Below are 50,234 nucleotides of genomic sequence, written 5' to 3'. Positions count from 1 at the left end.
GTGGCGGTGGCGGTGGCGGCGGTGGCGGTGGCGGTGGCGGTGGCGGTGGTGGGGAGTGGCCGTGGAGGGCTGGGGTTGGAGTGAGGGTGGAGGGCTTTGGGCGTACCCAAGGGGGTGGGGTGGGGGAAGGCTGCGGCAGGGCAGGGGGTGGGTCGGGGGGAAAGGGCGAGGGCCCGGCCGATGGCCGGGCCCTCGCTGAGAAGGTGGTGCGAACTACAGGAGCGGGCTATCAGCCGTCGATCTTGCCGGTCTGGTAGGCGACGTTCTTGTAGGTGTTGTCGGCGCCGTACTGGTAGATGCCGATCGTGGCCTCGGCCGGGTCACCGGCGTCGTTCCACTCGACCGGACCGCTCACGCCGTCGTAGTCGATGTCCTTGCCACCGGCCAGCGCTTCCTTGCACTGCTGGAAGGTGGTGCACTTCTCGCCACCCTTGGAGACCGCGGCCAGCTGCTTCGAGAACTCGGCGGGCGAGTCGCTCTTGGCGGCCTCAGCGGCCAGGGCGGTGAGGATGGTCGCGTCGTAGGACTCGGCCGAGTAGGAGAAGTCCTTCAGGGCCGGGTCGACCTCGAGAAGCTTCTTCTGGAAGTCCTCGCCGGCCTTGGCGCCCGGCAGGGTGCCCTTGGCGCCCTCGAAGGTGCCGTTCGGGAACTCGGAGCCGTAGTTCGACAGGTTGCCGTCGACGAAGTACCACTTCTTCGCCTTGGCGGTGAGGCCTGCCTCGACCAGCTTCGGAACGATCTTCTTGGTCTCGTCGAAGCCGATCAGGACGATCGCCGACGGGTTGGCCTGCTTGATCTTGCCGACCTCGGCCGAGAAGTCAGCCGCCTTCGGGTCGTAGACCTCTTCGGCGACGACCTGGCCGCCACCACTCTCGATCGCGGCGCGGGCGCTCTTCGCGAGGCCGGTGCCGTACGCGTCCTGGAGGACGAGGAGGCCGACCGTGGCGTTGCCGTCGGCGACGACGAGGTCACCCAGGACGCGGCCCTGGAGGACGTCCGGCGGCGCGGTCCGGAAGTAGAGGCCCTTGTCGTTGTACGTGGTGAACTGGTCCGACGTGTTCGCCGGAGAGATCTGCACCACGCCCGCACCGGTGATCTTGTCGATCACGGAGAGGGAGACCGAGGACGAGGCGGCGCCGATGATGGCGTCGACCTTCTCGGCGAGCAGCTTGTTCACCGACTGGCTGGCGATGTCGGTGGAGGTGTCGCCGGAGTCGGTGTCGCTGATGACGACGTCCTTACCGAGGACACCACCGGCAGCGTTGATCTCCTTGGCGGCGAGGTCGACGCCGGCGAACTCGGGCGGGCCGAGGAACGCGAGGGAGCCGGTCTGCGGCAGCAGGGTGCCGATCTTCAGCACACCGTCGCCAGCAGCGGCCGCGGGGGCCGAGGACGAGCCACTTTCGGGCTCATCGGAGTTCGAGCACGCGCCCAGGGCAAGGCAAGCGGCACCCAGCACGGCGACACTGCGCCATGCAAAGTTGCGGCGAATCATCAATTCTCCTTTGTCCAGCGCGGTGGGTGCGTTGGTGGGCTCCCACTGCCATGACGCTGATGCTGTGGAAACTTAAGTGAGCAGACGGTGTCTGCACCAGGGTCCGGACAGGGCTGCAACAGGACAGTTGCCTTTCCGTAACCTTGAGCAAGTGTCAGACGATTCTTAGGTGACGGCTCAGGCGGTGCGTCCGGTGTTGTCGGACCCGGCGACTAGAGTCCAGGGACGTGAGCGACGACGCCCAGACTCCCCGCCTCCTGCTGCTCGACGGCCACTCCTTGGCTTACCGGGCTTATTTCGCGCTCCCGGTGGAGAACTTCAGCACCGCCACCGGCCAGCCGACGAACGCTGTCTTCGGCTTCACCTCGATGCTCATCAACATGCTGCGCGACGAGAAGCCGACGCACATCGTGGTCGCCTTCGACCTCTCCCGGAAAAGCTTCCGCACCGAGAAGTACGCGGACTACAAGGCGGGCCGCTCCGAGACGCCGACGCCCTTCCTGGGCCAGGTCAGCCTGATCAAGGAGGTGCTCGAGGCGCTGCGCATCCCGGTCGTGGAGAAAGAGAACTACGAGGCGGACGACGTCATCGCCACCCTCGCCACCCAGGCGCGCGACTCCGGCATGGAGGTGGTGATCTCCAGTGGTGACCGGGACGCCTTCCAGCTGGCGAGCGAGCACGTCACGATCCTCTACCCGGTCCGTGGCGTCTCCGATGTCTGGCGGATGACCCCGGCGGCGATCGAGGCGAAGTACCTGGTGCCGCCGAGCCTCTACCGCGACAAGGCCGCCCTGGTCGGCGAGGCCAGCGACAACCTGACCGGCGTGCCCGGCGTGGGTGACAAGACCGCTGCCAAGTGGATCAAGGAGTTCGGCAGCCTGGACGGCATCATCGCCAACGTTGACAAGATCAAGGGCAAGGTCGGTGAGAGTCTGCGCGCCCACCTCGCCGAGGTGATGCGCAACTTCGACCTCAACCGGCTGGTCTGCGACCTCGAGCTGTCGCTGCGGCCGGAGGACGTGAAATGGGCCGGCTGGGACCGCGAGGCGGTGCACGCGGTCTTCGACGCGCTGGAGTTCCGGGTGCTGCGCGAGCGGCTCTACTCCTACCTCGACGCCGTCGAGCCGGAGGCCGAGTCCGGCTTCGACCTGGACGGCGCGATCCTGCCCACCGGCGCGGTGGCGGGCTGGCTGCGTGAGTTCGCCGGCACGGCGCCGGTCGGCGTCGCGGTCACCGGACGGTTCGGCCGGGGCGCGGGCGAGCTCACCGGCGTCGGCGTGGCCACGGCCGGCGGCAAGGCCGCCTGGTTCGACCCGGCGGCCCTGGACGAGGACGACGAGCGCGCCGTTGCCGCCTGGCTGGCCGAGCCCGGCCGGCCCAAGGTGGTGCACGACGCGAAACCGGCGCTGCTCGCCTTCCAGGCACACGGCTGGCAACTGGCCGGCGTCACCACGGACACCGCCCTCGCGGCCTACCTGGCAAAGCCGGACCAGCGTGCGTACGACCTGAACGACCTGGCCCTTCGTTACCTCAAGCGCGAGCTGCGGGTCGACGAGCCGGAGAACGCGCAGATCACCCTCTTCGACGGCCCTGACGACGACAAGGGCGCCGCCGAGATGAACCTGATGCTGCGCGCCCGGGCCACCCTCGACCTGGCCGACGTGATCACCGCCGAGCTGTCCCAGGACGGCGGCGAGTCGATGCAGATCCTCGGCGAGGTGGAGCAGCCGCTGTCGGTGGTGCTCGCCGCGATGGAGCGGCTCGGCATCGCCGCCGACACCGATTACCTGTCGGAGCTGGAGTCGCACTTCGCCGCCGAGGTGAAATCGGCGCAGCAGGCAGCGCACGAGGTGGTCGGCCGGGAGTTCAACCTGGGCTCGCCCAAGCAGCTCCAGGAGATCCTCTTCGTCGAGCGCAACCTGCCCAAGACCAAGAAGATCAAGTCCGGTTACACGACCGACGCGGACGCGCTGCAGAGCCTGTTCGCGCAGACCGGCGACCCGGTCCTGGCGCACCTGCTGCGCCACCGCGACGTGGCGAAACTGAAGTCGACTGTCGACGGCCTGCTCAAGTCGGTCTCCGACGACGGCCGCATCCACACCACCTTCAACCAGACGGTCGCCGCGACCGGCCGCCTCTCGTCGACAGATCCGAACCTTCAAAACATCCCCATCCGTACGGAAGAGGGCCGGCGCATCCGCCGCGCGTTTGTGGTCGGGCCGGGTCACGAGCAGCTGATGACCGCGGACTACAGCCAGATCGAGATGCGGATCATGGCGCATCTGTCCGGCGATGACGCGCTGATCGCCGCGTTCAACTCGGGTGCCGACTTCCACGCCGCCACCGCGTCGTCGGTCTTCCACGTCGGGCTCGACGAGGTCAGCGCCGACCAGCGCCGCAAGATCAAGGCGATGAACTACGGCCTGGCGTACGGGTTGAGCGCTTTCGGCCTCTCCAACCAGCTCAGCATCTCCACCGAAGAGGCCCGTGCCCTGATGGACGAGTACTTCGAGCGCTTCGGCGGGGTGCGTGACTACCTGCAGGCCGTGGTGGTGCAGGCCGGCAAGGACGGTTACACCGCGACCATCCTCGGCCGCCGCCGTTACCTGCCCGACCTGAGCAGCGACAACCGGCAGCGCCGCGAGATGGCCCAGCGGATGGCGCTGAACGCGCCGATCCAGGGCTCCGCCGCGGACATCATCAAGATCGCGATGCTCCGGGTGGACGAGGCGCTGAAGGACTCCGCCCTCACGTCGCGGATGCTGCTCCAGGTCCACGACGAGCTGGTGTTCGAGGTCGCCGCCGGCGAGCGTGAGCAGCTTGAGGAGCTGGTCCGCCGGGAGATGGGCGGCGCGTTCCCGCTCTCGGTGCCGCTGGAGGTCTCGGTCGGCGCCGGCCGGGACTGGAACGGCGCCGACCACTGACAGCGGGAAAAGAACGCCCGGACGGGTGGCAGGTACCGCGCACCTTGCGATGATCTGCCACCCTGGTCCGATGCCGAGTGGATCGATGTCGATGGAGATCGCCGTTGGGGACGAGGTCAGGCCTTCGCTGCTGATCTCGATCATCGCCCAGGTCGCCGGTGTCACGCTGGTGCGCGGCCCGCTTGAGACCGATCGGGCGTCCGTGCTCGCCGGCATGTTCAAGGCGCTCGGCGACCCGGTCCGGCTCCGGCTGCTCTCGATGATCGCGTCAGCGCCCAAGGGCGAGATCTGCGTGTGTGACCTGAGCGGCGAGTTCGACCTGACCGGCCCGACGATCTCGCATCACCTGCGGATACTGCGCGAGTCCGGCCTCGTCGACTGCGACCGCCGTGGCACCTGGGTGTATTACCGGCCGGTTCCGGACACTCTCACTCTTCTGGCTGACGTCCTGGACGTCAGCCCCGCTTAAAGGCGTCCTGGACGTCAGCCCCGCCTAAAGACGTCCTGGACGTCAGCCCCGCCTGGAAGACGATCAGGCCGGCAGGTCGCACACGAAGATGGCGGTGCCGGGGAAAAGGCGTCCGCGCAGCGGGCTCCACTGACCCCAGGTCCCCTCATGACCTTCCGGCCACTCCGGCTCGATCAGGTCACGCAGCACGAACCCGGCCGCCACGATCTCCCGGATCCGGTCGCCGAGCGTCCGATGCTGTTCCAGATAGGTGACCTGGCCGTCGTCGTCGCGCTCGACGTACGGCGAGCGGTCGAAATACGAGTTCCGCACGGTGAGGCCTTCCGCGCCGGGGTCGTCCCAGAACGCCCACCGCATCGGGTGGGTCACCGAGAACACCCAGCTGCCGCCCGGCCGCAGCACCCGGGCCACCTCGCGCATGGCGGCGGCCGAGTCGGCGACGAACGGGATCGCGCCGAAGGCGGTGCACACGATGTCGAACGCGTCGTCCCGGAACGGCAGGGCCATGGCGTCGGACTGGACGAGCGGTACGCGTACCCCTGTCTTGTCGGCCGTGAGGGCCGCGTGGCGCAACATGCCCGCGGAGAGGTCGATGGCGACCGGATGGGCGCCTTCCAGGCGCAACCACCGCGAGGCTGCCGCGGCGCCGGCGCCCAGTTCCAAGATCTTTTTTCCCTGTACGCGTCCCAGAAGGCGCGCGTCGGCTTCCCGGAGGCGCTCGGGGCACCAGACGAAGTCGGAGTCGCCGAGGAAGGCGCCGTGCTCGTCCTGATAGTCGTCGGCGTCGAGATCCCACCAGGAGCGGTTGGCCCTGCGGGCTTCCGTCTCGGTCACGTTCCCGGCGGCGGATTTTGAGGGGATCTCGATCACTCGGCAACGGTACGGCAGGCGTGTCGGCTGCCAGGATTCGGCCTATATCGGGCAGACTGGCCGGTTCTGACCCGACAATGTGCCGCGCTCCTCAGGAGGGCTTGCAACCTGTGGTAATGCGCACGGTAAGCTAGTCGATGCGCTCGCGGATCGTGTGCCTCGGCAGGGAGCAGGTTCCGTGGTCGCCGGTCTCGGCATGATCGACTGCATATGATCAGACTGCTCCACAGCTTGGTCGTCTCACTCGTTCGTGCGGTTCCGGTGGCAGTTCCGCCGAGCGCGAGAGACACCACGAATCCATCCGTTCGGAGCAACTGTCCACATGACGAGCAGCATCGAGGCCACCTCGAGCGCCAACAAGGTCACCGTCGACGATCTCGGGTCCGAGGAAGCATTCCTCGCCGCCATCGACGAGACCATCAAGTACTTCAACGACGGCGACATTGTCGAAGGCACCGTCGTCAAGGTCGATCGGGACGAGGTCCTGCTCGACATCGGCTACAAGACCGAGGGCGTCATCCCCTCGCGCGAGTTGTCGATCAAGCATGACGTGGACCCCGCGGAAGTGGTGTCGGTCGGTGACCACATCGAAGCCCTCGTCCTCACCAAGGAGGACAAGGAAGGTCGCCTGATCCTCTCGAAGAAGCGCGCTCAGTACGAGCGGGCTTGGGGCACCATCGAGAAGATCAAGGAAGACGACGGCGTCGTCCGTGGTTCCGTCATCGAGGTGGTCAAGGGTGGCCTCATCCTCGACATCGGTCTCCGGGGCTTCCTCCCGGCGTCGCTGGTCGAGATGCGTCGTGTCCGGGACCTGCAGCCGTACGTCGGCCGCGAGCTCGAGGCGAAGATCATCGAGCTGGACAAGAACCGCAACAACGTGGTTCTGTCCCGCCGCGCCTGGCTCGAGCAGACGCAGTCCGAGGTTCGCACCGAGTTCCTCAACAAGCTGCAGAAGGGCCAGGTCCGCAAGGGCGTCGTGTCCTCGATCGTCAACTTCGGCGCCTTCGTCGACCTTGGCGGCGTGGACGGCCTGGTGCACGTCTCCGAGCTCTCCTGGAAGCACATCGACCACCCCTCCGAGGTTGTCGAGGTCGGCCAGGAGGTCGAGGTCGAGGTCCTCGACGTCGACCTGGACCGTGAGCGTGTCTCCCTGTCGCTGAAGGCGACCCAGGAGGACCCGTGGCGTCAGTTCGCCCGGACCCACGCGATCAACCAGATCGTCCCGGGTAAGGTCACCAAGCTCGTTCCGTTCGGTGCGTTCGTCCGCGTCGACGACGGCATCGAGGGTCTGGTGCACATCTCCGAGCTCGCCGAGCGTCACGTTGAGCTGCCCGAGCAGGTCGTCCAGGTTGGTTCGGACGTTCTGGTCAAGGTCATCGACATCGACCTCGAGCGTCGCCGGATCTCGCTGTCGCTCAAGCAGGCCAACGAGAACTTCGTTGAGGGCGAGGAGCACTTCGACCCGACCCTGTACGGCATGGCTGCCACGTACGACAACGAGGGCAACTACATCTACCCGGAGGGCTTCGACCCCGAGACGGGTGAGTGGCTCGAGGGCTTCGACAAGCAGCGCGAGGCGTGGGAGAAGCAGTACGCGGATGCCCGCGAGCGCTGGGAGGCCCACACCAAGCAGGTCCAGGCGAGCCGCGAGGCCGACGCCGAGGCTGCGCTCAACCCGGTTCCGGCCGGCGGCGTGACCTCTTCGTCGTCTTCGTCGACTTCCTCGTCCACGAGCTCGTCGGCCCCGGCGCGCTCCGCCGAGGAGCCGGCCGGCACGCTGGCCACCGACGAGGCTCTCGCCGCTCTGCGCGAGAAGCTGGCCGGCGGCAAGAGCTGACGCTCTTCTGCTTGTAGCCAAGCGGTAGTACCCGGAAAGGCCGTCCCGACTCAGGTCGGGGCGGCCTTTCGCCATTCCCCGGATTTTCGGCGGCTGGACAGCGCTGACGATCGAGCGCACCGGGATACTGGTTCCCATGCTGAGGGTGGGACTGACGGGTGGGATCGGTGCGGGCAAGAGTGCTGTGGCCCAGCGCTTCGCCGAGCGCGGTGCGGTGATCATCGATGCTGACGTGCTCGCCCGTGAGGTGGTCCAGCCCGGCACCGACGGGCTCGCCGCGATCGTGGCCGCGTTCGGCGCGGGTGTGCTCACCGCGGACGGCGAGCTGGACCGGCCGGCGCTCGGTGCGAAGGTCTTCGGCGACGAGCCGGCCCGCCGGACGCTGGAGGGGATCATCCATCCCCGGGTGCGGGAGCGCACGGCCGAGCTGACCCGAGCGGCGCCACCGGACGCGATCGTGGTGAACGACGTTCCGCTTCTCGTCGAGGCGGGGCTTTCTCCGTCGTACCATCTGGTCGTTGTTGTTCTCGCGGACCGTGAGCTGCGGATGCAGCGACTGACGCAGTTGCGTGGCATGACGGCGGCGGAAGCCGCCGCCCGGATCGAGGCGCAGACCGACGACGAGCGACGCCGTGCCGCGGCTGACGTGGTCCTCACGAACGACGCCGATCTTGGTGATTTGCATGCCCGGGTGGATCAGCTGTGGCGTGAGCGGATCGTGGAGTTCGAGCGCAATCTGCGTCTGGGGCGTTCGGCGCGGCATCAGGATCAGCCGGCCGAGCGGGCTGAGCCGGATTGGCCGGCGGTGGCCGCGCGGTTGATCGCCCGGATTCGGCATGGCCTCGGTGGTCAGCCGGAGGTGCATCACATCGGGTCGACGTCGGTCCCGTTTTTGTCGGATTTGTCCGGCGTCGTTGATCTCATGCTGAGCGTGCGGACCCTGGCCGAGGCGGACGCGCTTGCCGGGCGGCTCGGGGAGATCGGCTTTCCGCGCAGGTCGGGGGAGTGGTTCGACAACGCGCGCGGTGTGCCGGGGATGACCTGGCCGAAGCGGTTGCACGGATGCGCCGACCCGGGTTACGAGGTGAACCTGCACGTGCGGGTGGCGGGGTCGCCGGGCTGGCGTTTCGCGCTGCTCATGCGTGATCATCTGCGCGCGGTGCCGGAGGCGCGAGACGCCTATGCCGCGGCCAAGGCCGCGTGGGTGGCTTCCATCGAGGACCGGGAGGGGTACGCCGAAGCGAAGGAGCCGTGGTTCGACGAGGAGGCCCGGGCGGCGGACGACTGGGCGGCATCAGTCGGCTGGCAGCCTGGACAAGCTTCGTAGGAAGCTCTCGCGGCGACCGGTCTGCGCTGGGCGCGACTCACCGAGGGTGCGCTTGCCCGGGAGGTCCCTGGGGCGCATCGACCACGGTGCGGCATGGTGAACGCGATCCTTGACGGATGTGATCCACACGATGCCTGCGGCCGCCGCGAGCGGCCTACCCGCCAAGGCTAGGCCGCGGGGTCAAGCACGACAATGGCGCTGCTCGGGGCGGAATGTGCACCCACAGCACGCCGTCGTGACCGGCTCGCGGCAGCCGTGCCGGAACTTGTCATACCCCCGACGTACGGTGTGAACATGGCGCTCGACATCCCACGACTTGACGGCCGGTTCGAGGTCGTCAGCGAATTCCAGCCCGCGGGTGACCAGCCCGCCGCGATCGACGAGCTTGAGCGACGGGTCCGCCGCGGCGATCTGAATACTGTTCTGCTCGGCGCCACCGGCACCGGCAAGAGCGCCACGACGGCCTGGCTCATCGAGCGGCTGCAGCGGCCGGCGCTCGTGCTCGCGCCCAACAAGACGCTCTGCGCCCAGCTCGCCAAGGAGTTCCGCGAGCTGCTGCCGAACAACGCCGTCGAATACTTCGTGAGTTACTACGACTATTACCAGCCTGAGGCGTACATCGCCCAGAGCGACACCTACATCGAGAAAGACTCCTCGGTCAACGAGGAGGTGGAGCGCCTCCGCCACTCGGCCACCCGGTCACTGCTGACCCGGCGCGACACCATCGTGGTGGCGACGGTGAGCGCGATCTACGGCCTGGGCACCCCCCAGGAGTACATCGAGACCGCCGTCCAGCTCAAGGTCGGCCAGGAGATCGAGCGCGACAAGCTGCTGCGCCGCCTGGTCGACATCCAATACACGCGCAACGACGTGGCCTTCCAGCGCGGCACCTTCCGGGTCCGCGGCGACACGCTGGAGATCATCCCGGCCTATGAAGAACTGGCCGTGCGCGTCGAGCTCTTCGGCGACGAGGTGGAGAAGCTCTACTACCTGCACCCGCTCACCGGCGAGGTGGTCCGTGAGGTCGACGAGCTGGTCATCTTCCCGGCGACGCACTACGTGGCCGGCGCGGAGCGGATGGAGCGGGCGATCCACGACATCGAGGCCGAGCTGGAGGAGCGGCTCGCCGAGTTCGAGCGGCAGGGCAAGCTCCTCGAGGCACAGCGGCTGCGGATGCGGACCACCTATGACATCGAGATGATGCGCCAGGTCGGCTTCTGCAACGGCATCGAGAACTACTCGATGCACATGGACGGCCGCCAGCCCGGCGAGCCGGCCTACACCCTGCTCGACTACTTCCCGGATGACTTCGTCACCGTCATCGACGAGTCGCACGTGACGATCCCGCAGATCGGCGGGATGTACGAGGGCGACGCCTCCCGGAAACGGATCCTGATCGAGCACGGCTTCCGGCTGCCCAGCGCCGCCGACAACCGGCCGCTGCGCTTCGACGAGTTCCTCGACCGGGTCGGCCAGATGGTGTTCCTGTCGGCGACACCCGGCCCGTGGGAGCTGGAGAAAGCGCAGGGCGAGTTCGTCGAGCAGGTCATCCGCCCGACCGGCCTGGTCGACCCGCAGGTCGTGGTGAAACCCACGAAGGGCCAGATCGACGACCTGATGCACGAGATCAAGCTGCGGACCGAGAAAGACGAGCGGGTCCTGGTCACCACGCTGACCAAGAAGATGGCCGAGGACCTCACCGATTACCTCCTGGAGAACGGCATCCGGGTGCGTTACCTGCACTCCGAGGTCGACACGCTGCGCCGGGTCGAGCTGCTCAAGGAGCTGCGCAAGGGTGATTACGACGTGCTGGTCGGCATCAACCTGCTGCGTGAGGGTCTCGACCTGCCCGAGGTGTCGCTGGTCGCGATCCTCGACGCCGACAAGGAGGGCTTCCTGCGCAGCGGCCGCTCGCTGATCCAGACCATCGGCCGCGCCGCGCGTAACGTCTCCGGCGAGGTCCATATGTACGCCGACAAGATCACCCCGTCGATGCGGAACGCTATCGACGAGACGGACCGCCGGCGCGACAAGCAGATCGCCCACAACGAGGCGAACGGCATCGTCCCGACGGCCCTGCGGAAAAAGATCCACGACATCCTCGACGACATCTACCGCGAGGCCGAGGACACCGAGAACGCGGTCGGCGGCGCGATGGTCGGCGGCGGTGGCCGGCAGATGTCCCGGGGCAAGGCGCCGGTGCCGGAGACCAGGTCGAAAGCCCGTGCCGGCTCCGGTACGGCCCGGCCGGGGATGGCCCGTGCCGAGCTGGCCCAGCTGATCCAGGATCTCAGCGATCAGATGCTGGGTGCCGCCCGTGAGCTGCAGTTCGAGCTGGCCGCCCGGATCCGCGACGAGGTGAAGGAACTGAAAAAGGAGCTGCGCGGCATGGACATGGCCGGGGTGAAATAACCCCGGTCGGGTCAGCCCGCGACAAAGTCGTGGTCGGGGTGCGCCCGGCCGGGTCAGCCTGCGAAGAAGTCATGGTCGGGGTGCGCCCCGGCCGGGACCACGTCGGCGAAGAACTCGGCCAGTGGCGGCTGCGCCAGCGCACCCGCGATCAGCGCCCGCCACTGGGCGAACCGTTCGGTACGCCGGAAGTTGTGCTCCTGGTCGTCCAGGCTGTCCCACTCGACCAGGAGCAGGAACCGGGTGCTCGACTCGGTGCCTCGCTTCACGCGTACCGAGCGGCAACCCTGCGCCCCCGCGATGACCGGGCGGGCAAGGCGGTATGCCTCCAGGAAGTCGATGTCTCGGCCAGGCAGGACGTCGATCAGCGTGACTTCGAGAACCATGTTGGCAACTGTCCCATACGCGAAACATGGCTAGCTTACTAGGATGCCTTAGGGACTGTCAGGGTTCGCCCCGAAACTCGGAGTCACCGGGACTAGCCTTGAGGGAAGGCGACAGTGAAGGGGAATCTTCCAGGATGAGCGGTTTGGTACGCGAGTCCCGCCACTCTTAGGTCTCCCGGTGTGTAGATCCGGGACCGGATGCGCAACAATGGCTAACCGTGGGAGGGGAGTATTCCCCTGCTCCGGTGTCGTCAGCACGGAACGCCGTATATCGGCGCGCCCGGGACCGGGGGTCGCGGAGTCATCCGCGGCGGAAGAGACCTCCGACAGTCGCACGTCGCTGCTTTCATTTAGGCACGAGTCTCGCTCCAGCGAGTCCCGGTGTCGGGTTCTGGTCATTCGTGACTCACTCACGAGTCTCGATCACAGAACTCGGGTACCTGTACTCGTAATGAGACGCGTACAAGAGTGGATGCAGCGACGACCCGTGTCTGCCGGAGGTTCTCGTTGAACGTTCCCGTCTGGGTCTGGGTCGCCACGCTCGTTGCGCTGGTGGCCGTACTCGCCGTTGATCTTCTGATCATCGGGCGCAGACCACACGAACCCAGCATGAAGGAAGCGGGAACATGGGTCGGCTTCTACGTCGGCCTGGCGGTCCTGTTCGGTGCCGGAGTCTGGGCGACAGCGGGCGGACAGTACGCCGGTGAGTTCTACACCGGCTGGCTGACCGAGTACTCGCTGAGCGTCGACAACCTCTTCGTCTTCGTGATCATCATGGCGCGCTTCGCCGTGCCACGGCACCTGCAACAGAAGGTGCTGCTGATCGGCATCGTGCTGGCGCTGCTGATGCGTGGCGCGTTCATCGCCGCCGGCGCCGCCCTGATCACACAGTTCTCCTGGGTCTTCTACATCTTCGGCGCTTTCCTCGTCTACACCGCGATCACGCTGGTCAAGGGCGGCGAGAACGACGAGGACGACTTCAAGGAGAACCTGCTCATCCGCTGGGCGAAGCGTGCCCTGCCGATCTCCTCGTCGTTCGGCGACGGCCGCTTCAGCGTGGTCACCGAGACCGGCAAGCGCCTCTTCACCCCGATGCTGATCGTGATGATCGCCATCGGCACCACCGACCTGATCTTCGCCCTGGACTCGATCCCGGCGATCTTCGGCATCACCAAGGAGCCGTACCTCGTCTTCACCGCGAACGTGTTCGCGCTGATGGGTCTGCGGCAGCTGTTCTTCCTGCTCGGCGGCCTGCTGCAGCGTCTGGTCTACCTCAACATCGGCCTGGCCGTGGTGCTCGCCTTCATCGGCGTGAAGCTCTTCCTCGAGGCCCTGCACACCAACACCCTGTCGTTCCTCAACGACGGGCACGGCTTCCACTGGGCCCCCGAGATCCCGATCTGGCTCTCCCTGCTGGTCATCCTGGGCACGCTGGGCATCGCCACCGCCGCCAGCCTGATCAAGTCCTCCCGGGACCGCAAGAAAGAGCTGATCGGGTCCGGCAACTAAAGATCAAAAACCTTCTTGGGTACGGTCGGAGCACCGTTCCCACCGACGCGGACACCGGCCGGGCCCGGGCGACGACAAGTCACCCGGGCCCGGCCGTTCGTGTCGGTCAGCTCGTGGGCACCAGGTCGAGCTGCTCCTGCATCGCCTGGTCGAACAGCGGGTTGTAGGCGCAGACCGCGGCCCGCTGCTCGGTCCGCTCAGCGATCACCTGGTCGCCGGCGAGAATCCGGCAGGTCACCTCATCCGTGTCCGACGAGATGGCGGTGAGCGTCACACCCCACTCGATCTTCTCCATCGTGAAGCTGGTCGACCACGGCATCGGAATCGGGTCATCGGGCTTGCCGACGATCGGCTTGGATGCCTGCATGTCGGCGTCCCATTTGATCTGCAGCGCGGTGCCGCCGGCGGCGACCAGCACGGCGGCCGCGACAGCGAGATAGATCCGTAGGCGGGCGCGCGGGGTTGGGGAAAGGGGGAGGCCCGCCTGCGCTGGTGTGCGCTGGCGGGCCTCCGGATGACGCTGACTTACTGGTGCTTGCGGCGGGCTGCGGCGCGGCCTCGGGCGTTCTGGTCGAGGACGACCTTGCGGATGCGGACGGCGGTCGCGGTGACCTCGACGCACTCGTCCTCGCGGCAGAACTCCAGGGACTGCTCCAGGGACAGCTTGCGCGGCGGGATCACCTTTTCGGTGTTGTCCGCGCTCGCGGCACGCATGTTCGTGAGCTTCTTCTCCTTGGTGATGTTGACGTCCATGTCGTCCTCGCGAGAGTTCTCGCCGACGATCATGCCCTCGTACACCTCGGTGGTCGGCTCGACGAAGAGCTGACCGCGCTCCTGCAGGTTGATCATCGCGAAGCCGGTGACGGCGCCGGCGCGGTCGGCGACCAGGGAGCCGTTCTGGCGGGTGCGGAGCTCGCCGAACCACGGCTCGTGGCGCTCGTAGAGGTGGTGCATGATGCCGGTGCCGCGGGTCTCGGTGAGGAACTCGGTACGGAAGCCGATCAGGCCACGCGCCGGGACGAGCCACTCCATGCGGAGCCAGCCGGTGCCGTGGTTGATCAGCTCTTCCATCCGGCCCTTGCGGGTGGAGAGCAGCTGGGTGATGGCACCCATGTACTCGTCGGGGGAGTCGATGGTGAGGCGCTCGACCGGCTCGTGGATCTTGCCGTCGATGGTCTTCGTGACCACCTGCGGCTTGCCGACGGTCAGCTCGTAGCCCTCGCGGCGCATCTGCTCGACCAGGATGGCGAGAGCAAGCTCACCACGGCCCTGAACCTCCCAGGCGTCCGGGCGCTCGGTGTTCAGGACGCGGAGCGAGACGTTACCGATCAGCTCCTTGTCGAGGCGGTCCTTGACCATGCGCGCGGTGACCTTGGAGCCCTTGACCCGGCCGACCAGCGGCGAGGTGTTGGTGCCGATGACCATCGAGATGGCCGGCTCGTCGACGCTGATCAGCGGCAGCGGGATCGGGTTCTCGGCGTCCGCGAGGGTCTCACCGATCATGATCTCCGGGATGCCGGCGACGGCCATGATGTCGCCGGGGCCGGCGCTCTCGGCCGGCTTGCGCTCGAGGCCCTCGGTGATCAGCAGCTCGGAGATGCGCACGTTGGAGATCGTGCCGTCGGTCTTGCACCAGGCCACGGTCTGGCCCTTGCGGATGGTGCCCTCGTGCACGCGGCAGAGCGCGAGACGGCCGAGGAACGGCGACGCGTCGAGGTTGACGACGTGTGCCTGGAGCGGGGCGCCCTCGGTGTACTGCGGGGCCGGGATGGTGTCGAGGATCGTGCTGAACAGCACGTCGAGGTTGTCGCTGTCCTCGGGGACCGTGCCGTCCTTCGGCTGGGTCAGCGAGGCGATGCCGTCACGGGCGCACGCGTAGACGATCGGGAACTCGATCTGGTGCTCGTCGGCGTCGAGGTCGAGGAAGAGCTCGTACGTCTCGTCGACGACCTCCTTGATCCGGGCGTCGGGACGGTCGACCTTGTTGATGATCAGGATGATCGGGAGCTTCGCCGCGAGGGCCTTGCGCAGCACGAAGCGGGTCTGCGGGAGCGGGCCCTCGGAGGCGTCCACGAGGAGGGCGACGCCGTCGACCATGGTGAGGCCGCGCTCGACCTCACCGCCGAAGTCGGCGTGGCCGGGGGTGTCGATGATGTTGATGGTGACGGGTTCGCCCTCGGTGGGCTGGTAGCTGATCGCCGTGTTCTTGGCGAGAATGGTGATGCCCTTTTCCCGCTCCAGGTCCATGGAGTCCATCACGCGGTCGGCCATCTCGCCGCGCGCGTGGGACTGGCTGCCCTGGCGCAGCATGGCGTCGACCAGGGTGGTTTTGCCATGGTCGACGTGAGCGATGATGGCGACGTTGCGTAGGTCGGTGCGGGTCTGCATAGACCTATTGTCCCTGGCTCAGGTTGCCGTTCGGGACACGGGGTCAAGTCCCCGAACTTGTGGTCGTTTGGTCGGTTTTACGGTCTGCGCAAAACGCCGGACTGCTGTTAGCGTCCACCTTCGATGTCTTTCGGGGGAAGGTTCTCATCGATGAAATCGGTGTTACGGACGCGTCTCGTGTGTGCTGCGGTGGTGCTGGTGGTCGCGGGCGGTTGCGGCCTGGCCGGAGCCTCGGAAGAGGACAAGGCGGTCGCGCCGGTCGCTGTCGTGCCGTCGGCGACCGAGGAGTCCCCGGAGCCGGCGATCACCGACGATCCGGTGGCCGAGGAATCGCCGTCGCCCACGCCGAGCAAGACCTCGAAGAAGCCGAAGCCGAGCAAGACGTCGGCCACGCCGACTGAGGACCCGAACAACTTCCAGCCCCCGGACTGCGCGGACTTCGAGGGCAAAGAGGTTTCCAAGGCCAAGGCGAAATCGGCGCTGAACGCGGCCGCGACCAAGACGTACTGGCCGGGGTCGGCGCCGAAACTGAAGGTGCCGGCGGACCTGATCCGGGCGGTGTCGTGGCACGAGAGCGGCTGGACGTCGAACATCGTGAACTGCGACGGCGGCTTCGGGCTCATGCAGGTGATGCCGGAGACCGAGGAGTTCATTAACCAGCGCTTCGAGCAGTCGTACGACTCACACGCGTACAAGCAGAACGCCGTCGTCGGGGCGAATTACCTGGCGTGGCTGACCAAGGCGTTCGGTGACGCGTACTTCAAGAAGAACTACAGCCTGAGCCCGGCGAAGTGTAAATCGGACTCGTCGCTCTGCCTGCTGAACATGGTGATCGCCGGATACAACATGGGCCGAGGCTCGGTCGACGAGGGTTACGCGAACGGCGAGCTGGTCAACCCGGACTACGTGAGCACCGTCCGCCACCTGATGCGTGATTGCTACTGCGACAGGTACTGAGCAGGGCCGGTCCCGGCCGCGCCGGGGTCGCGAGCTACACTGGTGGTAGAACCCGAGACCCCCTTTGTTCCATCGTTTTGACCCTTGTGTCGAAGCGGTAGTAGGGTCTCGGGGTTGTCGTGTGTCGTTGATGCTGGCGAGCTGCGTTGTCTCGGCCCGCAGCTCACCCTAAGGAGCCTTACCCGATGCCTCCCAAGGCCAAGAAGAAGACCCATGAGGTAACCCTCGCACTTGAGGCGGGTAACGCCGCGATGGTCGACCTCGGTAAGATGCTCGGCCCGACCGGTGCCAACATGCGTGCCGTCAAGGTCGAGTACGACGAGGCCACGTCGAAGAACCGCGGCGAGATCATTCCGGTCATCGTCTCGGTCTTCGAGGACCGTAGCCACTCGCTGGTGTACAAGACGCCGCCGACCAGCTTCCTCATCAAGAAGAGCCTGGGTATCCCGTCCGGCGCGGCCAACCCGCTCACCACGACCGTTGGCACGCTCAGTGCCACGCAGGTCAAGGAGATCGCGGAGCGCAAGCTGCCCGACCTCAACGCGAACGACCTCGATGCTGCCATCCAGATCGTCAAGGGCACTGCCCGGTCGATGGGTGTCAAGGTCGCCTGACGCGCCTGAAATGCTGAACTGCCTGAACTGAAGTGAGCGGGTCCCGGCGAAAGCCGGGGCCCGCTCCTTTTTCATCGCCCTTTCGGGGTGATCACTTCGCCGATCAGGCCGTAATCCAGGGCCTCGGCGGCGCTCAGGCTGCGACCCGAGGACAGATCGTCCTCGACCCGGCTGCGCGGCTGACCGGTCACCTCGGCGAGCCGGACCACCGCTTCCTCCAGCTCACGCAGGTGCTGCCCGGCCGCGGCGGCCACCTCGTCGGCCGTGCCGGTGACGCCGGCGGCCCGAGGCTCGGCCAGTTTGAACCGGGCATGCCGATATGCCGCACGCTGGTCCGCCGCGGCGAGCACGGCCAGGACCGCGCCGCCTGCCTCCGACGTGACGAGGGCGTGCAGCGGCGCGGTCAGCGCGTCGATCACGTCGATGACCGACAGGGCGGCGCTCAGATCACCGGCCGGACTCGCCACGTGCAGGTGAATCGGGTCGGGTCCGGCTGAGTCGAGGGTCAGCAGCGCGGCCATCACCCCGGTCGCCGTCTCCGCTGTGAGCTGGCCGCGCAGCATCACGATGCGCTGGTCGAAGAGCCGCTCCTCCAGCCAGCCCGGCAGACCCGGTCCGTTGCCGGGCATGTGCGGCTGCCACTCGGGCTGTGGGTGCGGCGGCGGGAAACCCCACCGGTTCGGATCGTGTCGACCTTCCACCGCTACCTCCAGTGCTCGGGGGTTCTCGCCAGAGTAGCCACCGGCGACAGGCATCGATGAGGGTTCCGCTGATGGCCGAACCATCGAGCGACCCGCGAAGCACACCGACAGGCGAAACGTGCCGATAACCGGAGAGGACTAGGGTCCGGCCATGTCCGGGCCCCGACGTCGATCGGCCCTGCTGGCGCGGCTTGCCGACCGGCCGGGCGGCAGCGCGCAGAGCGTGATCCTCGACGAGCTGCGCACGATCATCCTGCACGGCGAGGTGCCACCCGGCTCGGCCATCCCCGTGGATGCGGTGGCCACGGCGTTCAAGGTGAGCCGGATACCCGTACGCGAAGCCCTGATGACGTTGATCGGGGAGGGTCTTGTCGATCACCGGCCGAACGGCGGTTATCGGGTCGCGATGCTGACGGCCCGCGAGTTCGGCGAGATCTATCTGGTCCGGGAGGCGCTCGAATCGGCGGCGCTGCGTGCCGCGGTCGCCGGCGCCACCGACGAGGACGACGGCCAGGCCCGGAACGCGCTGCGGGCCCTGGACGCGGCGATCGAGACCGACGACAGCGGTGCGGCGTACCACCGGGAGAGCCGACGGTTCCACCTCGCGCTGATCGGGGCGTGCCGGATGGGCCGGTTGCTGCACATGCTGGAGTCGGCGTGGAACATGACCGAGCCGCTGCGCCCGATGTCGCACCTGACCGCCGCCGACCGGGAATTGCTGCACTCGGATCATGCCGGGATGCTCGCGGCGTTCCTGCGCCGGGACGAGCAGGCGCTCGCGCTGGTCTGCGCGGCGCATCACCACCGGCTTCAGGACTTCATCTCCGACCTGCCCCAGCACACCGGCCTCTTCGCCGAGGAATGACGCCGACGAGTAAATCACACTGTCCACATTGTGGAATCGAGGCTGTTCTGAGCTGCGGTTCCACCCGATAAACGAACGATAAACGGCGTCTGGAAACGCTCTTTATCGATCCCCGACCGGTACGGTGCCGCAGTGCTTCCTTCGATCATCGCTGAGCGTTACCGCCTCACCGGCCGGATCGGCCAGGGCGGGATGGGCCGGGTCTGGGCGGCCCGCGACGAGCTGCTCGGACGCGACGTCGCGATCAAGGAGCTCGTTCCTCCGCCAGGGCTGACCGAATCCGAACTGCGCACGCTGCGCGACCGCGCCATCCGCGAGGCACGCGCCATCGCCCGGCTCGACCAGGCCAACGTGGTCCGCGTCCACGACGTGGTGTTCCACGCCGACGTGCCGTGGATCGTCATGGAGCTTGTCGAGTCCCGGTCGCTCTACCAGGTGGTCCGGGCCGAGGGGCCGATGGCGCCGGAGATGGCGGCCCGGATCGGCCTGGGCGTGCTGGCCGGCCTGCGTGCCGCGCACCGTGCCGGAATCCTGCACCGCGACGTGAAACCGGGCAACGTCCTGCTGGCCCACGACGGCCGCGTGGTGCTGACCGATTTCGGTCTGGCGACGGCCGCCGGCGACTCCAGCATGACCAGCACCGGAGTGGTGCTCGGCTCGCCGTCCTACCTGGCCCCGGAGCGCGCTCTGGACGGCGAGATCGGCCCGGCCGCCGATCTGTGGTCACTCGGAGCGACGCTTTACGCGGCCGTCGAGGGGCGTCCGCCCTACGACCGCTCGTCGCCGATGGCCACCCTGACCGCCCTCGCCACTGAGCTGCCGGCGCCTCCGGAGCGCGCCGGCTCGCTGCGCCCCGCGCTGATCGCGCTCCTCCAGAAGAACCCCGCCGAGCGCGCCGACGCCGAAACTGCCCAGCGACTCCTGGTCGCGGCCATGGTGGGCGCTCGCCCTGCGAGCCGCGCCGCAGCCTTTCCCGACGAGCCGAGGGTACGCACCAAAGCCCCCGAAGTTCCGGAAGAGCAACCCGCGACCCGGCCGGCGGTCGCGCCGGGTGGTGGGGAGGGTCCGGAGGTCGCGGCCGGGTTGTCAGGGGGCGCGGTTGATGCGGTTGTGGGGCTGACGTCCGTACCCAAGAAGGGCCGGCGGCGGACCGCTCTGCTTGCCGCCGCGGGGTTGATCGCGCTGGGGCTGGCCGCTCAGCCGGCGGTGAGTGCGCTTGTCGGTGGGGATCCGGCGCCGGCCGAGGTGGGGCAGGGAGCGATTCCGCAGCCTGGAGTTTCGGGGGCGGCCGGGGGGAGTGGGGCGACGATCGCGCCCGGTCCGGTGCCGTCATCTTTGCCGGTAAAGGCGGCAAATCCGGAAAAGTCGCCGCGAGGGTCGGCTCCGGCCGTGAGCGGAACGGCTGCCACCAGGACGACCGCGGCGGCGGCGACCACCACCGCGGGGAGCGGGGCGGGGGCTACGACCGCGCCCGCGGGAGCGGCGGCGACCACCGCCACCAGCGCGACCACCGCGGCGACGGCGGTGGGGCGCGAGGTGAAGAGCATGGGGACCGGGACGTGCCTGCACGCGACCGCCGCCCGGGTCGTCCTCAACGGTTGCACGGGTGTGGCCGAGCAACGTTTCAGCTTCCCGGGCGACGGCACGATGCGGGTCGGTGGCCGGTGTGTCCAGATCGGCGACACCGGAGACGGCACGCTGCTCCAGACCGCCACCTGCACCGGATCGTCCGCGCAGATGTTCACCTACAACAGCTCGTATGACCTGGTCAGCGAGTGGGCGGTGAAGTGCGTGGACGTGCCGGACGCGAGTACCGCTGACGGTGTGCGGGCGCAGATCTGGGAGTGCACCGGCGCATCGCAGCAGAAGTGGAGCTACTGAGCCCGCTTGGTCAGGCGCTGCGCAGGTTCAGCAGGCCGGCGAGGCGGGCCAGGACCGGGCGTGCCTCCAGGTGCAGGCGGGCGATGTTGAGCCCGCCGTCACCGATCACGGCAAGCAGAGCCAGGTCGCCGATCGCGTAGACCGACAGGTACCCGTTCTGGTTGTGGATCGTGACGTCCGCGAAGCCGCCCTGTTGCAGCACCGCGCCGGTGGTCCGGCTGATGCCGTGCGCGCCGGCCGCGAGGGCCGCCACGTCGTGCGGTTCCGGGCCGGAGGTGTTGTCGTGCAGGATGAGCAGGCCGTCGACGCCCGCCACCACGCAGCCCAGCACGCCGGGAACCTGGTAACGCAGCGCGGCGAGCTCGGCGTAGACCGGCTTGTACGTGTCGCCGGGGGCCGTCATACGTCCAGGTCCCGCTCGATCTTGCGGAGCTGGTGACGGGCCAGACCGAGGTTGGCGCGGGTCTTGTCGAGCGAGACGTACAGGAAGAACGACTCGCCGTGCCGCTTGTTCTGGAGCAGGCGGATCAGGTGGTACTGCGAGTCGAGCGTGATCAGGATGTCCTCGATGCCGTCCTGGAGGCCGAGCATTTCGAGGGTGCGTACCTTGGCACGGATCACGTCGGTGTTGCCGGCCGCGGCGATGTTCATGTCCATCGTCTGACCGCCGCCGAGCACGCCCAGAGTGAGGCCGCTGGTGTAGTCCACGAGTGCCACACCGATCGCGCCCTCGATGCCCATCGCTTCTTTAAGGGCAGTCTCGATATTCACTGCTGGTACTCCGTTTCGCTGGCGAGAGGGGGCCGCCGACATGATCGGCGGGCCCAACAGTGGCACGCGATATTTGCTCAAGCACTGAACTAAAGCCATCACGGGCCAACTGGTGTTGATCTCCGAGCGGTCGACCCCGGTGGGGGTCGCCCGAACGTCAGCGAACGCGGCGAGTCGAGGGATGGACAGCCGTGGTCAGGCGTTTTCTAGAAGGAGCGATGCCAGGTCAGCGTGAGATAGACGCTGAAGAATGTGGAGAAAAGGGCGAGCCCGCCGACGACCACGTACGGGACCACGCGGTTGTGACTGCGCCGCATCGCGTAGACCACCGGCAGCAGGAGCGGGAAGGCCGGGATGAGCATCCGTGCCTTCGCCCAGTAGAACCAGTCGCCGGTCACCGCGATGAACACGACGACACCGGCGTAGACCAGCAGCGGCCACGGCAGCCGTTCACCGAGCGCCACCACGAACAGCCCGAGGGCCAGCAGCAGGACCAGGCTCACCTCGGTCAGTTCGAGCGAGATCCGGTTGTCGAGCAGCATGTTCGAGAACGTGGACAGGGTGTAACCGCCGCCGTCGAAACCCATCTTCCAGGTCTCGTTCTGCACGTAGAAGTAGCCGTCGGCGCGGCCCAGCCGGATGCCGACCCAGGCCATGTACCCGACCAGGCCGAGCGGGGCGATCAGGCCGGCCACCCAGGCCCGCCACTCCCGCGGGTTCCGGACCACCGCGACCAGCGCGGTCAGCACGACCGCGGCGATCACCGCGGCGCCGGTCGGCCGGGTCAGCCCGGCGAGCAGGCAGAGAACGCCGGCGGTCAGCCAGTTCTTGCGGAGCGCGGCCAGCAGCGAACCGGCGGCCAGGGCGGTGAACAGCGGCTCGCTGTACCCCATCGAGAGCACGATGCCGTGCGGCACGACCGACCAGAGGCCGGCCAGCAGGATGCCGGTCATCCGGTCCCGCAGGTAACTGCCGAGCGCGTACAGGGTGGCCGCCGCGGCCAGGCCGGTCGCCCAGGAGACCAGCAGCAGCGCGGTGCCGACCGAGACCGGCAGCACGAACGCGACGGCCGCCGACAGACCCGGGTAGAGCGGGAAGAACGCCAGGTTCGACATCTCCGGAACACCCTTATCGGTGAACGAGATGACGGTGTCGTATCCGTGCTCGGCGATGCCGGCGTACCACTTCGCGTCCCAGGCGAGCAGCAGGTCACGCCAGGCCGGTGTCTTCTCGTCGCGGCGCGCGTAGAAGATCAGCACGAGCACGTTGATGATGCGCAATCCGGCGTACAGGGCCATCGCGGCGCCCGCGCCGGCCAGCCAGCGAACGGTCTGCGGGTGCAGCCGGGGCGCGGTGGACGCCGGAGCGCTCGCCGGCGCAACCTCGGTCGTCGTCACAGGTGGCGCTCCTTGCATCGGCGGTCGATCTCGCCGCAGCACCGTACCCGGACCATCCGTTCGGGTGACAGTTGGGGAACCTTTGGGAGATCGAAGATATACAGTTCCGCACATCCGGGTGAAACAGCGGATTCATAGCGTGACGGCCATGGCCGACACCATCCCCAGCACGCACCACGAGGACCTGGTCGAAGCCGCCGGCATGCCGGTCGGTAGCGGCGTCATCAAGCCTGAATACGATCCCCGCCTCACCAACGAGGACCTGGCTCCGCTGCGGAAGCAGACGTGGGGCTCCTACAACATCTTCGCGTTCTGGATGTCCGACGTGCACAGCGTCGGTGGGTACGTCACCGCCGGTTCGCTGTTCGCCCTGGGACTCTCCAGCTGGCAGGTGCTCGTCTCACTGATCGTGGGCATCACGATCGTCTACTTCTTCTGCAACCTCGTCGCGAAGCCGTCGCAGGCCACCGGCGTTCCGTACCCGGTGATCAACCGGGTGGCGTTCGGTGTGCTCGGCGCGAACGTGCCGGCCATCATCCGCGGCCTGATCGCGGTCGCCTGGTACGGCATCCAGACCTACCTCGCCTCGGCGGCGCTGGACGTCGTCGTCCTCAAGCTGTGGCCGTCGCTGCTGCCGTACGCCGATGTGAACCAGTACGGCTTCCTCGGGCTGCCGCTGCTCGGCTGGTGCACGTACGCCGTGCTCTGGGTTCTCCAGGCCGCGGTGTTCTGGACCGGCATGGAGTCGATCCGGCGCTTCATCGACTTCTGCGGGCCCGCCGTCTACGTGGTGATGTTCGCGCTGACCGGTTACCTGATCTACAAGGCCGGCTGGGGCGCGATCGACCTGAACCTGGGTGACGTGGAGTACCACGGCCTGGACGCCGTCCCGGTGATGCTGGGTGCGATCGCCCTGGTGGTGTCGTACTTCTCCGGTCCGATGCTGAACTTCGGGGACTTCTCGCGGTACGGCAAGTCCTTCAAAGCCGTGAAGACCGGCAACTTCCTCGGTCTCCCGGTCAACTTCCTGATGTTCAGCATCCTGACCGTCGTCACGGCGAGCCTGACCCTGCCGGTCTTCGGCGAGCTGATCACCGACCCGGTCGCGACCGTCGCCCGGATCGACAGCACGTTCGCGATCGTCCTCGGCGCGCTGACCTTCACCATCGCCACGATCGGCATCAACATCGTCGCGAACTTCATCTCGCCGGCGTTCGACTTCTCCAACGTGAGCCCGCAGAAGATCTCCTGGCGGGCCGGCGGCATGATCGCGGCGGTCGGCTCGGTGCTGATCACCCCGTGGAACCTCTACAACAACCCCGATGTCATCCACTACACGCTGGAGACCCTCGGCGCCTTCATCGGACCGCTGTTCGGAGTGCTGATCGCCGATTACTACCTGGTCCGCAAGCAGCAGGTGGACGTCGACGCGCTCTTCACGATGAGCTCCACCGGCAAGTACTGGTACCGCAAGGGGTACAACCCGCCGGCGATCATCGCGACGGCGGTGGGCGCGGCGATCGCGATGATCCCGGTGCTCTGGACCGATGGACCGGGTATGCACGACATCGCCCAGTACAGCTGGTTCATCGGCTGCGGCCTCGGCTTCGTCGTCTACCTGGGCCTCCTCAAGCGGCAGCCGGCCCCTGCGTCGATCAAATCCTGATGCTCATCCGGGTCATCAATCCCAACACCACGGCGTCGATGACCAGCCTGATCGAGGCGAGCGCCCGGGCCGTCGCCGGCCCGGGCGTCGTCGTCGAAGGCGTCACTCCGGCGATGGGCCCGGCCTCCATCGAGAGCCATTACGACGAGGCCCTCGCGGTCCCGGGCCTGCTCGCCGAGGTCGCCGCGGGGGAGCGGGACGGCGCCGCCGGTTACGTCATCGCCTGCTTCGGCGACCCCGGATTGGATGCGGCCCGCGAGATCGCCGCCGGCCCGGTGGTCGGCATCGCCGAGGCCGCGATGCATGCGGCAGCGTTGCTCGGTCGCGGTTTCAGCGTTGTCACAACCCTTTCCCGTACGCGCGGACGAGCGTCGGATCTAGCGCATCGATATGTCGGGGCCGGCGCCTGCAAAGGCATTCATGCCTGTGAGATTCCGGTGCTCGAACTCGAGGGTGATCCGACGGTTCTGCCCCGGGTGGCCTCGCTGGCCGCGCACGCCTTGGAAACGGATGGATCCGACGTCATCGTGCTCGGCTGTGCCGGGATGGCGGATCTCTGCTCGGAACTTTCGGCTCGGTTGGGCGTACCCGTGATCGACGGTGTCGCGGCCGCGACCCTCATGGTCCAAGCGCTGGTCACGCTGGGTTTGGGCACGTCCAAGCGAGAGGAGTACGCGAAGCCGCCGGCCAAGCGATACTCGGGAATACTCCACGGCTTCATGCAACCCGGCTGAGACGCGAGTCGTCAGGGAGGTGTGAGAGCGAAGGAGGGGCTCGTGTGAAGAACGAGCGTGATGAGCAATTCCACCGCTTCGTGGCGGCGAAACGTGCCGGGCTGGTGCGGACGGCCACTCTGCTGACGGCGGGCGACGCCCACCTGGCCGAGGACCTGGTCCAGTCCGCGCTGACGAAACTGTACGTCGCCTGGCCGGCGTTCCAGCGAGCCGACAACCCGGACGGGTACGTGCGGCGGACACTGGTGAACGCGTTGACGGACGAGCGGCGTCGCTGGTGGCGCCGGCGGGAACGGACGATGGCCGAGCTGCCGGAACACGCGGCAGCGGAGGTGCCGGGCGGGGAACTCTCGGACGGGCTGCGCGCGGCCCTGAAGGAGCTGCCACCACGGATGCGGGCGGCGTTGGTGTTCCGCTACTTCTACGACCTCGACGTCGCCGACACCGCCGACGCCCTCGGATGTTCCGAGGGAACGGTGAAGAGCCAGACCGCCCGGGCCCTCGACCGGCTCCGAGCGGTTCTCGGCACTCCACTGAACACTCCGTTGACCAGGAGCTTTTCATGACTGATCTCTATGACGGGCTGGAGCGACTCGCCGGACCGGCAGCCGATCCGACCTCCGAGGTGATCCAGGCCGACCTGGCCCGGGGCCGTAGTGCCCTGCGCCGCCGCCGGCTCGTCCAGACCGGTGGGGCCTCCGCGTTCGCTGTCGCCGCCGTCGCCGCGGCCGTCGCGTTCGCCACCGCTGGGGCGGCGCCCGCCTCGGCGCCGCTCGCTGCCCCGGCGCCCGCGGTGAGTTCCGTGGTGCCCAGCAAGCTGGTGCCCACCAAGCTGGTGGCGTACCAGGGTGAGCAGCCCGACGCATTCGAACTCGACCAGGTTCCGGAGGGCTGGATCCTCCAGGGCAACGACAACAGCGGTCTGGTGCTGGCACCCGACGGGCCGCTCGCCGGCCCGTCCAGCGGTCCCGACGCGGGCGCCAACAGCGACCCGCACAGTTTCGTCGGCAAGATCGCTGTGATGCTCCAGGACGCCGGCGCGCCGGCCGAGCTGGGCGGCAAGAAGGTCACCGTCGGTGAGAACACCGGTGTGCTGACCAAGATGCTCGACCAGACCGACGGGTGGGCGCTGTTCCTCGAACTGCCCGACCAGGGTTACCTGGTGATCCAGGTGTGGGACAACCTGGGCTGGGGCGAGACGCAGGTGCTGGAGTTCGCCGAGGGGATCCACGTGAACGGGAACGCCACGAAGAGCGTCGGCTGATCTTCCACTGAGGGTTTGTCGCGGGAGACCGGAGCAGTTGAGATGCCCCGGTCTCCCGCTTTTTCATGTCTACCAGCCGCGCGCACGCCACTCGGCGAGCTGCGGGCGCTCGGCGCCGAGCGTGGAGTCCTTGCCGTGACCGGGATAGAAGACGGTGTCGTCGCCGAACCGGCCGAAGATCTTGCTCTCCAGATCGTCCATGATCTCTGTGTGGTTCTCCGGGGTGGCCGTCTTGCCGTGCCCGCCGGGGAAGAGGCTGTCCCCGGTGAACAGGTGTTTGCCCTGGTAGGACAGCACGATCGAACCCGGCGTGTGCCCGACGATGTGGATCACGTCGAGGCTGGCACCGCCGACCTCGACCACGTCGCCGTCGCGCAGCGTGCGGGTCACCACCGGGATGCCCTGGGCGTCGTCGACGTGCGCCAGTGACTCCGCCCCGGTCGCGAGGGTGATCTCCTCCAGCGCCTGCCAGTGGTCCTGGTGCCGGTGCGTGGTCACCACGGCGCGCAGGCCGCCGGAGCCGATCAGGTCCTGCAGGGTGCCGGCGTCGTTCGCCGCGTCGATCAGGAGGCGTTCGCCGCCGTGTTCCAGCAGGTAGGCGTTGTTGTCCATCGGGCCGACCGACACCTTGGTCATGGTGAGGCCACCGCCGAGATCCGTGCTCATTTCCACCTCGCTGGCTTGGGTAGTTCCCCGTCGGGAGCGACGGTCAGGTCTGTGCCGTCGGCTCGCCCGATCAGCCAGCCGGCAAGCGACTTGGTCGGACCGCCGATCACCGGGCCGCTGTCTCCGATCGTCAGCGGGTGCTCCAGGCCGAGCGGACGCAGCACCATGGCGGGCGCGTCGGCCGGTGGCTGCGCCACGAATTCCCGCAGCAGGCGCAGCGCGAAGGCGTCCGTCCACTCCTGCGCGGTGTAGTCGCGGGCCAGGTCGACCCGGTGCACCTCGATCTCGCGCAGCCTGCCCCACGGCACGCCGGCGGCGGACTGGCCGATCGCCGGCAGGTGGGTGAACCAGGCGCTCGCCGGCATCGAGGCGGCCGCGTCGGCGAACCGGTCGTGCGCGGCCCGCAGGTCGTCGAGCTGCTCGGCCAGCGGCCGGCCGGACCCGGACTCGATGGCCTCGTCACGGGCGGCGCGGCTCGCGTACAGCTGTGCCTCGGCGCCGGTGCGCGCGGCGACCAGCAGGTTCGTCAGGGCGTCGGCGTTGCGGGCCAGGTGGGTCAGGACGTGCCCCACTGACCAGCCGGGCAGCCCGGACGGCTCGGCGAGCACGCCGTCGTCCCAGCTCTCCGCGTCACGCAGCAGCGCATCGGTGGACTCTTCCACGTCGGTCATCAGGACCAGCGGATCCATGGTCACGTGCCGACCCTATCGGAAATCGCTTTCGCCCCGGTCACCGTGAACGTACCGTCGTTTCTGCCGCGTAGATCGATCGAATCCCAGCGGGGAGGTGAGGAACGTGCAGTTCATCGATGTCGCGTTTTGTCACCCCGGGGGCCGCTGTACCCCACGACCGTAAAAGGATTCTCATGTCGTACGACCTGTCCCAGCTGGGCTGGGACGAGACTTTCGCATCCGCGTACCGGCCTTTCGACCGCGCCGACGCACTACCCGGGCGGGTTCTGCGTGCTGACCGAGGCGTCTGCACGGTGCTCACCGCGGCCGGCGCCACCCGCGCCAGCCTGGGCGGCAGCGTGCTGCTCGACGCCGCCCGCGACCCGGCGGGGCTGCCCTGCTCCGGCGACTGGGTGGTGCTGCGTCAGTGGCCGGACCGCCGGACCACACTTGAACTGGTGCTGCCACGGCACACCACACTGATTCGGCGTACCGCCGACAAGGACTCCTCCGGGCAGGTCCTGGCGGCCAACATGGACGTCGTCGCGGTGGTCGAGCCGATCCATCCCGAACCCGACGACGGCCGTGTCGAACGTCTCCTGGCGCTCGCCTGGGAGTCCGGGGCCGAGCCGCTGCTGGTCCTCACCAAATGCGACACCACGCCCGACCCGGTCGCGATCGCCCGCCAGATGGCCGAGCTGGCACCCGGCGTGCCGGTCCTGCCGGTGAGCGTCCGCTCCGGTGACGGGCTCGCCGAGCTCCGCGCGGCCGCGGCGGGCCGGACCGTCGCCCTGCTGGGCCGCTCCGGCGCCGGTAAATCGACGCTGGTGAACGCGCTGGCCGGCGCCGCCGTGATGCCGGTGCAGACGATCCGGGACGCCGACGGCAAGGGCCGGCACACCACCGCCTATCGCAACCTGGTCACCCTGCCCGGCGGAGGTGCGGTGATCGACACACCCGGCATCAGAGGCGTGGGCCTCCTGGACACCGCCGACGGCCTGGAACGGGCTTTCGCCGACATCACCGGACTGGCAGCACACTGCCGCTTCGACAACTGCCGGCACGAGACCGAACCGGCCTGCGCGGTGCAGGCGGCCCTGACCGGGGGAACACTGACGGCCCGCCGCCTGGCGAGCTGGCGCAAGCTGAACCACGAGGTCCAGGTGGAGAGCGCCCGCCGCTCCGCGCGGCTTGCCCGCTAGGGCTCTGGCACAATTCGGCCGGTGCGTGCGGCTGAAGAGATGATCGAGGAGCCGGTGTCGACCGCGGGGGAGGTTCCTGCGGCGACCGGGTCCTGGTGGCTCCGGCGGATCGACGTCTGGGTTCCGCTGGGTTACCTGCTGCTCGCGATCGTGGTGCTGATCCGGCTCTGGATCGACCCCAACGGACGGGTGCTGGCCAGCAACGACGACGACCACGGCGTCTTCCTCTTCGTGCTGGCGCACGCCGACCGGGTGATCTTCGACGGGGCGTCGCCGTTCTTCAGTGATCGGCTGAACGCCCCCGTCGGGGTCAACATGATGGCGAACACGTCGATCCTGGCGCTGAGCCTCCCGCTGGCGCCGATCACCCACTTCCTCGGCGCGGGCGTGTCGGTCGCGCTCCTGATCACTCTCGGCCTGGCCGGGACCGCGTACGCCTGGTACTGGGTTCTCTCCCGGCACCTGGTCCGCAGCCGGGTGGCGGCGGCGATCGGCGGCGTGTTCTGCGGGTTCGCGCCGACCATGGTGTCGCACGCGAACGGGCACGTGAACTTCGTCAACCAGTACGTGGTGCCGTTCATCGTCTGGCAGGTCCTGCGGCTGCGGGAGCCGGGGCGGGCGCTGCGCGGCGGGATCATCCTGGGCCTGCTGATCGTGCTCCAGTGCTTCATCAACGAGGAGACGCTGCTCTTCACCGCACTGACACTGGGCGTGTTCGTGGTCGCGTACGCGGTCATGGCCTTTGACGTGGTCCGTGCCGTGTGGAAGCGATTCCTCGCCGGGCTCGGGGTCGCCGCCGCCACCGCCGGGGTGCTGCTGGCCTATCCGCTCTGGTACCAGTTCTTCGCGCCCGGCAACTACCACGGCCAGCCGTTCGAGCCGGACATGTACGTCACCGACCTGGCCTCGCTCTTCGGGTTCGCCCGGCAGTCGCTGGCCGGCAACGCGGCGCTGACCCGGAGCATGAGCGTCAGCGCGACCGAGGACAACACGTTCTTCGGGCCGTTCGGGTTCGTGATGATCGTGGTGGCCGTGGTCATGGTGTGGCGGAACGTCGCTGCCCGTGCCGCCGGGATCGCCGGTCTGGTGCTGCTGCTGATGTCGTTCGGCCCGGTGCTGAAGGTGTTCGGTCGCGACACCGGTATCCCGCTACCGTTCGGCCTGATCAGCCACGTTCCGATCATCGACCTGGTCAGTGTGACGAGGTTCGCGATGGTGCCGGCGACGATCGTCGGGGTGCTCTACGCGCTGGCCGCCGACAAAGTCCGTATTTATCCGGACAAAAAGCGGAGGCTCTTCTGGATCGGCATGACGCTCGCCCTCGTGCCGCTCATCCCGAAGCCGCTGCCCGTCGTCGAGGGCGAGCCCCTGCCGGCCTTCCTCACCCAGGGCACCTACAAGGAGTACGTGGCGAACGACCGCACCCTGATCACCGTGCCCCTGCCGGAGGTCACCACCGGTCGCACCGGCATGCGCTGGGCCACCCTGATGAACCTGGACTACGCCACGCCGCGCGGATATTTCATGGGCCCGGTGAATCCGCCGGCTGACGACACCGGTTCCTGGAACGCGCCCCGCCGCTTCACCTCCGACCTGCTCTGGCGGGTCCGGGAGTACGGTCGAGTGCCTGAGCTCACCGACGCCGACCGGGCCCGGATCACCGAGGACCTGATCTTCTGGCGAGCCGGCGTGATCATCCTGGTGCCCGGGGGCCGCAACCCTGAGGCACAGCGTGAGCTGCTGGTCGACGCGCTCGGCGAACCGAAGTCAGCCGGTGGTGTGGAGTTCTGGGACATGCGGAGTCTGCCGGTTCCTCCGAAGGAGTGACGGGGAATGTTCGCCATCTGCTAGGCGCTGAACCTGGGTCGCCAGAAAATGTCATACCCCCTGGCTAAAGTGTCTGCTCGACTCATACACCTGTACGGAGAGGCTGGCAGTGGCCGACCGACTGACTATTCGTGGCGCTCGCGAGCACAACCTGCGCGACGTCAACCTGGACCTGCCCCGCGACGCCATGATCGTCTTCACGGGCCTGTCCGGCTCGGGCAAGTCCAGCCTCGCCTTCGACACGATCTTCGCGGAGGGACAGCGGCGTTACGTCGAGTCCCTGTCGTCGTACGCACGGCAGTTCCTCGGCCAGATGGACAAGCCCGACGTCGACTTCATCGAGGGCCTGTCCCCGGCCGTGTCGATCGACCAGAAATCGACGAACCGCAACCCGCGTTCGACCGTCGGCACCATCACCGAGGTCTACGACTACCTGCGCCTGCTCTTCGCCCGCGCCGGCACCCCGCACTGCCCGGTCTGCGGCGAGCGGATCAGCAAGCAGACGCCGCAGCAGATCGTCGACCGGGTGCTCGCCATGGACGAGGGCACCCGCTTCATGGTGCTCGCCCCGGTGGTCCGCGGCCGCAAGGGTGAATACGTCGACCTCTTCGCCGAGCTGCAGTCCAAGGGCTTCGCCCGGGCCCGGGTCGACGGCACGGTCCACCCGCTGACCGAGCCGCCGAAACTGAAGAAGCAGGAAAAGCACACCATCGAGGTGGTCGTCGACCGCCTCAGCGTCAAGTCGTCCAGCAAGCAGCGGCTCACCGACTCGGTGGAGGCGGCGCTCGGCCTGGCCGGCGGCATCATCCTGCTCGACTTCGTCGACCTGCCGGAGGACGACCCGGAACGGGAGCGGCGCTTCTCCGAGCACCTGGCCTGTCCGAACGATCACCCGCTCGCCATCGAGGACCTCGAGCCCCGGGTGTTCTCCTTCAACGCGCCGTACGGCGCGTGTCCCGAGTGCACCGGCCTCGGGACCAAGAAGGAGGTCGACCCCGAGCTGATCATCCCGGACGAGGAGGCCACCCTCCGCGACGGCGCGATCCAGCCGTGGTCCGGCGGCACCACCCAGGAGTACTTCCTGCGCCTGCTCGAGGCGCTCGCCGACGCGGAGAAATTCAGCATCGACACGCCGTGGCGGCAGCTCTCCAGCCGGGTGCAGAAAACCATCCTGCACGGGTCGGACGACCAGGTCCACGTCCGCTACCGCAACAAGTACGGCCGCGAGCGCTCCTACTACACCGGCTTCGAGGGCGTGGTGCAGTGGATCGAGCGGCGGCACAACGACACCGAGAGCGACTGGTCGCGCGACAAGTACGAGGGGTACATGCGCGACGTGCCCTGCAAGGTCTGCGGCGGCGCCCGGCTCAAGCCCGAGGTGCTCGCGGTGACCCTGGCCGGCAAGAGCATCGCCGAGGTCTGCAACCTCTCCGTCGGCGAGTGCGCGGAGCTGCTGTCCGGCCTGGTCCTCGACGACCGGCAGAAGATGATCGCCGAGCGGGTGCTCAAGGAGATCAACGCCCGGCTGCGCTTCCTGGTCGACGTCGGCCTCGACTACCTGTCGCTGGACCGGGGCGCCGGCACGCTGTCCGGCGGCGAGGCGCAGCGCATCCGGCTCGCCACCCAGATCGGCTCCGGCCTGGTCGGCGTGCTCTACGTGCTGGACGAGCCGTCGATCGGCCTGCACCAGCGCGACAACCACCGGCTCATCGAGACGCTGGTCCGGCTGCGTAACCTCGGCAACACCCTGATCGTGGTGGAGCACGACGAGGACACCATCCGGACCGCCGACTGGATCGTCGACATCGGCCCCGGCGCCGGCGAGCACGGCGGCAAGATCGTGCACAGCGGCACCGTCGAGGGCCTGCTGGCGAACGAGGAGTCGCCCACCGGCGCCTACCTCTCCGGCCGCAAGTCGATCCCGATCCCGGCTTCCCGCCGCCCGCAGGAGGCCGGCCGCGAGGTGGTTGTGCACGGTGCCCGCGAGCACAACCTGCGCAACCTGACCGTCCCGTTCCCGCTGGGCCAGTTCATCGCGGTCACCGGTGTGAGCGGCTCGGGCAAGTCGACGCTGGTCAACGACATCCTGCACACGGTCCTGGCGAACCAGATCAACCGGGCCCGGCAGGTGCCCGGCCGGCACACCAAGATCACCGGCATCGAGAACATCGACAAGGTCGTCGGCGTGGACCAGTCGCCGATCGGGCGGACCCCGCGGTCCAACCCGGCCACCTACACCGGTGTCTTCGACCACGTCCGCAAGCTCTTCGCGGAGACCGCCGAGGCGAAGGTCCGGGGGTACGGCCCAGGCCGCTTCTCGTTCAACGTGAAGGGCGGCCGCTGCGAGAACTGCTCCGGCGACGGCACCATCAAGATCGAGATGAACTTCCTGCCGGACGTCTACGTCCCCTGCGAGGTGTGCAAGGGCGCTCGGTACAACCGGGAGACCCTTGAGGTGCACTACAAGGGCAAGACCATCTCCGAGGTGCTGAACATGCCGATCGAGGAGGGCGCGGAGTTCTTCTCGGCGCTCCCGGCGATCCACCGGCACCTGAAGACGCTTGTCGACGTCGGCCTCGGTTACGTGCGGCTGGGCCAGCCGGCGACCACCCTCTCCGGTGGTGAGGCGCAGCGCGTGAAGCTCGCCTCCGAGCTGCAGAAACGGTCCACCGGCCGGACCGTCTACGTTCTCGACGAGCCGACCACCGGCCTGCACTTCGAGGACATCCGCAAGCTGCTGATCGTGCTCAACGGCCTGGTCGACAAGGGCAACACGGTGATCACGATCGAGCACAACCTGGACGTCATCAAGACGGCCGACTGGCTGATCGACATGGGTCCGGAAGGCGGCCACAAGGGCGGTGTGGTGCTCGCCACCGGCACGCCGGAGGAGATCGCCGAGGTCGCCGAGAGCCACACCGGGCAGTTCCTGCGGCCGGTGCTCGGGCTGGCCGGCAAGCCGAAGGGCGCGACCGCGGCCACCGGCCGGGCCGGGAAGGCGAACAACCCGGCCCCGGCGCGAAAGACGCGGGCCAAGGCGACCGTGTGATTTAGGAATTTCTTAGACGCCTCATAGCGAAGCCGCCCGGTCGGGAAACTAACCTCGGCCGGGCGGTCGTATGGGCATGATTTCGGTAGTGACGGTGAACTGATCAACTGCCCAGCCGCGTATCCAAGGGCGACTCCGCGTGATGGCGAGCGGAAATCCAGTACTGGGAGGGCTACACATGACCGACGTGCAGACGAGGACCGAGGCCGCGACTCACCATGAGTGCGCCAGCGCCAGTGGCGCGACCTCGACGCGCCGCTGCATCCTGGTCGGCGCGGGAGCTCTCGGCGCCGGCGCGGTCCTGGCCGCTTGTGGCACCGACAGCAGCGGCACCAACCCGAACGGCACCGACTTCGACACCAACCCGGCACCGGCCGGCAGCACCGCGGCCGGCGGCACGGGTGACGGCGACACCGGTGACAGCGGCGGCAGCGCCACGGTCCTGGTGGCGGCGTCCAAGGTCGCTGTCGGCGGTGGCGTGATCACGAACGACCTGGTGGTCACCCAGCCGACCGAGGGCACCTTCAAGGCCTTCAGCAAGGTCTGCACCCACCAGGGCTGCGAGGTCAGTGAGATCGCTGACGGGCAGATCATCTGCCGCTGCCACAACAGCTTCTTCTCGATCAAGGACGGCGCTCCGACGTCCGGGCCGGCTCAGCAGCCGCTCACCGAGACCAAGGTCGAGCTCGATGGCGACAACGTGGTGAAAGCCGCCTGATCGCGTGACGTGACAGGCCGGAGATCCGGCGCCGTGGCGGCGGCACCGGACCTCCGGTCGGGCAATTCTGTCAGTCCCAGGCACTACTGTTGGAGATGTGCCAGACCCGTCCACTTATCGTCCGGCTCCGGGTACCATCCCGGACGCCCCGGGTGTCTACCGCTTCCGCGACCCCGCCGGCCGGGTGATCTACGTCGGCAAGGCGAAAAGCCTGCGTAACCGGCTCAACTCCTACTTCGCCGACGTCTGGTCGCTGCATGCGCGCACCCAGCAGATGGTCACCACCGCCGGCAGTGTGGATTGGGTCACGGTCGGCACCGAGGTCGAGGCGCTCCAGCTCGAGTTCTCCTGGATCAAGGAGTTCGACCCCCGCTTCAACGTCAAATACCGCGACGACAAGTCGTACCCGTTCCTGGCCGTCACCCTCGACGAGGAGTTCCCCCGCCTCCAGGTGATGCGCGGCGCCAAGCGCAAGGGTGTCCGCTACTTCGGTCCCTACTCGCACGCCTGGGCCATCCGCGAGACGCTCGACCTGCTGCTGCGGGTCTTCCCGGCGCGCACCTGCTCGACCGGCGTCTTCAAACGGCACGGTCAGATCGGCCGGCCCTGCCTGCTGGGTTACATCGGCAAGTGCTCGGCGCCGTGCGTCGGCCAGGTCAGCGCCGAGCAGCACCGGGCGATCGTCGACGACTTCTGCGACTTCATGGCGGGCAAGTCCGACGCGTTCGTGCGACGGCTCGAGCGCGACATGCTGCAGGCCTCCGAGGAGCTCGAGTTCGAGCGGGCGGCCCGGCTGCGTGACGACATCGCGGCGCTGCGCCGGGCGATGGAGAAGCAGGCCGTGGTGCTCGGTGACGGCACCGACGCCGACGTGGTGGCCTTCGCCGAGGACCCGCTGGAGGCGGCGGTGCAGGTCTTCCACGTCCGGGACGGCCGGGTCCGCGGCCAGCGTGGCTGGGTGGTGGACAAGGTCGAGGACCTGAGCACCGGCGACCTGGTCCACCACTTCTGCACCCAGGTCTACGGTGGCGCCGAGGGGGAGAACGACGTTCCCCGCGAGCTGCTCGTGCCGGCCCTGCCCGAGGACGCCGACGCGCTCGCCGACTGGCTCACCGAGCGGCGCGGCAGCCGGGCGACCCTGCGGGTGCCGCAGCGCGGTGACAAGAAATCGCTGATGGAGACGGTGGCGCGCAACGCCGCCGAGTCGCTGCAGCGGCACAAGCTGCGCCGGGCCGGCGACCTGACGACCCGCAACAAGGCGCTGGAGGAGATCTCCGAGGCGCTCGGCATGGACACCGTTCCGCTGCGCATCGAGTGTTTCGACGTCTCGCAGATCCAGGGCACCGACGTGGTCGCCTCGATGGTGGTCTTCGAGGACGGCCTGGCCCGTAAGAGTGAGTACCGCCGCTTCGCGATCAAAGGCGCCACCGACGACCTCTCGGCGATGAGCGAGGTGATGCGGCGCCGGTTCGCCCGCTTCAAAGCACAGGAAGCCGTCATCGCGGAGGACCTGCCGGAGCCCGATGCCGACGGCGTCGTGCCGGTCACGCTGCCCGGCATCGATCCGCTCACCGGCAAACCGCGCCGGTTCGCGTACCCTCCGCAGCTTGTCGTCGTCGACGGTGGTCAGCCGCAGGTCAACGCGGTGGCCGCGGTCTTCTCCGAGCTGGGGATCACCGACGTCGCGCTCTGCGGGCTCGCGAAACGCCTCGAGGAGGTGTGGCAGCCGGGTGAGGACTTCCCGGTCATCCTTCCGCGCACGTCCGAGTCGCTCTATCTTCTGCAGCGCATCCGTGACGAGGCACACCGGTTCGCCATCACGTTCCACCGGGAGAGGCGTTCCAAGCGGATGACGGCCTCCGCGCTGGATGACATCGCCGGCCTCGGCGACGTGCGGCGCAAGGCCCTGCTGCGGCATTTCGGCTCGCTGAAACGCCTGGCCGCCGCGACGCCGGAGGAGATCTCCGAGGTGCCCGGCATCGGTCGGCGCACGGCCGAGACGGTCCTCGCCGCCCTTAACCCGGACCGGTAGCGGACAGGCTGTCCGGCGGTCGTCCAGGTGTCTCACGGCCTAGGATGTTGTGTCGCTCGTGCAATGCGAGCGAACCGACGCGGGAGGCGTGCGTGGACGAGGTAGTGGAGCCCGATGAGGCCGGTACCGACCTGGTGGTGGTGACCGGGCTCTCCGGCGGCGGGCGCAGCACGGTGGCCCGCGCGCTGGAGAACGTCGGCTTCTACGTGGTCGACAACCTGCCGCAGGCGCTGATGCTGGAGATGGCGGAGCTGGCCTTCGCGGCCGGTGGCGCGGCACGGCGTACCGCGATGGTGCTCGACGTGCGCAGCCGGGCGTTCTCCACCGACCTGGCGGGGGCGGTCCGTGAGCTCAAGGAACGCGGCTTCGCGCCGCGTGTGGTGTTCGTCGACGCCGATGACGAGGTGCTGATCCGGCGCTTCGAGTCGGTGCGCCGCTCGCACCCGCTTCAGGGCGACGGACGGCTGGCCGACGGGATCGCGGCCGAGCGCAAGCTGCTCGAGGAGGCCCGCGACCAGGCCGACGTGATCATCGATACCAGTCACCTGAACGTGAACCAGCTGCGGCGCCGGGTCGAGGAGCTGTTCAGCGGCGACGACTCGCGCCGGCTGCGGATCACCGTGCTGTCGTTCGGCTTCAAGTACGGCCTGCCGCCGGACGCCGACTACGTGCTGGACGCCCGGTTCCTGCCGAACCCGTTCTGGGTGCCGGAACTGCGCGAGCACACCGGCCTGGAGGAGGGCGTGAGCAGTTACGTCCTGGGCCAGGAGGGTGCCGGCGAGTTCGTCGGGACCTACGCCGGCCTGATCGCGGCGACCGCGCCCGGCTTCGAGCGCGAGGGCAAGCGGTACCTCACTGTCGCGATCGGCTGCACCGGCGGCAAGCACCGCAGTGTCGCGATCGCCGAGGAGCTCACCGCGCGGCTGTCCGGGATGCGGCTGTCCGCGCATACCTCGCACCGCGACCTGGGGCGCGAGTGACGGCGGCGGCTCCGATCCGGGTCGTGGCGTTCGGCGGTGGGCACGGCCTGAGCGCCTCGCTGCGCGCGTTGCGGCACTGCTCCCGGGATCTGAACCTGGAAATCACCGCGATAGTGACGGTGGGCGACGACGGCGGTTCCAGCGGGCGGCTGCGGGTGGAGCGTGACGCGCTGCTGCCCCCGGGTGATCTGCGCCAGGCGCTCGCGGCGCTGGCCGACGATCACCCGACGGCTCGGCGTACGGCGAGCCTGATGCAGCACCGGTTCGCGGCGATGCCGACCCAGCGCACCAGCCCTCCGGGGGAGCGGCGTGCCGACCGGTCGGTGGACACCCTGGCCGGGCACGCGGTGGGCAACCTGCTGCTGCTCGGGTTGATAGAGATGCTGGGCGACCCGGTGCGGGCCCTGGACCACGCGGCCGAGATGGTCGGCGCGCAGGGCCGGGTGCTGCCGATGGCGCTGCACGCTGTCGGTATCGAGGCCGACATGGTGGGTGCCGCGGGTGAGGCGACCACCGTTCGGGGACAGCACGCCGTGGCCGTCGCCGACGGCCGGGTGAGCGCGCTGCGCCTCGTCCCGCAGGATCCGCCGGCCTGTCCGGACGCGATCGCCGCGGTCACCGCGGCCGACTGGTTGATCTTCGGCCCGGGTAGCTGGTACACCAGCGTGTTACCGCATCTGCTGGTGCCGGAACTCGCTGCGGCGATCGTGGCGAGCCCGGCCCGTCGCCTGGTCACGCTCAATCTGAGCGCCGACAAGGAGACGTCCGGTCTCTCCACGGCCGACCACCTGGCGGCGCTGCACTGGTACCTCCCGGAACTCCGGGTCGACACGGTGCTCGCCGACGCCAAGTGGGCGGGCGAACCGGAACCGGTGCGTGCGGCAGCGCTCGCCCTCGGCGCGGAACTGGTATTGGCACCCGTCGCCGTGGCGGACGGCAGCCCACGGCATGATCCTGAGTCGTTGAGCGTTGCACTGGTGCCAGTATTGGGCTCCGCTCGTTAGTTACTGGCGTAGTGCGGCACACACTCTTCAGATCCGGCGCATGAGGTGACTAGAACGATGGCGATGACGGCAGCGGTCAAGGACGAGCTGAGCCGGGTCGATGTTCCGAAGCCCTGCTGTCGCCGGGCCGAGATGGCAGCTCTGCTGCGTTTCGCCGGTGGCTTGCACATCGTTTCCGGCCGAGTGGTGGTCGAAGCGGAACTCGACACCGGCGCGGTGGCGCGGCGGCTGAGGCGCGAGATCTCGGATGTCTACGGGTACCAGAGCGAGGTGCACGTCCTCGCTTCGGGCGGCCTTCGCAAGGGCAGCCACTACATCGTGCGGATCGTCAAGGACGGCGAGGTTCTGGCCCGCCAGACCGGCCTCCTGGACGTGCGGGGCCGCCCGGTGCGCGGTCTGCCGCAGCACGTGGTGAACGGCAACGTCTGCTGCTCGGTGGCTGCCTGGCGGGGCGCGTTCATGGCGCACGGCTCGCTCACCGAGCCGGGCCGCTCCAGCGCCCTGGAGATCACCTGCCCGGGACCGGAGGCGGCTCTCGCTCTGCGCGGCGCCGCGCGCCGCATCGGGATCACCGCGAAAGAGCGCGAGGTACGCGGCGTCGACCGCGTGGTGATCAAGGACGGCGACGCGATCGCGGCGCTGCTCACCCGGATCGGCGCGCACTCCAGCGTGCTGGCCTGGGAGGAGCGGAGGGTACGCCGTGAGGTCCGCGCCACCGCGAACCGGCTGGCCAACTTCGACGACGCGAACCTGCGCCGCTCGGCGCGGGCAGCGGTGGCGGCGGCGGCCCGGGTCACCCGCGCCCTGGAGATCCTCGCCGACGACGCTCCGAACCACCTGACCTCGGCCGGGGCACTGCGGCTGGAGCACCGGCAGGCCTCGCTTGAGGAGCTCGGCGCGCTGGCCGACCCGCCGCTGACCAAGGACGCCATCGCCGGCCGTATCCGGCGGCTGCTGGCCCTGGCCGACAAACGGGCGCGTGACCTCGGCATTCCCGACACCGAAGCGGCGGTAACGCCGGAAATGATGGCCTGTTAGACCGTCATGTGACCTTTGGCCCTGTCCGAGCCGGTGCCCAGTTTAGGTAACGTTCAGGTCGCGGCCCCGCTGCCTGATGAATACCCGGTCTCGGATAGGGTCACTTATGACGGCGACGGTGCCGGCAGTTCGGCCGAACCCCCCGCTGTGACACGTCGCCAACTCCGGTTGCGGCGTTCCACGCGCTTCGGGCGCGGCGGCCGGGCATCCTTGTGCCTGCTCTCCATTCGGCTGGCATGCAGACCCTCCGCCGGTCGCAAAATCCGGCGGACCGAAACGAGGAGACCACCTGTGACCATCCGGGTTGGCATCAACGGCTTCGGCCGTATCGGTCGTAACTTCTTCCGCGCGGTGCAGCAGGCGTCCGGCGCCGACATCGAGATCGTCGGCGTGAACGACCTGACCGACAACGCCACTCTCGCCCACCTGCTGAAGTACGACAGCATCCTGGGCCGTCTCGGCCACGAGGTGAAGGCGTCCGCCGACGAGATCAGCGTCGGTGGCAAGTCGTTCAAGGCGTTCGCCGAGCGCGACCCGAACAACCTGCCCTGGGGCGACCTGGGTGCCGACGTCGTCATCGAGTCGACCGGCTTCTTCACCGACGCCACCAAGGCGAAGGCGCACGTCGACAAGGGCGCCAAGAAGGTCATCATCTCGGCTCCGGCCAAGAACGAGGACATCACGATCGTGATGGGCGTCAACGACGGCCTCTACGACTCGGCGAAGCACACGATCATCTCGAACGCTTCCTGCACCACGAACTGCCTCGCCCCGATGGCGAAGGTTCTGAACGACACGATCGGGATCGAAAAGGGTCTGATGACCACGATCCACGCGTACACCCAGGACCAGAACCTGCAGGACGGCCCGCACAGCGACCTGCGTCGCGCCCGCGCCGCCGCGCTGAACATCGTGCCGACCTCGACCGGCGCCGCCAAGGCCGTCAGCCTGGTGCTGCCGGAGCTCAAGGGCAAGCTGGACGGCTTCGCGCTGCGTGTGCCGATCCCCACCGGCTCGGCCACCGACCTCACCTTCACCGCCGCGCGTGACACGTCGGTCGAAGAGGTCAACGCCGCCATCAAGGCCGCCGCCGAGGGCCCCCTCAAGGGCATCCTGGTCTACACCGAGGACGCGATCGTGTCCTCGGACATCGTGACCGACCCGGCCTCGTGCATCTTCGACGCCGGCCTCACCAAGGTCATCGGTGGCAACCAGGTCAAGGTCGTCGGCTGGTACGACAACGAGTGGGGCTACTCGAACCGCCTCGTCGACCTGGTCAAGCTGGTCGGGGCCTGATCTAACTTGAAGACTCTCGACGACCTGCTCGGCGAGGGTGTCTCGGGTCGGCGCGTGTTCGTGCGCGCCGACCTGAACGTCCCGTTCGACAAGGCAAATCCGGGTGTCATCAGTGACGACGGCCGCGCCCGCGCGGTCCTGCCGACGCTGATCGCCCTGCGCGATGCGGGCGCCCGCGTGATCGTGGCGTCCCACCTGGGCCGTCCGAAGGGCGCGCCGGACCCTGCATTTACGCTCGCGCCGGTCGCTGCCCGGCTGGGTGAGCTGCTCGGCTCGTCGGTTGTCTTCGCTGAGGACACTGTCGGCGCCTCCGCCTCGGCCGCGGTCGAGGCTCTTGAGGACGGGCAGGTGCTTCTTCTGGAGAACCTGCGCTTCAACAAGGGCGAGACGTCGAAGGACGACGCGGAGCGTGGCGCTTTCGCCGACGAACTGGCGAAGTTCGCGGACTTCTACGTCGATGACGCTTTCGGTGCGGTGCACCGCAAGCACGCGTCGGTGTACGACGTACCGGCCCGGCTGCCGCACTACGCCGGTGGACTCGTCCTCAAAGAGGTCGAGGTCCTGAAGAAGGTCTCGGAGAGCCCGGAGCAGCCCTACGTCGTCGTTCTCGGCGGTTCGAAGGTCTCCGACAAGCTCGCCGTGATCCAGGCGCTGCTGCCGAAGGTGGACAAGCTCCTCGTCGGTGGCGGCATGTGCTTCACGTTCCTCAAGGCGCAGGGTCACGAGGTGGGCAAGTCCCTCCTCGAGGCCGAGATGATCTCCGTGTGTGCCGACCTGCTGGAGCAGGCGGACGGCCGGATCGTCCTGCCCGTCGACGTGGTCGCGGCCACCGAGTTCTCGGCGGACGCCGAGCACGACGTCGTGGATGTCTCGGACATCCCGGCTGACCGGCTCGGTCTCGACATCGGCCCGAAGTCGACGGCTCTCTTCGCCGAGGCTGTCGCCGGTGCGAAGACGGTCTTCTGGAACGGCCCGATGGGCGTCTTCGAGCTCGCTCCGTTCGCCGCCGGCACCCGCGGTGTCGCCGAGGCGATCACCAAGATCGACGGCTTCTCGGTCGTCGGTGGCGGCGACTCGGCCGCGGCGGTACGCACGCTCGGCCTGGACGAGACCGCGTTCGGCCACATCTCCACCGGCGGGGGCGCGTCCCTGGAGTACCTCGAAGGCAAGACGCTGCCGGGCGTCGCCGCACTGGAGAAGTGATGACGACCCGTAAGCCGATCATTGCCGGCAACTGGAAGATGAACCTCAACCACTTCGAGGCGAATCTCCTCATCCAGAAGCTGGCCGCGAGCCTCACCCCGGCCCAGCTGGACGCGGTCGAGACCGTCGTGCTGCCGCCCTTCACCGACCTGCGTACCGTGCAGACCGCTGTGGACGGCGACAAGCTCGGCATCGCGTACGGCGCTCAGGACATCTCGCAGCACGCGTCCGGCGCGTACACCGGTGAGATCGCCGGCTCGATGCTGGCGAAGCTCGGCTGCAGCTACGTGGTGATCGGGCACTCCGAGCGCCGCGAGTACCACAACGAGACCGACGAGCTGGTCAACGCGAAGATCAAGGCGGCCTTCACGGCCGGCCTGACCCCGATCTTCTGCGTCGGCGAGGGCCTGTCGGTCCGCGAGGAGTCCGCTCACGTGGGCCACTGCACCTCGCAGGTCGACGCGGGCCTGGACGGGCTCAAGGAAGACCAGATCAAGCAGATCGTCATCGCGTACGAGCCGGTCTGGGCGATCGGCACCGGCAAGACCGCCACGCCGGACGACGCGCAGGAGGTCTGCGGCGCGATCCGTGCGCGGCTGGTCGAGAAGTACGGCGCCGAGGTGGCCGAAGCGGTCCGCATCCAGTACGGCGGCTCGGTCAAGGCGGGGAACATCGCCTCGATCATGGCGCAGCCGGATGTCGACGGCGCCCTGGTCGGTGGCGCGGCTCTGGACGCCGAGGGCTTCGCGGCCATCGTGCGCTTCCCGGAGCACGTAGCTCGCTGATCTCTGATCACATGCAGATCGCGCGTGCCCGGCCGTAACAAACGGCCGGGCACCCGCTATTGTGGGACCGCTTGCTGTGCCCTTCGAGAGGAATGAACCCGACCATGCCGATCGCGTTCGCTTACACGTTGATCGTGTTGCTGATCACCACCAGCATTCTGCTGACCCTGCTGATCCTGCTGCACCGGGGTAAGGGCGGCGGCATGTCGAGCATGTTCGGTGGCGGCGTCACCTCCAGCCTGGCCGGTTCCTCGGTGGCGGAGAAGAACCTGGATCGCTACACCGTTCTGGTGGGCATCATCTGGTTCGCCTGCATTGTCGGCCTCGGTTTCTGGCTCAAACTTCAGCTGGCTTCCTGACGGGCGCTCATAGTCGTACAATCTGCCGCGCGGCCGGTTTTTCCGGCCGCGCGGTTTTTTGTCCTCGCCGTCCGGTTTGACCAACCCCCGCCCGGGCGGCTCTTGAGGCCCCTCGAGACAGGAGTGACGTCCGTGTCCAGTGGCAGCGCTATCCGCGGCAGTCGTGTCGGGTCCAGCCCGATGCGGCCCGACGAGCGCACCGAACCCGCACCGCGCAGGCAGATCACGTATTTCTGCGCGGCCGGCCACGACAGCCAGATCTGGTTCGCGGCGGAGGCCGCGACACCGGATACGTGGGACTGCCCTCGCTGCGGGCAGCCGGCCGGTCTCGACCGGTCGAACCCGCCGGGCCGGCTCCGCGCCGAGCCCTACAAGTCGCATCTCGCGTACGTGAAGGAGCGCCGCTCCGAAGAGGACGCCCAGGCGATCCTCGCCGAGGCGCTCGCCAAGCTGCGCCAGCGGCGCGGCGAGCGTTAGACAGACGCGGTTGAGGCCGGCCGCACGGGGGCGGCCGGCTCAATCAGCTCAGCGGTGTGGTGTCCCGGCCCAGGAAGAGCGCGCCCGCGTCCGGCACCTCGACGTCGTGGAAACCGAGACGCTGGTAGAACCGGTACGCGCCGTGGTTCTCCGGCGCCATCCCGAGGTGCACCCGCGAGACGCCGGCGTCGCGCAGCCCGGCCAGGAACGCCGCCATCAGCTGCCGTCCCAGCCCCTGGCCCTGCGCCTGCGGCAGCAGGTCGATGTGCAGATGTGCCGGATAGCCGGCCAGCTCCGGGATCAGCATCCGCTCCGGCTCGTGATGCAGATCGAGCATCCCCTCGTCGCGGGGATCCCCGGCGACGAGACGGTCCACCGTGGCCGGCAGCCACTCGGCGCGGTACCACTTCACGAACGCGGCGGTGTCGGCCGTACCGAGGATGTAACCGATCGGATTGCCCTCGCCGTCCTCGGCCACATGGGCGTGCTCCGGCTCGTGCACCACGTACGGCACCGCCCAGATGTCCCCGAGCAGCCGATCCGAGCTGTACAGCCCCCGCGCGTCCTGCCCTGCGGCGCCGGTGCGCGCACAGATGTCGTAGATCGCTTCAAGGTCACTGGGCCGGTAGCTGCGGATCGTCACGGCCGCCATTCTAAGGAGAGGGCGCATAACGCCCTCTCCTCACCACGCTCAGCGGATCTCTGACGCCGCTGCCCGGTCCAGCAGCCAGAGGGTCTTCCGTACGCCCACAGCGCTCCCAGCCGGCAGCGAAGCACCACCGTGGACGGCGCCGATCGGGGCCGCCTTGTCCGGTCCGGCCGCGATCAGCCACACCTCGTCGGCGCTCCGGATCGTCGAGAAGGTCAGCGTCACCCGGGTGGGCGGCGGCTTCGGGCTGTCGAACACCGCGGCCGCGCTCCCGGTCGCCTCAAGGCCGGGGTGGCCGGGGAACAGCGACGCCACATGGCCGTCCTCGCCGACACCGAGCATCAGCACGTCGAAGCGGGGGAGGGTGTCACCCAGCTCGGCCGCGTACCGGGCAGCGGCCGCGACGGCGTCGTCGCCGTCCGGGCCGTCGGTGGCCGGCATCGCGTGCACCCGGGCCGGGTCGAGCGGCAGCTTGTCCAGCACCGCCTCGCGGGCCTGGGTCTCGTTGCGGTCCGGGTCGCCGGACGGCAGGAAACGCTCGTCGCCCCACCACAGGTCCACCCGCGACCAGTCGATCGCCGCGGCGGCGGGCAGGTCACTGAGCGAGCGCAGCACCTTCGCCGCGACGCGCCCGCCGGTCAGCACCACGCTGGCCGTGCCGTGCACCGCCTGCGCGTCAATGATCTTGATGGCGAGCCGTGCCGCCACCGTCGACGCCAGGATGTCGGCGTCCGGAACAACCACGACCACGGTCTCACTCAATTTGAGGTCTCTCCCCTATGAAGGGCCGCCCGCCGCGATGCGGCGGACGGCCCGGTGTCGAATTCGGCAAACGATGATCAGGAAGCCGCACTGGCCGCGCGGGCGGCCAGTGCCGGGTCCTTCCAGACGTGTACGCGCATCGGCGCCCGCTGGCTCAGGTCCGGCACGCCGGCCATCGCGCTGAGAGCGTCCGCGTAGATCTGGTCGGCGTCGAGCCGGCGCAGCTCCTCGGCGAGTTCGTCACCGACGGCCCGCTTCGGCAGCGGCATGTACCGGTCCTCCTGGCCGGTCCGGCTGAACAGCGCCGTACCTTCCTCGCGGGTGACCCGTACACAGTCGCCGTTCTCGCACAGCAGCTCCACCGAGTGCAGGCGAGGTGACCGGTCGGTGTGCTCCAGCACCGGCTCGATGCCGAGGCGGGACTTGAGCCAGCCGAGCATCAGCCACGCGGTGGGGTCCTTCTCCGGCGCCACGATCCGAGCGCCGGTGACCCGGGCGTCGGTCGAGTCGAACGCGCCGGCCACCAGCGTGCGCCAGAGGGTGATCCGGGTCCAGGTCAGGTCGGTGTCACCGGGTGCGTAGTCCACGGCCCGCTGGCGCAGTGCGGCCACCGGGTCGGGGGACTGCGCGGCGTCGGTGATCCGGCGGTCCGCGACGACGCCGAGGAAGTCGTTCGCGATCGAGTTCGGCGGTTCCTCGTGCCACCACGAGACGACCGGCACGTCCGGCGCCAGCAGCGGCATCACCACCGACTCGGCGTGCAGGGCGAGACGGCCGTACATCCGCATGACGACCGCCTCGGCGGGGCCGAGGCGCCCGCCCACGACGATCTCCGCGTCCAGGCGGCTGCGGCCGTCCATGTCGGAGCGCACCACGATGAGCAGACGGCACGGGTGTGCGGCCGCGGCGATGGTGGCTGCCGCTTCCGCCTCGCGTACCTTCTTCTCCTCGACCACCGCGATCAGGGTGAGCGCCAGGCCGGAGGCCACGCCGCCGGCACTGCGGCGTTCGGCGGCCAGGGCCTTGACTACCTCGTTGCCGGTGGTGTCCCAAAGGCCGATCATGCTCGCCTCCAAGCACGGCCCTCGCGGGCCAGCATCTCGTCGGAGGCCCGGGGGCCCCACTCACCGGACCGGTACGGCTCCGGAGCGGTACCCGCCCAGGCGGCCTCGAGCGGGTCGATGACCCGCCACGACTGCTCCACCTCGGCAGCGTCCGGGAAGAGTGTGCGGTCACCGATCAGCACGTCGAGCACGAGTCGCTCGTACGCCTCCGGGCTGGATTCGGTGAACGCCTCGCCGTACTGGAAGTCCATCGCGATGTCGCGGACCTCCATGGCGGTGCCCGGCACCTTGGAGCCGAACTTCAGCACCACGCCCTCGTCCGGCTGGACGCGGATGACGAGCTGGTTGTGACCCAGCATCTCCACGTCGGCCGGGTCGAACGGAAGGTGCGGCGCCTGCTTGAACAGGATCGCGATCTCGGAGACCCGCCGTGGCATCCGCTTGCCGACCCGTACGAAGAACGGGACGCCGGCCCAGCGCCGGTTCTGGATGCCGAGCCGGACCGCCGCGTACGTCTCGGTGTTGGAGTTCGGCGGGATGTTCGCCTCTTCCAGGTAACCGGGTGCGCGCTCGCCGGCGACCCAGCCGGACAGGTACTGCCCGCGGACCGAGCCCGTCGAGATGTCGGCCGGCAGACTGATCGCTTTCAGAACTTTGAGCTTCTCCGCCCGTACCTCTTGGGGGTCGAAGCTTGTGGGCTCTTCCATGCCGACCAGAGCGAGTAGCTGCAGAAGATGGTTCTGCAGTACGTCGCGTGCGGCGCCGGAGGCGTCGTAGAACGCCGCCCGGGAGCCGATGCCGACGTCCTCGGCCATGGTGATCTGGACACTGTCGACGTACTTGGAGTTCCAGACCGGTTCGAACAGGCTGTTCGCGAAGCGAAGGGCCAGGATGTTCTGAACCGTCTCCTTGCCCAGGTAGTGGTCGATCCGGTAGACCTCCTGCGGATTGAACACGTCGTCGACGAGTTCGTTCAAGGAGACCGCGGAGGCGAAGTCGTGGCCGAACGGCTTCTCCACCACGACCCGGCGCCAGCCGCCGAGTTTCGCGTTGTCCGCGAGCCCGGTGCGGTTGAGCTGGTTGAGCACCAGCGGGAACGCGGCGGGCGGGATGGAGAAGTAGAAGGCCGTGTTGCCGGTGATGCCATTGCGCTCACGGAGATCATCGAGAGTCTCGGAGAGCTTGTCGAAGTCGTCGTCGTTGTCGAAAGAGCCGGGAACGAAGTGGAATTGACTGTTGAGTCGCTGCCAGACGTCCTCCCGCCAGGGCGTCCGGGCGCCCTTCTTGGCGGCGGCGTAGGCCAGCGACTCGAAGTCGCCATCACCCCAGTCGGCGCGGGCGAAGCCGACGACCACGAAGCCAGGCGGTAGAAGACCGCGGTTGGCCAGGTCGTAGACGGCCGGGATGAGCTTTTTACGGGACAGGTCACCGGTGACCCCGAAGATCACCAGAGCGCAGGGCTCCGGAATCCGCGGAAGCCGACGGTCCTGTGCGGTACGCAGCGGATTACCCACGTTGCCATCCTGCCAAATTTTCGTCAGATGGAACGGCCTGTCGCGGGGACTCCCGCGACAGGCCACAAAAACCTCGGGTCAGGCAGCGTCGCTGGGGTTCTTGGCACCGCCGGCGGCGGCCTTCAGCGACTTCGTGACGCCCTCGAGCAGCTCGTTCCAGGCAGCCTCGAACTTCTCGACGCCCTCGTCCTCAAGGACCTTGAAGACGTCGGTGAGGTCGATTCCGGCCGCCGCGAGGTCGGTGAAGACCTGGTGAGCGCTCGCGAAATTCGCGGTGACGGTGTCGCCGCGGGTGGTGCCGTGGTCCTCGTACGCGAAGATGACCGACTCCGGCATGGTGTTGACCGTGCCGGGCGCGATCAGCTCCTCGACGTAGATCGTGTCGAGGAAGTCGGGGTTCTTCGTGCCGGTCGACGCCCAGAGCGGACGCTGCGGGTGGGCGCCGGCGTCGGCCAGGGCCTTCCAGCGGTCGCCGCTGAACACCTTGGTGTACGCCTCGTACGCCAGCTGAGCGTTGGCGATGGCCGCCTTGCCCTTGAGGCCCTTGGCCTCGTCCGAGCCGATCTTGTCGAGCCGCTTGTCGATCTCGGTGTCCACGCGGGAGACGAAGAACGACGCGACCGAACCGATCTTGCTGAGGTCGTGGCCGTTCGCCTTGGCCTTCTCCAGGCCGGTCAGGAACGCGTCGATGACCGCCTCGTAGCGCTCGACCGAGAAGATCAGCGTCACGTTCACGCTGATGCCCGCGCCGAGAACCTCGGTGATGGCGGGCAGGCCGGCCAGCGTCGCCGGGATCTTGATGTAGAGGTTGGGGCGGTCCACCAGCCACCAGAGGGTCTTCGCCTCGGCGACCGTGGAGGCGGTCTCGTGCGCCTTGCGCGGGTCCACCTCGATGGAGATCCGGCCGTCGATGCCGTTCGAGGCGTCGTAGGTCGGGCGGAACACGTCAGCGGCCCAGCGGACGTCCTTGGCGGTCATCAGGCGGACGGCCTCCTCGACCGTCACACCCTGGACCGCGAGGTCGCGCAGCTGCTCGTCGTACGCGTCAGCGTCGGAGAGAGCCTTCTGGAAGATGCTCGGGTTGGTGGTGACACCGACCACGTGCTGGTCACGGCGCAGCTTCTCCAGCGAACCGCTGGTCAGCCGTACCCGGGAGAGATCGTCGAGCCACACCGCAACGCCTTGCGCGGAGAGCTCAGCCAGCCTGTCCGTCATTTGCCTTGCTCCTTAAGAATTCAGTTGCCGGTCTTGTGGCCGGTGATCTCGCCGACCTTGGCGAGTGATGCGTTGGCCTTCGCGACGACGTTGTCGGGAGTGAAGCCGAACTGCTCGAAGAGGATCTTCGCCGGGGCGCTGGCGCCGTAGTGCTCGATGCTGACGGCCTCGCCGGCGTCACCGAGGATGCGGTCCCAGCTCATCCGGATGCCGGCCTCGACGGTGACGCGAGCCTTCACGCCACGCGGGATGACCTGCTGCTGGTACGCGATGTCCTGCGCGTAGAACCACTCCTGGCACGGCATCGAGACCACCCGGGTCGGGGTGCCCTCAGCCTCGAGGCGCTCCTGCGCGGTGAGCGCGATGGACACCTCGGAACCGCTGGCGATCAGGATCACCTTGGGCTCGCCGGTGGACGCCTCGGACAGGATGTAGCCGCCCTTGAGGGTGCCCTCGGCCGACGCGTACTTGGTGCGGTCGACGGTGGGCAGGTTCTGCCGGGACAGCGCGAGCGCGGTCGGGCGGTCCTTGTTCTCCAGGGCGCCACGCCACGCGTACGCGGTCTCGTTGGCGTCGGCCGGGCGGACCACGTCGAGGCCGACGATCGCGCGCAGCGCGGTCAGCGTCTCGATCGGCTGGTGCGTCGGGCCGTCCTCGCCGAGGCCGATCGAGTCGTGCGTCCACACGAACGTGACCGGCAGCTTCATCAGCGCGGAGAGGCGGACCGAACCACGCATGTAGTCACTGAAGACCAGGAACGTGCCGCCGTACGGGCGGGTGCCGCCGTGGACCGCGATGCCGTTGAGGATCGAGCCCATGCCGTGCTCACGGATGCCGAAGTGCAGCGTGCGGCCGTACTCGTGGCCCGGGAACTCCTTGGTGGCGTACTCCGCCGGGATGAAGGACGGCTCGCCCTTCATCGTGGTGTTGTTGCTCTCCGCCAGGTCGGCGGAGCCGCCCCAGAGCTCGGGGAGCACCGGCGCGAGCGCCTCCAGGACCTTGCCGGACGCGGCGCGGGTGGCGATGCCCTTCTCGTCCGCGGGGAAGACCGGGAGCGCGTCGAGCCAGCCCTCCGGCAGGGTGCGGGTGGCGAGACGCTCGAACAGCGCCTTGCCCTCGGCGTTGCCGGCAGCCCAGGCGCCGTACGCCTTGTCCCACTCGGCGTGCGCCGCCTTGCCGCGCTCGACAACCTGCTGCGCGTGCTTCACGACGTCGTCGTCGATGGCGAACGGCTCGTTGGCGAAGCCCAGGATCTTCTT

Annotated in this window: 44 protein-coding genes (1 of these 44 running past the window's edge); 27 read left to right on the top strand and 17 right to left on the bottom strand. The window is 68.4% G+C overall.

Annotated elements, in window-relative coordinates; translation table 11 throughout:
- Positions 1–229 precede the first annotated feature (229 nt).
- Positions 230–1,495, bottom strand: coding sequence for an ABC transporter substrate-binding protein (locus tag B0I29_RS18410; RefSeq protein WP_111650208.1), 1,266 nt, complete (start codon positions 1,493–1,495; stop codon positions 230–232).
- Between the two features lie 227 nt (positions 1,496–1,722).
- On the opposite strand from B0I29_RS18410, the gene polA reads away from it, so the two are divergent.
- The gene (polA, locus tag B0I29_RS18405) at positions 1,723–4,419 is read left to right on the top strand and encodes a DNA polymerase I (RefSeq protein WP_111650207.1); all 2,697 of its coding nucleotides are present in this window, start codon (positions 1,723–1,725) and stop codon (positions 4,417–4,419) included.
- A 91-nt stretch (positions 4,420–4,510) separates the two neighbouring features.
- Positions 4,511–4,888 (top strand): ArsR/SmtB family transcription factor, encoded by a 378-nt coding sequence (locus tag B0I29_RS18400; protein WP_111650257.1) that lies wholly within the window; start codon positions 4,511–4,513, stop codon positions 4,886–4,888.
- A 63-nt stretch (positions 4,889–4,951) separates the two neighbouring features.
- Here B0I29_RS18400 and B0I29_RS18395 read toward each other — a convergent pair whose 3' ends face one another.
- Positions 4,952–5,749 (bottom strand): class I SAM-dependent methyltransferase, encoded by a 798-nt coding sequence (locus tag B0I29_RS18395; protein WP_111650256.1) that lies wholly within the window; start codon positions 5,747–5,749, stop codon positions 4,952–4,954.
- 331 nt (positions 5,750–6,080) lie between these two features.
- On the opposite strand from B0I29_RS18395, the gene rpsA reads away from it, so the two are divergent.
- From rpsA to uvrB, 3 genes are all read left to right on the top strand, one after another.
- Positions 6,081–7,595: a 30S ribosomal protein S1 gene (gene rpsA, locus B0I29_RS18390; protein WP_111650206.1), complete on the top strand. Its 1,515-nt coding sequence runs from the start codon at positions 6,081–6,083 to the stop codon at positions 7,593–7,595.
- A 136-nt stretch (positions 7,596–7,731) separates the two neighbouring features.
- Complete coding sequence (coaE, locus tag B0I29_RS18385) at positions 7,732–8,922, top strand: dephospho-CoA kinase (RefSeq protein WP_111650205.1); 1,191 nt, start codon at positions 7,732–7,734, stop codon at positions 8,920–8,922.
- A 294-nt stretch (positions 8,923–9,216) separates the two neighbouring features.
- Positions 9,217–11,334 carry an excinuclease ABC subunit UvrB gene (gene uvrB, locus B0I29_RS18380; RefSeq protein WP_111650204.1) on the top strand — a complete coding sequence of 706 codons (2,118 nt, stop codon included), beginning with the start codon at positions 9,217–9,219 and terminating at the stop codon, positions 11,332–11,334.
- 53 nt (positions 11,335–11,387) lie between these two features.
- On the opposite strand, the gene B0I29_RS18375 is transcribed toward uvrB, so the two are convergent.
- Complete coding sequence (locus B0I29_RS18375) at positions 11,388–11,717, bottom strand: antibiotic biosynthesis monooxygenase family protein (protein ID WP_111650203.1); 330 nt, start codon at positions 11,715–11,717, stop codon at positions 11,388–11,390.
- Positions 11,718–12,224: 507 nt separating this feature from the next.
- Between B0I29_RS18375 and B0I29_RS18370 the strand changes: the two genes are divergently transcribed.
- A complete protein-coding gene (locus tag B0I29_RS18370) occupies positions 12,225–13,226 on the top strand; it encodes a TerC family protein (RefSeq protein WP_111650202.1) in 1,002 nt (333 codons plus the stop codon).
- A 106-nt stretch (positions 13,227–13,332) separates the two neighbouring features.
- Here the strand turns inward: B0I29_RS18370 and B0I29_RS18365 are convergent, their stop codons facing one another.
- The gene (locus B0I29_RS18365) at positions 13,333–13,644 is read right to left on the bottom strand and encodes a hypothetical protein (RefSeq protein ID WP_111650201.1); all 312 of its coding nucleotides are present in this window, start codon (positions 13,642–13,644) and stop codon (positions 13,333–13,335) included.
- A 107-nt stretch (positions 13,645–13,751) separates the two neighbouring features.
- Positions 13,752–15,614 (bottom strand): translational GTPase TypA, encoded by a 1,863-nt coding sequence (gene typA, locus B0I29_RS18360; RefSeq protein ID WP_111650200.1) that lies wholly within the window; start codon positions 15,612–15,614, stop codon positions 13,752–13,754.
- A 150-nt stretch (positions 15,615–15,764) separates the two neighbouring features.
- Here typA and B0I29_RS18355 point away from each other — a divergent pair, with 150 nt between their 5' ends.
- Positions 15,765–16,571, top strand: a complete 807-nt coding sequence (locus B0I29_RS18355; RefSeq protein ID WP_111650199.1) for a transglycosylase SLT domain-containing protein — start codon at positions 15,765–15,767, stop codon at positions 16,569–16,571.
- Between the two features lie 185 nt (positions 16,572–16,756).
- Positions 16,757–17,185: an uL11 family ribosomal protein gene (locus B0I29_RS18350; RefSeq protein WP_111650198.1), complete on the top strand. Its 429-nt coding sequence runs from the start codon at positions 16,757–16,759 to the stop codon at positions 17,183–17,185.
- A 71-nt stretch (positions 17,186–17,256) separates the two neighbouring features.
- Here the strand turns inward: B0I29_RS18350 and B0I29_RS18345 are convergent, their stop codons facing one another.
- Positions 17,257–17,886, bottom strand: a complete 630-nt coding sequence (locus tag B0I29_RS18345) for an ATP-dependent Clp protease proteolytic subunit (protein WP_111650197.1) — start codon at positions 17,884–17,886, stop codon at positions 17,257–17,259.
- A gap of 151 nt (positions 17,887–18,037) precedes the next feature.
- On the opposite strand from B0I29_RS18345, the gene B0I29_RS18340 reads away from it, so the two are divergent.
- Positions 18,038–18,751 carry a GntR family transcriptional regulator gene (locus tag B0I29_RS18340; protein ID WP_111650196.1) on the top strand — a complete coding sequence of 238 codons (714 nt, stop codon included), beginning with the start codon at positions 18,038–18,040 and terminating at the stop codon, positions 18,749–18,751.
- Between the two features lie 132 nt (positions 18,752–18,883).
- The gene (locus tag B0I29_RS18335; protein ID WP_111650195.1) at positions 18,884–20,632 is read left to right on the top strand and encodes a serine/threonine protein kinase; all 1,749 of its coding nucleotides are present in this window, start codon (positions 18,884–18,886) and stop codon (positions 20,630–20,632) included.
- 10 nt (positions 20,633–20,642) lie between these two features.
- Here B0I29_RS18335 and B0I29_RS18330 read toward each other — a convergent pair whose 3' ends face one another.
- The 3 genes from B0I29_RS18330 to B0I29_RS18320 form a co-directional block, all read right to left on the bottom strand.
- The gene (locus B0I29_RS18330) at positions 20,643–21,035 is read right to left on the bottom strand and encodes a roadblock/LC7 domain-containing protein (RefSeq protein ID WP_111650194.1); all 393 of its coding nucleotides are present in this window, start codon (positions 21,033–21,035) and stop codon (positions 20,643–20,645) included.
- Positions 21,032–21,445 (bottom strand): hypothetical protein, encoded by a 414-nt coding sequence (locus B0I29_RS18325; RefSeq protein ID WP_111650255.1) that lies wholly within the window; start codon positions 21,443–21,445, stop codon positions 21,032–21,034. The genes B0I29_RS18330 and B0I29_RS18325 overlap by 4 nt, the downstream gene beginning before the upstream one ends.
- A 164-nt stretch (positions 21,446–21,609) precedes the next feature.
- Positions 21,610–22,800 (bottom strand): hypothetical protein, encoded by a 1,191-nt coding sequence (locus B0I29_RS18320; RefSeq protein WP_111650193.1) that lies wholly within the window; start codon positions 22,798–22,800, stop codon positions 21,610–21,612.
- Between the two features lie 148 nt (positions 22,801–22,948).
- Here B0I29_RS18320 and B0I29_RS18315 point away from each other — a divergent pair, with 148 nt between their 5' ends.
- The 4 genes from B0I29_RS18315 to B0I29_RS18300 are packed head-to-tail and all read left to right on the top strand — an operon-like array spanning position 22,949 to position 26,464.
- Positions 22,949–24,466: an NCS1 family nucleobase:cation symporter-1 gene (locus tag B0I29_RS18315; protein WP_181557855.1), complete on the top strand. Its 1,518-nt coding sequence runs from the start codon at positions 22,949–22,951 to the stop codon at positions 24,464–24,466.
- Positions 24,466–25,200, top strand: coding sequence for an aspartate/glutamate racemase family protein (locus B0I29_RS18310; RefSeq protein ID WP_111650192.1), 735 nt, complete (start codon positions 24,466–24,468; stop codon positions 25,198–25,200). Before B0I29_RS18315 ends, B0I29_RS18310 begins: the two co-directional genes overlap by 1 nt.
- Before the next feature lie 44 nt (positions 25,201–25,244).
- Positions 25,245–25,766 (top strand): SigE family RNA polymerase sigma factor, encoded by a 522-nt coding sequence (locus tag B0I29_RS18305; RefSeq protein ID WP_111650191.1) that lies wholly within the window; start codon positions 25,245–25,247, stop codon positions 25,764–25,766.
- The gene (locus B0I29_RS18300; protein ID WP_111650190.1) at positions 25,763–26,464 is read left to right on the top strand and encodes a hypothetical protein; all 702 of its coding nucleotides are present in this window, start codon (positions 25,763–25,765) and stop codon (positions 26,462–26,464) included. Before B0I29_RS18305 ends, B0I29_RS18300 begins: the two co-directional genes overlap by 4 nt.
- A gap of 69 nt (positions 26,465–26,533) precedes the next feature.
- On the opposite strand, the gene B0I29_RS18295 is transcribed toward B0I29_RS18300, so the two are convergent.
- Together B0I29_RS18295 and B0I29_RS18290 are read right to left on the bottom strand one after the other, a co-directional pair.
- Positions 26,534–27,130: an MBL fold metallo-hydrolase gene (locus tag B0I29_RS18295; RefSeq protein WP_111650189.1), complete on the bottom strand. Its 597-nt coding sequence runs from the start codon at positions 27,128–27,130 to the stop codon at positions 26,534–26,536.
- Positions 27,127–27,825: a maleylpyruvate isomerase family mycothiol-dependent enzyme gene (locus B0I29_RS18290; protein WP_111650188.1), complete on the bottom strand. Its 699-nt coding sequence runs from the start codon at positions 27,823–27,825 to the stop codon at positions 27,127–27,129. Before B0I29_RS18290 ends, B0I29_RS18295 begins: the two co-directional genes overlap by 4 nt.
- A gap of 170 nt (positions 27,826–27,995) precedes the next feature.
- Here B0I29_RS18290 and rsgA point away from each other — a divergent pair, with 170 nt between their 5' ends.
- The 13 genes from rsgA to B0I29_RS18225 all read left to right on the top strand — a co-directional run bounded on the left by rsgA (position 27,996) and on the right by B0I29_RS18225 (position 43,771).
- Positions 27,996–29,003 carry a ribosome small subunit-dependent GTPase A gene (gene rsgA / locus B0I29_RS18285; RefSeq protein WP_111650187.1) on the top strand — a complete coding sequence of 336 codons (1,008 nt, stop codon included), beginning with the start codon at positions 27,996–27,998 and terminating at the stop codon, positions 29,001–29,003.
- A gap of 21 nt (positions 29,004–29,024) precedes the next feature.
- Positions 29,025–30,830, top strand: coding sequence for a DUF6311 domain-containing protein (locus tag B0I29_RS18280; RefSeq protein WP_245972601.1), 1,806 nt, complete (start codon positions 29,025–29,027; stop codon positions 30,828–30,830).
- Between the two features lie 109 nt (positions 30,831–30,939).
- Entirely contained in the window at positions 30,940–33,879 is a 2,940-nt protein-coding gene (uvrA, locus tag B0I29_RS18275) for an excinuclease ABC subunit UvrA (RefSeq protein WP_111650185.1), read from the top strand.
- 178 nt (positions 33,880–34,057) lie between these two features.
- Complete coding sequence (locus tag B0I29_RS18270) at positions 34,058–34,597, top strand: Rieske (2Fe-2S) protein (protein ID WP_111650184.1); 540 nt, start codon at positions 34,058–34,060, stop codon at positions 34,595–34,597.
- Positions 34,598–34,694: 97 nt separating this feature from the next.
- Positions 34,695–36,629: an excinuclease ABC subunit UvrC gene (gene uvrC, locus B0I29_RS18265; protein ID WP_111650183.1), complete on the top strand. Its 1,935-nt coding sequence runs from the start codon at positions 34,695–34,697 to the stop codon at positions 36,627–36,629.
- 44 nt (positions 36,630–36,673) lie between these two features.
- Complete coding sequence (rapZ, locus tag B0I29_RS18260; protein ID WP_245972600.1) at positions 36,674–37,609, top strand: RNase adapter RapZ; 936 nt, start codon at positions 36,674–36,676, stop codon at positions 37,607–37,609.
- Positions 37,606–38,613, top strand: coding sequence for a gluconeogenesis factor YvcK family protein (locus tag B0I29_RS18255; RefSeq protein ID WP_111650181.1), 1,008 nt, complete (start codon positions 37,606–37,608; stop codon positions 38,611–38,613). Before rapZ ends, B0I29_RS18255 begins: the two co-directional genes overlap by 4 nt.
- 57 nt (positions 38,614–38,670) lie before the next feature.
- The gene (gene whiA / locus B0I29_RS18250; protein ID WP_111650180.1) at positions 38,671–39,651 is read left to right on the top strand and encodes a DNA-binding protein WhiA; all 981 of its coding nucleotides are present in this window, start codon (positions 38,671–38,673) and stop codon (positions 39,649–39,651) included.
- Positions 39,652–39,942: 291 nt separating this feature from the next.
- Positions 39,943–40,947 (top strand): type I glyceraldehyde-3-phosphate dehydrogenase, encoded by a 1,005-nt coding sequence (gene gap, locus B0I29_RS18245; RefSeq protein ID WP_111650179.1) that lies wholly within the window; start codon positions 39,943–39,945, stop codon positions 40,945–40,947.
- Between the two features lie 6 nt (positions 40,948–40,953).
- Positions 40,954–42,150 carry a phosphoglycerate kinase gene (locus B0I29_RS18240; RefSeq protein ID WP_111650178.1) on the top strand — a complete coding sequence of 399 codons (1,197 nt, stop codon included), beginning with the start codon at positions 40,954–40,956 and terminating at the stop codon, positions 42,148–42,150.
- Entirely contained in the window at positions 42,150–42,935 is a 786-nt protein-coding gene (gene tpiA, locus B0I29_RS18235) for a triose-phosphate isomerase (protein WP_111650253.1), read from the top strand. Before B0I29_RS18240 ends, tpiA begins: the two co-directional genes overlap by 1 nt.
- Before the next feature lie 104 nt (positions 42,936–43,039).
- Positions 43,040–43,294: a preprotein translocase subunit SecG gene (gene secG / locus B0I29_RS18230; RefSeq protein ID WP_111650252.1), complete on the top strand. Its 255-nt coding sequence runs from the start codon at positions 43,040–43,042 to the stop codon at positions 43,292–43,294.
- Positions 43,295–43,426: 132 nt separating this feature from the next.
- A complete protein-coding gene (locus tag B0I29_RS18225) occupies positions 43,427–43,771 on the top strand; it encodes an RNA polymerase-binding protein RbpA (RefSeq protein WP_111650251.1) in 345 nt (114 codons plus the stop codon).
- A 43-nt stretch (positions 43,772–43,814) separates the two neighbouring features.
- Here B0I29_RS18225 and B0I29_RS18220 read toward each other — a convergent pair whose 3' ends face one another.
- The 6 genes from B0I29_RS18220 to tkt all read right to left on the bottom strand — a co-directional run.
- Complete coding sequence (locus B0I29_RS18220) at positions 43,815–44,423, bottom strand: GNAT family N-acetyltransferase (RefSeq protein WP_111650177.1); 609 nt, start codon at positions 44,421–44,423, stop codon at positions 43,815–43,817.
- Positions 44,424–44,462: 39 nt separating this feature from the next.
- Positions 44,463–45,182, bottom strand: coding sequence for a 6-phosphogluconolactonase (pgl, locus tag B0I29_RS18215; RefSeq protein WP_111650176.1), 720 nt, complete (start codon positions 45,180–45,182; stop codon positions 44,463–44,465).
- A gap of 77 nt (positions 45,183–45,259) precedes the next feature.
- Positions 45,260–46,246: a glucose-6-phosphate dehydrogenase assembly protein OpcA gene (locus B0I29_RS18210; RefSeq protein WP_111650175.1), complete on the bottom strand. Its 987-nt coding sequence runs from the start codon at positions 46,244–46,246 to the stop codon at positions 45,260–45,262.
- A complete protein-coding gene (gene zwf / locus B0I29_RS18205; RefSeq protein WP_111650174.1) occupies positions 46,243–47,760 on the bottom strand; it encodes a glucose-6-phosphate dehydrogenase in 1,518 nt (505 codons plus the stop codon). Before zwf ends, B0I29_RS18210 begins: the two co-directional genes overlap by 4 nt.
- A gap of 78 nt (positions 47,761–47,838) precedes the next feature.
- Entirely contained in the window at positions 47,839–48,975 is a 1,137-nt protein-coding gene (gene tal, locus B0I29_RS18200; RefSeq protein WP_111650173.1) for a transaldolase, read from the bottom strand.
- A gap of 20 nt (positions 48,976–48,995) precedes the next feature.
- Positions 48,996–50,234, bottom strand: the 3' portion of a protein-coding gene (gene tkt, locus B0I29_RS18195; RefSeq protein ID WP_111650172.1) for a transketolase. The gene runs 876 nt beyond the window's last position; 1,239 of the gene's 2,115 nt are visible here — the last part of the coding sequence; its start codon lies off the right edge, out of view; its stop codon occupies positions 48,996–48,998.

The sequence above is a fragment of the Actinoplanes lutulentus genome (assembly GCF_003259845.1).
Classification (GTDB): Bacteria; Actinomycetota; Actinomycetes; order Mycobacteriales; family Micromonosporaceae; genus Actinoplanes; species Actinoplanes lutulentus.
This window is presented reverse-complemented; position numbering and strand designations above follow the sequence as displayed.

Bases quoted from the DNA above. Each gene is read 5' to 3' on its own strand.
- tal (WP_111650173.1), bottom strand. From the start codon at position 48,975: ATGACGGACAGGCTGGCTGAGCTCTCCGCGCAAGGCGTTGCGGTGTGG.
- tpiA (WP_111650253.1), top strand. From the start codon at position 42,150: ATGACGACCCGTAAGCCGATCATTGCCGGCAACTGGAAGATGAACCTC.
- secG (WP_111650252.1), top strand. From the start codon at position 43,040: ATGCCGATCGCGTTCGCTTACACGTTGATCGTGTTGCTGATCACCACC.
- B0I29_RS18325 (WP_111650255.1), bottom strand. From the start codon at position 21,445: ATGTCGGCGGCCCCCTCTCGCCAGCGAAACGGAGTACCAGCAGTGAAT.
- B0I29_RS18330 (WP_111650194.1), bottom strand. From the start codon at position 21,035: ATGACGGCCCCCGGCGACACGTACAAGCCGGTCTACGCCGAGCTCGCC.
- B0I29_RS18400 (WP_111650257.1), top strand. From the start codon at position 4,511: ATGGAGATCGCCGTTGGGGACGAGGTCAGGCCTTCGCTGCTGATCTCG.
- B0I29_RS18210 (WP_111650175.1), bottom strand. From the start codon at position 46,246: ATGATCGGCCTTTGGGACACCACCGGCAACGAGGTAGTCAAGGCCCTG.
- B0I29_RS18300 (WP_111650190.1), top strand. From the start codon at position 25,763: ATGACTGATCTCTATGACGGGCTGGAGCGACTCGCCGGACCGGCAGCC.
- rapZ (WP_245972600.1), top strand. From the start codon at position 36,674: ATGTTGTGTCGCTCGTGCAATGCGAGCGAACCGACGCGGGAGGCGTGC.
- B0I29_RS18220 (WP_111650177.1), bottom strand. From the start codon at position 44,423: ATGGCGGCCGTGACGATCCGCAGCTACCGGCCCAGTGACCTTGAAGCG.
- typA (WP_111650200.1), bottom strand. From the start codon at position 15,614: ATGCAGACCCGCACCGACCTACGCAACGTCGCCATCATCGCTCACGTC.
- B0I29_RS18410 (WP_111650208.1), bottom strand. From the start codon at position 1,495: ATGATTCGCCGCAACTTTGCATGGCGCAGTGTCGCCGTGCTGGGTGCC.
- uvrB (WP_111650204.1), top strand. From the start codon at position 9,217: ATGGCGCTCGACATCCCACGACTTGACGGCCGGTTCGAGGTCGTCAGC.
- B0I29_RS18355 (WP_111650199.1), top strand. From the start codon at position 15,765: ATGAAATCGGTGTTACGGACGCGTCTCGTGTGTGCTGCGGTGGTGCTG.
- rsgA (WP_111650187.1), top strand. From the start codon at position 27,996: ATGTCGTACGACCTGTCCCAGCTGGGCTGGGACGAGACTTTCGCATCC.
- B0I29_RS18315 (WP_181557855.1), top strand. From the start codon at position 22,949: ATGGCCGACACCATCCCCAGCACGCACCACGAGGACCTGGTCGAAGCC.
- B0I29_RS18310 (WP_111650192.1), top strand. From the start codon at position 24,466: ATGCTCATCCGGGTCATCAATCCCAACACCACGGCGTCGATGACCAGC.
- whiA (WP_111650180.1), top strand. From the start codon at position 38,671: ATGGCGATGACGGCAGCGGTCAAGGACGAGCTGAGCCGGGTCGATGTT.
- B0I29_RS18270 (WP_111650184.1), top strand. From the start codon at position 34,058: ATGACCGACGTGCAGACGAGGACCGAGGCCGCGACTCACCATGAGTGC.
- B0I29_RS18340 (WP_111650196.1), top strand. From the start codon at position 18,038: ATGTCCGGGCCCCGACGTCGATCGGCCCTGCTGGCGCGGCTTGCCGAC.
- B0I29_RS18350 (WP_111650198.1), top strand. From the start codon at position 16,757: ATGCCTCCCAAGGCCAAGAAGAAGACCCATGAGGTAACCCTCGCACTT.
- B0I29_RS18295 (WP_111650189.1), bottom strand. From the start codon at position 27,130: ATGAGCACGGATCTCGGCGGTGGCCTCACCATGACCAAGGTGTCGGTC.
- rpsA (WP_111650206.1), top strand. From the start codon at position 6,081: ATGACGAGCAGCATCGAGGCCACCTCGAGCGCCAACAAGGTCACCGTC.
- B0I29_RS18375 (WP_111650203.1), bottom strand. From the start codon at position 11,717: ATGGTTCTCGAAGTCACGCTGATCGACGTCCTGCCTGGCCGAGACATC.
- coaE (WP_111650205.1), top strand. From the start codon at position 7,732: ATGCTGAGGGTGGGACTGACGGGTGGGATCGGTGCGGGCAAGAGTGCT.